At 54.6% G+C, this 57,671-nt stretch carries 52 protein-coding genes (2 of these 52 only partly in view); 12 read left to right on the top strand and 40 right to left on the bottom strand.

What is annotated here, in order from left to right; all coding sequences use genetic code 11:
• Nucleotides 1–1,335: the 5' portion of a sulfatase family protein gene (locus K2F33_RS19340; RefSeq protein WP_263878281.1), read on the bottom strand. The gene continues 132 nt to the left of window position 1, outside the view; the window shows 1,335 of its 1,467 coding nt (coding positions 1–1,335); it begins with the start codon at nt 1,333–1,335; its stop codon lies beyond the left edge, outside the window.
• A 211-nt stretch (nt 1,336–1,546) separates the two neighbouring features.
• On the opposite strand from K2F33_RS19340, the gene K2F33_RS19335 reads away from it, so the two are divergent.
• The 4 genes from K2F33_RS19335 (at nt 1,547) to K2F33_RS19320 (ending at nt 4,714) form a co-directional block, all read left to right on the top strand.
• Nucleotides 1,547–2,359 (top strand): helix-turn-helix domain-containing protein, encoded by an 813-nt coding sequence (locus K2F33_RS19335; RefSeq protein ID WP_076171115.1) that lies wholly within the window; start codon nt 1,547–1,549, stop codon nt 2,357–2,359.
• 118 nt (nt 2,360–2,477) lie between these two features.
• Nucleotides 2,478–3,548, top strand: coding sequence for a YeeE/YedE family protein (locus K2F33_RS19330; protein ID WP_145947712.1), 1,071 nt, complete (start codon nt 2,478–2,480; stop codon nt 3,546–3,548).
• 47 nt (nt 3,549–3,595) lie between these two features.
• Nucleotides 3,596–3,823 carry a sulfurtransferase TusA family protein gene (locus tag K2F33_RS19325; protein ID WP_076171113.1) on the top strand — a complete coding sequence of 76 codons (228 nt, stop codon included), beginning with the start codon at nt 3,596–3,598 and terminating at the stop codon, nt 3,821–3,823.
• 183 nt (nt 3,824–4,006) lie between these two features.
• Nucleotides 4,007–4,714 carry a hypothetical protein gene (locus K2F33_RS19320; protein WP_263878280.1) on the top strand — a complete coding sequence of 236 codons (708 nt, stop codon included), beginning with the start codon at nt 4,007–4,009 and terminating at the stop codon, nt 4,712–4,714.
• A gap of 109 nt (nt 4,715–4,823) precedes the next feature.
• Here the strand turns inward: K2F33_RS19320 and K2F33_RS19315 are convergent, their stop codons facing one another.
• Genes K2F33_RS19315 through K2F33_RS19300 form a run of 3 tightly spaced genes read right to left on the bottom strand, consistent with a single transcriptional unit; the run spans nt 4,824 to nt 9,124 of the window.
• The gene (locus K2F33_RS19315) at nt 4,824–5,837 is read right to left on the bottom strand and encodes a phosphotransferase (RefSeq protein ID WP_263878279.1); all 1,014 of its coding nucleotides are present in this window, start codon (nt 5,835–5,837) and stop codon (nt 4,824–4,826) included.
• Between the two features lie 2 nt (nt 5,838–5,839).
• Nucleotides 5,840–6,838, bottom strand: a complete 999-nt coding sequence (locus K2F33_RS33645; RefSeq protein ID WP_318670965.1) for an SMI1/KNR4 family protein — start codon at nt 6,836–6,838, stop codon at nt 5,840–5,842.
• A gap of 39 nt (nt 6,839–6,877) precedes the next feature.
• The gene (locus tag K2F33_RS19300) at nt 6,878–9,124 is read right to left on the bottom strand and encodes a hypothetical protein (protein ID WP_263878278.1); all 2,247 of its coding nucleotides are present in this window, start codon (nt 9,122–9,124) and stop codon (nt 6,878–6,880) included.
• A 295-nt stretch (nt 9,125–9,419) separates the two neighbouring features.
• Between K2F33_RS19300 and K2F33_RS19295 the strand changes: the two genes are divergently transcribed.
• On the top strand, nt 9,420–9,623 hold the full coding sequence (locus tag K2F33_RS19295) for a hypothetical protein (protein ID WP_076171102.1): 204 nt from the start codon (nt 9,420–9,422) through the stop codon (nt 9,621–9,623).
• A 110-nt stretch (nt 9,624–9,733) separates the two neighbouring features.
• Here the strand turns inward: K2F33_RS19295 and K2F33_RS19290 are convergent, their stop codons facing one another.
• A complete protein-coding gene (locus tag K2F33_RS19290) occupies nt 9,734–10,267 on the bottom strand; it encodes a pyrophosphohydrolase domain-containing protein (RefSeq protein ID WP_263878277.1) in 534 nt (177 codons plus the stop codon).
• A 156-nt stretch (nt 10,268–10,423) separates the two neighbouring features.
• On the opposite strand from K2F33_RS19290, the gene K2F33_RS19285 reads away from it, so the two are divergent.
• Entirely contained in the window at nt 10,424–11,032 is a 609-nt protein-coding gene (locus tag K2F33_RS19285; protein WP_263878276.1) for a papain-like cysteine peptidase, read from the top strand.
• A gap of 8 nt (nt 11,033–11,040) precedes the next feature.
• On the opposite strand, the gene K2F33_RS19280 is transcribed toward K2F33_RS19285, so the two are convergent.
• From K2F33_RS19280 to K2F33_RS19165, 24 genes are all read right to left on the bottom strand, one after another.
• Nucleotides 11,041–11,565 carry a DinB family protein gene (locus K2F33_RS19280; RefSeq protein WP_263878275.1) on the bottom strand — a complete coding sequence of 175 codons (525 nt, stop codon included), beginning with the start codon at nt 11,563–11,565 and terminating at the stop codon, nt 11,041–11,043.
• 312 nt (nt 11,566–11,877) lie between these two features.
• Entirely contained in the window at nt 11,878–12,798 is a 921-nt protein-coding gene (locus K2F33_RS19275) for an N-acetylglucosamine kinase (protein WP_263878274.1), read from the bottom strand.
• A 22-nt stretch (nt 12,799–12,820) separates the two neighbouring features.
• The gene (locus K2F33_RS19270; protein WP_263878273.1) at nt 12,821–13,960 is read right to left on the bottom strand and encodes an exo-beta-N-acetylmuramidase NamZ family protein; all 1,140 of its coding nucleotides are present in this window, start codon (nt 13,958–13,960) and stop codon (nt 12,821–12,823) included.
• Between the two features lie 100 nt (nt 13,961–14,060).
• Nucleotides 14,061–14,765: a PIG-L deacetylase family protein gene (locus K2F33_RS19265; RefSeq protein ID WP_089547956.1), complete on the bottom strand. Its 705-nt coding sequence runs from the start codon at nt 14,763–14,765 to the stop codon at nt 14,061–14,063.
• Between the two features lie 4 nt (nt 14,766–14,769).
• Nucleotides 14,770–15,738, bottom strand: coding sequence for a GNAT family N-acetyltransferase (locus K2F33_RS19260; RefSeq protein ID WP_263878272.1), 969 nt, complete (start codon nt 15,736–15,738; stop codon nt 14,770–14,772).
• A gap of 24 nt (nt 15,739–15,762) precedes the next feature.
• Nucleotides 15,763–16,965 carry an anhydro-N-acetylmuramic acid kinase gene (locus K2F33_RS19255; protein WP_263878271.1) on the bottom strand — a complete coding sequence of 401 codons (1,203 nt, stop codon included), beginning with the start codon at nt 16,963–16,965 and terminating at the stop codon, nt 15,763–15,765.
• A gap of 1 nt (nt 16,966) precedes the next feature.
• Nucleotides 16,967–17,827: a carbohydrate ABC transporter permease gene (locus tag K2F33_RS19250; RefSeq protein WP_076171078.1), complete on the bottom strand. Its 861-nt coding sequence runs from the start codon at nt 17,825–17,827 to the stop codon at nt 16,967–16,969.
• Nucleotides 17,828–17,959: 132 nt separating this feature from the next.
• The gene (locus K2F33_RS19245; protein ID WP_089547959.1) at nt 17,960–18,862 is read right to left on the bottom strand and encodes a carbohydrate ABC transporter permease; all 903 of its coding nucleotides are present in this window, start codon (nt 18,860–18,862) and stop codon (nt 17,960–17,962) included.
• 89 nt (nt 18,863–18,951) lie between these two features.
• The gene (locus K2F33_RS19240) at nt 18,952–20,373 is read right to left on the bottom strand and encodes an ABC transporter substrate-binding protein (protein ID WP_076171073.1); all 1,422 of its coding nucleotides are present in this window, start codon (nt 20,371–20,373) and stop codon (nt 18,952–18,954) included.
• Between the two features lie 34 nt (nt 20,374–20,407).
• Nucleotides 20,408–21,322: an N-acetylmuramic acid 6-phosphate etherase gene (gene murQ, locus K2F33_RS19235; RefSeq protein ID WP_089547960.1), complete on the bottom strand. Its 915-nt coding sequence runs from the start codon at nt 21,320–21,322 to the stop codon at nt 20,408–20,410.
• 625 nt (nt 21,323–21,947) lie between these two features.
• Nucleotides 21,948–23,387, bottom strand: coding sequence for a DUF4179 domain-containing protein (locus K2F33_RS19230; RefSeq protein WP_263878270.1), 1,440 nt, complete (start codon nt 23,385–23,387; stop codon nt 21,948–21,950).
• On the bottom strand, nt 23,371–23,907 hold the full coding sequence (locus K2F33_RS19225; protein WP_116229795.1) for a sigma-70 family RNA polymerase sigma factor: 537 nt from the start codon (nt 23,905–23,907) through the stop codon (nt 23,371–23,373). Before K2F33_RS19225 ends, K2F33_RS19230 begins: the two co-directional genes overlap by 17 nt.
• A gap of 225 nt (nt 23,908–24,132) precedes the next feature.
• Nucleotides 24,133–25,302, bottom strand: coding sequence for a sn-glycerol-1-phosphate dehydrogenase (locus K2F33_RS19220; protein WP_263878269.1), 1,170 nt, complete (start codon nt 25,300–25,302; stop codon nt 24,133–24,135).
• Nucleotides 25,299–26,105, bottom strand: a complete 807-nt coding sequence (locus K2F33_RS19215; RefSeq protein WP_263878268.1) for an HAD-IIA family hydrolase — start codon at nt 26,103–26,105, stop codon at nt 25,299–25,301. The genes K2F33_RS19220 and K2F33_RS19215 overlap by 4 nt, the downstream gene beginning before the upstream one ends.
• A 145-nt stretch (nt 26,106–26,250) precedes the next feature.
• The gene (locus K2F33_RS19210; protein WP_263878267.1) at nt 26,251–27,021 is read right to left on the bottom strand and encodes a DeoR/GlpR family DNA-binding transcription regulator; all 771 of its coding nucleotides are present in this window, start codon (nt 27,019–27,021) and stop codon (nt 26,251–26,253) included.
• 358 nt (nt 27,022–27,379) lie between these two features.
• Entirely contained in the window at nt 27,380–28,234 is an 855-nt protein-coding gene (locus K2F33_RS19205) for a hypothetical protein (RefSeq protein ID WP_089547964.1), read from the bottom strand.
• 235 nt (nt 28,235–28,469) lie between these two features.
• Nucleotides 28,470–29,477, bottom strand: a complete 1,008-nt coding sequence (locus K2F33_RS19200) for a zinc-dependent alcohol dehydrogenase family protein (RefSeq protein ID WP_263878266.1) — start codon at nt 29,475–29,477, stop codon at nt 28,470–28,472.
• Between the two features lie 18 nt (nt 29,478–29,495).
• Nucleotides 29,496–32,090 carry a beta-mannosidase gene (locus K2F33_RS19195; protein ID WP_263878265.1) on the bottom strand — a complete coding sequence of 865 codons (2,595 nt, stop codon included), beginning with the start codon at nt 32,088–32,090 and terminating at the stop codon, nt 29,496–29,498.
• Between the two features lie 106 nt (nt 32,091–32,196).
• A complete protein-coding gene (locus K2F33_RS19190; protein ID WP_263878264.1) occupies nt 32,197–33,270 on the bottom strand; it encodes a BtaManbiosPhlase in 1,074 nt (357 codons plus the stop codon).
• A gap of 27 nt (nt 33,271–33,297) precedes the next feature.
• Entirely contained in the window at nt 33,298–34,197 is a 900-nt protein-coding gene (locus K2F33_RS19185; RefSeq protein ID WP_263882394.1) for an MTP-1 family protein, read from the bottom strand.
• 50 nt (nt 34,198–34,247) lie between these two features.
• Nucleotides 34,248–35,963 (bottom strand): alpha-glucosidase, encoded by a 1,716-nt coding sequence (locus K2F33_RS19180; RefSeq protein WP_263878263.1) that lies wholly within the window; start codon nt 35,961–35,963, stop codon nt 34,248–34,250.
• A gap of 30 nt (nt 35,964–35,993) precedes the next feature.
• Nucleotides 35,994–36,833 (bottom strand): carbohydrate ABC transporter permease, encoded by an 840-nt coding sequence (locus K2F33_RS19175; protein ID WP_212984305.1) that lies wholly within the window; start codon nt 36,831–36,833, stop codon nt 35,994–35,996.
• Nucleotides 36,820–37,695 (bottom strand): carbohydrate ABC transporter permease, encoded by an 876-nt coding sequence (locus K2F33_RS19170; RefSeq protein WP_263878262.1) that lies wholly within the window; start codon nt 37,693–37,695, stop codon nt 36,820–36,822. The genes K2F33_RS19175 and K2F33_RS19170 overlap by 14 nt, the downstream gene beginning before the upstream one ends.
• 14 nt (nt 37,696–37,709) lie before the next feature.
• A complete protein-coding gene (locus tag K2F33_RS19165; RefSeq protein WP_263878261.1) occupies nt 37,710–39,023 on the bottom strand; it encodes an ABC transporter substrate-binding protein in 1,314 nt (437 codons plus the stop codon).
• Between the two features lie 320 nt (nt 39,024–39,343).
• Between K2F33_RS19165 and K2F33_RS19160 the strand changes: the two genes are divergently transcribed.
• Complete coding sequence (locus K2F33_RS19160; RefSeq protein WP_263878260.1) at nt 39,344–40,414, top strand: LacI family DNA-binding transcriptional regulator; 1,071 nt, start codon at nt 39,344–39,346, stop codon at nt 40,412–40,414.
• A gap of 191 nt (nt 40,415–40,605) precedes the next feature.
• Here K2F33_RS19160 and K2F33_RS19155 read toward each other — a convergent pair whose 3' ends face one another.
• On the bottom strand, nt 40,606–41,445 hold the full coding sequence (locus K2F33_RS19155; protein ID WP_089547970.1) for a helix-turn-helix transcriptional regulator: 840 nt from the start codon (nt 41,443–41,445) through the stop codon (nt 40,606–40,608).
• A 128-nt stretch (nt 41,446–41,573) separates the two neighbouring features.
• Here K2F33_RS19155 and K2F33_RS19150 point away from each other — a divergent pair, with 128 nt between their 5' ends.
• The gene (locus K2F33_RS19150; protein WP_089547971.1) at nt 41,574–42,572 is read left to right on the top strand and encodes a Gfo/Idh/MocA family protein; all 999 of its coding nucleotides are present in this window, start codon (nt 41,574–41,576) and stop codon (nt 42,570–42,572) included.
• 42 nt (nt 42,573–42,614) lie between these two features.
• Nucleotides 42,615–43,553 (top strand): aldo/keto reductase, encoded by a 939-nt coding sequence (locus K2F33_RS19145; RefSeq protein WP_076171032.1) that lies wholly within the window; start codon nt 42,615–42,617, stop codon nt 43,551–43,553.
• A gap of 142 nt (nt 43,554–43,695) precedes the next feature.
• Here the strand turns inward: K2F33_RS19145 and K2F33_RS19140 are convergent, their stop codons facing one another.
• Genes K2F33_RS19140 through K2F33_RS19115 form a run of 6 tightly spaced genes read right to left on the bottom strand, consistent with a single transcriptional unit; the run spans nt 43,696 to nt 50,191 of the window.
• Nucleotides 43,696–44,658 (bottom strand): carbon-nitrogen hydrolase family protein, encoded by a 963-nt coding sequence (locus K2F33_RS19140; RefSeq protein WP_263878259.1) that lies wholly within the window; start codon nt 44,656–44,658, stop codon nt 43,696–43,698.
• Nucleotides 44,659–44,677: 19 nt separating this feature from the next.
• Nucleotides 44,678–45,670, bottom strand: coding sequence for an ABC transporter ATP-binding protein (locus K2F33_RS19135; protein WP_318670958.1), 993 nt, complete (start codon nt 45,668–45,670; stop codon nt 44,678–44,680).
• 13 nt (nt 45,671–45,683) lie between these two features.
• Nucleotides 45,684–46,583: an ABC transporter permease gene (locus K2F33_RS19130; RefSeq protein WP_263878258.1), complete on the bottom strand. Its 900-nt coding sequence runs from the start codon at nt 46,581–46,583 to the stop codon at nt 45,684–45,686.
• Between the two features lie 14 nt (nt 46,584–46,597).
• The gene (locus K2F33_RS19125) at nt 46,598–47,542 is read right to left on the bottom strand and encodes an ABC transporter permease (protein ID WP_089547975.1); all 945 of its coding nucleotides are present in this window, start codon (nt 47,540–47,542) and stop codon (nt 46,598–46,600) included.
• Nucleotides 47,543–47,560: 18 nt separating this feature from the next.
• Nucleotides 47,561–49,180 (bottom strand): ABC transporter substrate-binding protein, encoded by a 1,620-nt coding sequence (locus tag K2F33_RS19120; RefSeq protein ID WP_263878257.1) that lies wholly within the window; start codon nt 49,178–49,180, stop codon nt 47,561–47,563.
• Between the two features lie 30 nt (nt 49,181–49,210).
• The gene (locus K2F33_RS19115; protein ID WP_244867189.1) at nt 49,211–50,191 is read right to left on the bottom strand and encodes an ABC transporter ATP-binding protein; all 981 of its coding nucleotides are present in this window, start codon (nt 50,189–50,191) and stop codon (nt 49,211–49,213) included.
• A 370-nt stretch (nt 50,192–50,561) separates the two neighbouring features.
• Between K2F33_RS19115 and K2F33_RS19110 the strand changes: the two genes are divergently transcribed.
• Together K2F33_RS19110 and K2F33_RS19105 are read left to right on the top strand one after the other, a co-directional pair.
• On the top strand, nt 50,562–51,956 hold the full coding sequence (locus tag K2F33_RS19110) for an amidase (protein ID WP_263878256.1): 1,395 nt from the start codon (nt 50,562–50,564) through the stop codon (nt 51,954–51,956).
• Nucleotides 51,957–52,038: 82 nt separating this feature from the next.
• Complete coding sequence (locus K2F33_RS19105; protein ID WP_263878255.1) at nt 52,039–52,299, top strand: hypothetical protein; 261 nt, start codon at nt 52,039–52,041, stop codon at nt 52,297–52,299.
• A 104-nt stretch (nt 52,300–52,403) separates the two neighbouring features.
• On the opposite strand, the gene K2F33_RS19100 is transcribed toward K2F33_RS19105, so the two are convergent.
• Nucleotides 52,404–53,372 (bottom strand): LysR family transcriptional regulator, encoded by a 969-nt coding sequence (locus K2F33_RS19100; protein ID WP_076171014.1) that lies wholly within the window; start codon nt 53,370–53,372, stop codon nt 52,404–52,406.
• Nucleotides 53,373–53,577: 205 nt separating this feature from the next.
• Between K2F33_RS19100 and K2F33_RS19095 the strand changes: the two genes are divergently transcribed.
• Nucleotides 53,578–54,222 (top strand): cysteine hydrolase family protein, encoded by a 645-nt coding sequence (locus K2F33_RS19095; RefSeq protein ID WP_263878254.1) that lies wholly within the window; start codon nt 53,578–53,580, stop codon nt 54,220–54,222.
• Between the two features lie 109 nt (nt 54,223–54,331).
• Here the strand turns inward: K2F33_RS19095 and K2F33_RS19090 are convergent, their stop codons facing one another.
• The 3 genes from K2F33_RS19090 to K2F33_RS19080 form a co-directional block, all read right to left on the bottom strand.
• Nucleotides 54,332–54,646, bottom strand: a complete 315-nt coding sequence (locus K2F33_RS19090; protein ID WP_076171010.1) for a hypothetical protein — start codon at nt 54,644–54,646, stop codon at nt 54,332–54,334.
• A gap of 246 nt (nt 54,647–54,892) precedes the next feature.
• Nucleotides 54,893–56,644, bottom strand: coding sequence for a glycoside hydrolase family 2 protein (locus tag K2F33_RS19085; protein ID WP_263878253.1), 1,752 nt, complete (start codon nt 56,642–56,644; stop codon nt 54,893–54,895).
• 29 nt (nt 56,645–56,673) lie between these two features.
• A protein-coding gene (locus K2F33_RS19080; protein ID WP_263878252.1) for a hypothetical protein crosses the window boundary here: on the bottom strand, nt 56,674–57,671 show its 3' portion. The gene runs 22 nt beyond the window's last position; the window shows 998 of its 1,020 coding nt (coding positions 23–1,020); its start codon lies off the right edge, out of view; the stop codon is at nt 56,674–56,676.

Here is a 57,671-nt window from a genome sequence, read left to right as displayed (position 1 = left end):
GACCGTCCACAGCGGATCGACGTCAAACTTCATCGTCATCATCATCTCGTCATGCCACTCGTTCAGCAAGTAGACCGCTTCCCTGCACAGGTCTCTCCGTTCCTGAGCCAGGTTGTTCTGCTCGTGGGCATCCTCGGTAATATTGAACAGCATCTCCTTGTCAAAAAGGTGATATCCGTCATGGTACGTGCGGGTATACAGCCAGTCCCCGAACCGTACGCTGCGCTGGCATACGTGGGCGCACTGTGAGACGACGAGGTACTCCCTTCCGCCGGACTCTCCGCTGCGGAGCGTACCGGCGTAGCTGCGGCCGTCCCAGCTAGGCGCAGATTGAACGCCCAGCAGTTCAGCGACGGTCGGCACCAGATCGAGATGATAGTGCAGGGAATCATCAGAAATCCCCTTCTGCATCCCCGGCCACCGGATGATCATCGGGATCCGGCAGGTGCCCTGGTCGGCGGTGCCGTGCTCGCCGTAAATGCCGAGCTCGCCCATGTTTTCGCCATGGTCGGCGGTGATGATGATCACCAGGTCGTCCATGACCCCCTTCTCCGTCAAACGATCGAAAATCATCCCGATGTTGTCATCCATATGCCGGATGCCGCAGTCATAGCCATCGATCATCCTCCGCAAATCGTCCATGTTCTGAATGTCGCCGGGATGGCGGGGGAAATGAGGCGACGTGCTGCTGTTATACATATTGATTTCGTTAGCGCCGTGCGGGCCAACCTTTTGCTTGTGGCGCTCCAGCACTTCTTCGGTGATCCACTCCGGAAGCGGTTCGTCCTGAAACGGATTGCCGAACGATGCCGGCGCCCGGTAAGGGGTGTGCGGATCCCAGTAGTTCACGTACAGCAGCCAGTCTTCCTGATCTGCGTTCCGCTCGATCCAATCCAGCACAACGGGGGTGACCTCCTCGGCCGACTCCATCCCGCCCTTGCCCGTATTGTAAATTTCGTTGAATCCTGCATAAAAGGTCCAGGCAGAATGCCGCTCCCCAAATGGGCTGACTAGGGCTGTCCGCATGCCCGCGCGGCGGAAGACCGCCGGGAAGCTCTCTGACGCGAGTTTGTCGTGGAAATCGCGGTCAGCGCCTTCATACCGGACGTCCGCCGCGGTCCCGCCGTGTCCCACGACGCCGTTATGTATGCCGAAACGGCCCGTCATCAATGCCGTACGCGACGGGAAGCACGGAGCGTCTGATGTATAGTAGTTGTCAAAGCGTACGCCTTCGGCCGCGACCCGGTCGATATGCGGCGACGTATTGCGGTGGTAGCCATAACAGCCAAGGTGGTCCGGTCTCGTTGAATCCAAATCCAGCAGTAACACTCTCATCGTCCATCCGTCCTCTCCGGATAATATGAAATGCCTTTGCAGCTGAATTATAGGCGGGACGCTCCATATGCGTCCATGTACATTTCATTGATCTGATGTATATTTCTATCGCAATTTATAAGATTTATGCCGATTGCAAGGAAGCATAATTTACGAGAAGTCTGCATTATGATAGGGTTTTATTAAGTTTTGGAATAAAGAGGTGCAGCGCATGCTTCAAATCATGAGTGTAAATTTCGACAATGAAATCCCCCAATGGAGGACCAACCTTGAGACGATTCCGTACAACGTTCTGGTCGTCGTCCGGCAGGGCCAGGTTCGGTACGAGATTAATGGCAATGTTGTGATCGCCGAAGCGGAGGACGTGCTCTTCATCCCCCGCGGAGCCCGCCGTTCAGGAGAGAACAAGGACGGCATTCCCCACCAAAAACATACCGTTTTATTTACATGCGAGCCCGGGGCTGAGACGGGAATTCCGTTCGTGGATCAAGGACATTTCATCAAGTTCAGGCTCTCCCCAAGCCAATACGCCTATCACCGCTGCGACAGGCTGTACGAAGAGATGCGTGGCGGGAAAAGCTACCGTTCCATCATCTGTCTTGGAATATTGCAGGAGCTCCTTGGCATGATTGCCCGGGAACTCGAACAGCCCGCACTGACACCAAGCAAGCTGAAATATGCCGAAGCAGTCAAAGCCTATCTGCTGGAGCATTACCGGGAGCAGATCGAGATTGCCCGGCTGGCTGCTTTGATCGGCCGCTCCCCCAATTACGTAACCGCCGTCTTCAAAGAAGTGTATGGCCGTTCTCCGATCCGCTATATGCATGAGCTGCGCATGCAGGAGGCCTGCAGCCTGCTGCTGGGCTCAAATATGACGGTCGCGGGCATATCGCAGTACCTCGGTTACTACGATACTTCGTATTTCCACCGAGTATTCAAAAAATACTGCGGCCTCTCCCCTACCGAATACGTTGCACAGTCGCAGCGGTCAGGCATGCCTCCGCTCATCAACACGATCACATGATATGTCAGCCTCATTGGAACATTTCTCCATTGACTTCTCCTGCCCGTTTGTTAGAATCATAAATACCGATAAAACAAAGTGAATTACTCGTATATACGAAAAGGAGGAGAATGACGTCATGTTGATGTTAACAGGCTTGCTGTGCGGCGCCCTGCTCGGCTTCGTCATGCAGCGTGGACGCTTCTGCCTGACAGGCGGATTCAGGGACATGTATCTGACCAAGGACAACCGCATGTTTTATGCCCTGCTGATCGCCATTTCGATTCAGAGCATCGGCGTGTTTGCGCTGATCCAGCTTGGACTCATCGAATTCAGCGCCGGCACGTTCCCTTGGGTGGCCACCGTGGTCGGCTCGTTTATATTTGGGATTGGTATTATTTTGGCCGGGGGATGTGCGACAGGAACCTGGTACCGGGCCGGTGAAGGACTGATCGGCAGCTGGATCGCACTGTTCGGTTATATGGCGATGAGCGCCACGATGAAATCGGGTGCCTTGGCGCCGCTCAATAACGGAATCAAGAAAGTAGAAGCTCCGGCCAACTCCATTCCGGACACCTTCGGCATTTCGGTTTGGCCGTTTATCGCTCTTCTAGCTATCATTACGATCGTGATGGTCATCCGTACACTGCGCAAACCGAAGGTGGCCATTCCAGCGATGAAGCCGAAGCGTTCCGGACTCAGCCATCTGCTGTTCGAAAAACGCTGGCATCCGTTCTTTACCGCCATTCTTGTCGGCCTGATCGCCCTGCTGGCCTGGCCGCTGAGCGAGGCCACCGGACGCATGTCGGGTCTTGGAATCACGACGCCTTCCGCTAACATTTTGCAGTACTTGGTTACGGGAGACAGCGATAAGTATGTGAACTGGGGCATGTTCCTGGTGCTGGGTATCCTTGTCGGATCCTTTATCGCCGCCAAAGGCAGCCGGGAATTCCGCTTCCGCGCTCCGGATGCAAAGACGGCGGTTTCGAGCTTTGCCGGCGGCATCCTGATGGGCTTCGGCGCCAGCTGGGCAGGCGGCTGCTCGATCGGTAACGGTCTCGTCATGACCGCCATGATGACATGGCAGGGCTGGGTATCCCTCGTGTTTATGATTTTGGGCACATGGACGGCTTCTTATTTCGTGTACGTCCGCCCTCGCACCAAAGCCAAGCTGAAGCAGTCCGCTTCGCTGCAAACCACGACAACCTAATTAGGAGCTTTACGTTAAACTAGTCACATCTTAAGGAGGTTACTTCCATGAAACAACAAAAACTAGCCGTTCTGGGCATGGTCTGTCCGTTCCCGTTAATTGAAGCTAAGCAGGCGATCGAAGAGCTGAACAGCGGCGACGAGCTGGTCATCGACTTCGACTGCACGCAGGCCACCGAAGCCATACCGCGCTGGGCTGCAGAAGCCGGCCACACCGTCACGAATTTCGAACAGATCGACGATGCATCCTGGACGATTACGGTACAAAAGAAATAATGTAACGCATAAGCAGGCGACCTTCCGTCATATTGGGAGGCCGCCTTTTTGCATGTATTGGATTGTTGAACCGCAAAAATCGCAGCGACCACGCCCGGTGTTCTTTTTTCAATAAATTGACCGTAACCGGCCCACCTTATATACTCTACTCATTGGAAGAAATAGGAATGCTAGGAGGACCCCATGGACGATTGCGCAAATGATGGAGATATGAATTTGGATACGGCCGTAGCCGCCTTGAACAACGCCTATTCATTAGAAAATTGGACTCTTCTGATTCGGCGGTCGGATCAGCTATGTAACGACGCTTATCAATCCTTTATTCACAATATTCAGGCACAAAAACCGATTATTTATTATATAGGATACAGTCTGCTGATGAAGGGAATCGGCTATCAAAAAGACAAGCAATACGGGGAATCGCTGAGGTGTATTGATCAGTATAAAGATCTTAGACGGTTTTTGGACGGAAGCGAACGCAGCCAGCGGATACTCGACCAATATGCTTTTTATGCTTATGCCAATTCGCTGTCTGTACACCTTCTATCGGGAAATCTTACAAAACTCGACGAGTACGCCCAATTTCTAAATCAGCATCCATCCGAAACGCTATCCGGATTGCTGACCCTTTTAGAATGTGCCCTTTCCCAGGAGCTTAACGTCGATGAGTATATCGCGCCTTTGACGGAGCGCTTTGATGCTTATCAGCATGACGATATGCGCCCGGAAGAGCAGACCATCTACCTGTCGATTCTCATGATGCTTTCCCGCTACTGCAGAAACAGGAAGAGGTTTGAAGAAGCACAGAAATACACGCAACAATTTTTATCCCTATCGTTCGATCGAGGCCCTGGTCGACAAGCATCAACGTCTGCTGCTCCGCATGAATAGGAAACGACCCTTACAATCATCGCAAAATGGCAAATGGTTCTTAAGTTAGGTATGATCTTCCCGAAAATAAAGGCGACCTTCCCATTAACTGGGGAGATCGCCTTTGCTGTCATTCCGGGCGCAGGTATCGTTCCAGCAGAGCTTTGACCACTGTCCTGTCCCGTTCAAGCCGTGTGAGTTCGGCACCAATGGCCGGAATCTGCTCACGCAGCACCTCGGGGCCGTCCGTACCTTCTTCGTACCGGGTCATAAAATGCAGGAAAACGTCCACGTTCCGCAGCTTCATCAGCACCGGGATCGCCCGGATTTCATCCGGAGTCAGGCGGACGCGGCTGCCGAAGCCGCGGCAAAACTGAACGGCCGCCTCCATGCCGGTATCGGGATCGTCCCCCAGCAGCCCCGGAAGGATGACCGCGGGCTCCATGGCCCGTACGTCGCGGGTGCAAAATTCAAAGTCGAGCAGCGCCGTAACCTGCTCAGGCTTGTCTGCATCCACCAGCAGATTGGAGACATTCAGGTCCCCGTGCACAAGCTGATGCGGCAGGCGCTCCAGCCCTTCAAGTTCGCGGATGACCTCTCTGTGAGCTTCCCCGATCCTGCGAAGCGGGCCCTCCAAGCCGCAGAAGGGCTCAGGCGGCGCGATGCAAAACTGCCCCACCCGCTCCGGGCTGCACCCCGGATACGAATGGGCCAGCTCATAGTAGGGCCGGTAGGCGGGTGACGGAGCAACCACGAGCCGGCTGAGCGCTTCGGAGAGGCAGCCCGCCGCTTCTCCGAAGGAATACGCGGCCCGAAAACCGGTGGATTCGGGACGGATGCCGTCAATATATTTGAACAGGCAAGCATAACGTCCGCTCCCGTCATCCAGCTGGATGATCGTATCGCCCGTCAGGGCAGGTATCGGTACAGGTGTGCAGAAGTCCAGTTTGTCCCGGGCAAGCGATGCCAGCACGGCGTGCTCAAACCGGATTTTATCGATTTCCCGATGCGTTTCGTAAATTCGCAGGACGCCGCGCCCCTCCGCTCCTTCAATAAACCGGGTCGTATTGTTCCAGCCGCTTGCTCCCTGTGTAATCTCTCCTCTCCAGGAGGAATGATATTGGTTTAATATTGATGTCAGCATGATCAGTATTCGATTTCCTCCAATTGGGCCAGATTGCGGTTGGACTCCCGCAGCAATGACGTGAACGAGTCGGCCGTGTAATACACGAAATCCGGATCATGGATGTAGCTGATGATCTGCCCATACGTCCCCTCATCGCTCGGATCCAGGTCCAGCATCAGATACAGCGACCCTCCGGCCATGCTCGCAAATGGGTACCACTGGCGGTGGAACAGGTAGGGCTTCAGTTCGCGATCCAGCTTGGCGATCTCCTCCGGCGAATAATACTCCTCCAGCAGTTCATCCCTCTCGCAGAAATACCGCTTGACGTCCTCCATTTCGGCGAGGGACATGAGATAAAAAGGAACCGCCTCTTCCGCGTCCTCACCCGGATACAGGATATGAAAGGCATAGCCGCTTCCGTCTTTTTGTTCATAAAAGGCGCGAAAATCCTCCGGCAGAAGGATGCCGAATTTCTTCTCAAACTCATCCATACGCGAAGGTGCCGCCCCGCCATGATCCCTATATTGATCATATAGACCGAGGATTTCCTCGTCCTGGATTTTGCCGGGGAGCAGTGCTTCCAGCTCTTTTTTCAGGGGAAGAACCCGGCTGCGCACGTATTCCCGGTAACCGTGGAACGCTTCCTCCTCACCGCCATTTTCCAGCAGGATCATGACGGCATAGGATATCAGGTTCAGCCACGTTTCCATCGTTTCGATCTGTGCCTTCGAAAGCAGGCCGTTCGAACGCAGCATGCCTTCCGGCTGCAAAGCCCAGGCCCGGGCCAAATGGTAGAGGCCCCACAGGCTGGGTATCAGTTCCCGGTTCACCTGATCCCGGCCAAGCTCGTCCGACAGCGCGCGCAGGGCGGCCATAACCTCATGAAGGTTCCCCTCGCGCAGCTCCCCGCGGAAGGGCCTTAGGCTGCCCAGAAAGCCGTTTTCCATTTTCCAATGCTCTATGCGGTTATGGGTAAAAGCATGGCATTTCAGCAGCATCTGTGCATCTTCATTATTCATCGTCGTTCTCTCTCCTCTCCCAACACCGGCGATGTTTATTTACGCAGAGGCGTATTGTACGATCACGGCTTCCCTTGTCTCTTCATTATAAGCGATCCAAAGGTCATCGCCGACTTCCACGCCGTATATCGGTTCGATGGACTGCTCAATTCGGTACGAAATTCCGTTTTTTGTAACGGTAATGCGGGCAAATGGCCGTTCGCCGACGGTGCCATCAAACTGTACTGCCGTCACGTTGGCTCTGCCCTGCTTGCCCTGAAGGAGGCGAAGCTCTTGTTCATACTCCGCTTTGTTCACCGACACCGGGATGACCGCACCTACCGCAACTGGCAGGCGAACCGGCACGAACTGGCTGTTCACCTTGCGTGACCTTTGATCGCCATGGGAAAGCAGCAGCTCGAACAGCATCAGCTGTCTGTTCACGATCTCCACGGGAATATGCTCGATCCGGATCACCTCACCTTCCAGCGTCAGCTGGTCCGCCCCTCTCGTGTCACGTGTCCTGTTGTAATTGTACAGCCGGGTGACGCCGCCGATTTGCATGAGATCCGCCTTATCCCCGGTCCGGTAGACAAACCCGTTTGCCTGCACTACCGGGATGGCATAAGTTTGTCCGCTGGTATCGAAATGAAGCAATAGCGCTTCACCGCGGCCTGCCTTGCCATAGCTGTCGATCCGCGTCAGGACGGCGTCCCGGATGACCTCGGGCGATGTTTGCGGCAGATCGTCACCGGTCACGAATACGGCGCGATTTTTTTTGCGGTTGTAGCTGATCAGCACGGGATCGCCCACGCGCGGGGCATGAAGGTATGAAGCCACTTTCTTAATGCTCGTTTCCTTCATCCTTCCTTCATCCTCGAAACGGATGTCAAAGCGGATCATCGGTTGTTCGTTTACATAGGTTCCGGTCTCTTGCAGTCGGGTTACCGTTCCCTGCACAATCGTTCCTTCGGCCGTAAACTTCTTCTGTCTGGCTGTCATGATCCGGATCAGCAGTCCGAGACCACCAAACAGCACCAGCGGGATCAGCAGCCAAATCGCCCAGTTGATGACAAGCGCATTGCCGCGCTTCAGATAATGAGCGAAGCTTGTCCAGGAGATCCGGTCGGCGCCTTCGGCCATCTGCCAGGTTTGCAGTGCTTCGCCGGTCATGCGGGTGAGCGTGCCCCCTTTGACGTTCAGCCAGCCGGCCGACTCTTCTCCGTCGGTAAAGTACAGCGTCGCATCTCCGGTTTCCTTGAAAAAGGACAGCGTACCGCTGCTTACATCCTCCGGTTCCAGGCTTGACAATGGCTGAGACAAGTCTATAAACGACCGGGTCTGCCGGTCGTAGAGATATCCGGTGACTTGGCCTTTCCGTTCGTCCTTTGCCGCCGAACCGAAGATGAGCGACTCGCGGTCGTTCAGCAGAAAGACGGCAGCCTGATATACCGGAGCAGGGGTCTTAACGACACTCCCCCAATCACCTTTGACCGCATCGTAGGTCCGCACCTGCTTCGGTTCACCGGATTCGGTCCTCCACAGCCGGGCAGGATCCACACCGGCAAGTGCGGCAAACTGCTGCTCCGCTAGATCCTCTGCGTCAAAGCCAGATCCTCCCTCCGGCCTGATCCGTATGGCCGCTTTGTGCTGTGCATTCAATAGGCCGCTGACGTACGCGGTGCTGCCATCTTTCAGATCCAGTTCATAGAGGGGGACGGCGCGGCTGTCGTTAAAACTGCCCATGACTTCGGACATTGACGTCGGCCTTGCGGGCAGTCCGGTGTCTTCGTTGAGATAAGCCGTATGGAATACTCCGTCCTTCACCTCGCCGACGACGAAGGTGTCATTTGCCGTTTCCCCTCCGACCAGCATGCGCCCATTCCAATGATGAACGGCCGATGTTAAAAAGCCGTCAAATTCCAGCGTACCTTGAACAAGCTCCTCTACATGGCCGCCGGGGCCAATGACGTTCAACTGCAGCCCGGAACTGTCATCCGTCGTAGCAATCACAAGATTCCCTTTCTGATAGGAGCCTACAAACTGATTATGTATGTTGGAGCGCAAATGGATCGTAGTTACTTCCTGATGCGTCGCCGCATCGTAAAGAATGGCATCCATACCGTCAGAGCCATCCGTCAGGCTGATGACCTTGCTTCCCCCATCCAGGTAAAACAAACCCTCTACCGTCTGCAGACGGTCCTCAACACGGGCTACGTCCTGCTTGTAATCGTTCCAAACCGCGAAGCTTAAAATGACCGCGGGCACAAAAAATACGAGATTCAGCAGGTTGATCCTTTTCTTCATCGATTCCTCCCCTTTATCCATACCCTATGAACTTATCATAGACGCGGCTGCGAATGCCAGGTAATGACAATATTTTCACCGCCCTACCGGACAATTTCCGGCTTCTTTTGCAGCTGTCCGGAACATTCTTCTTGTTATACGAATTACGGAAAGAAAAAGTTGAATTTTTTTGTCGATAAACCCTTTACAGACTTTTACATTTTCTGATAATATTGTCGTAGACAAGCTAATCAGAGGTTTGCAGATTTGACTACACCGTTGTCTAATAAAATTACCTATGGGAGTGAATTAAAAGATGAAAAAAACGATTCTCTCGACAGTAATCTTGCTTGGACTTCTTAGCGGACTCTTAGCGGCGGTGGCTTCGGCGGATGCAATCAAGCCGTTCAATCACGGTGCAAACTACGGCACACAGGATGCAATCAAGCCGTTTAATCACGGCGCTAATTACGACACGAAGGACGCAATCAAGCCGTTCAATCACGGCGCTAACTACTAAGTTTTACTTTCATAATTGGTGGTCATACTTAGATAAAGGGAAACGGCTCATGAACGGATATTTCATCCGCCATGAGCCGTTTTTCTTTTGGTTCCCAATCCCCTGCAGCCTTACTTGAACCGCTTCGGACCGAGCTCGATCTGCCGGGTGATCTCTGCCGCGATTTTCGGTTCCGGAGCGAAGTCCCGCTCCCAATGGTCCGGCTTGATCACTTTGCCAACTTCGTTATAATGCGGCTTTCCGTCCGGAAAGAGCTTGCCCATGTTGGCGGTATGGACATGCTCAAAAATCCGGTCCGGCTCCACGCCCGCTTCGACGAATCCGCCGTTGGCAAAGTACAGAATGTCGGTGAACGCATCGATCTGGCCGATCAGCTTGTCCTCCGGATAGGCTTTTTGCTGCTGCTTGCGGTATGTATCCTGCGCCCGTTCCATCAGCTCGGCGAAAAATGCCTGGAACCTTTCGTCATTGCCGGCCGTGGCATGCAGCAGTTCAATCACTTCCTCCATAATAAAGGCGGCGCGGTTCATCGCCAGCTTGTCGTTCAAAGCCTGCGGCTCTTCCGGAGCGGGGCAGTCAAAGCCCACATGAAACTCGCGGACCTGCTGAAATTGGGTTTTTCCCAACGTTTTGGATTCCGTCATGTTAATTTCTCTGGCTCCTTTATCGGTGTAATCTCTAGTATTATAGCAAATTTATCGTCACAGCATTTTGGTAGAAAATAGATTCATGCCGTTTCCGATAAAGAGCGCCGCGAATATGATAGATTCAGTCCTGTACTCAGAAAGGGGGAATTGACCATGGTTAAGTCCTTCGATGCCATATTCAGTCTAGGCAGCAGCTGCCAGGTCGCCTCCCAGCTGCGGAGGAGCGGGCTGCGCACGGCTGCCGGTCCTTTCGACTGGTTCAACTTCGCCTCAACCCCGGGCTTCTGCCAGGTGCTTGAATCGCGATTTGAACGGTTTATGCTGCTGCCGAACCTGGAGGTCTACAGCCATTCGGTCAACTGCCACTATGTTCGGGATAAGGCCAGCAACTGCCTGTCCTTTCACGATTTTAAATACGATCCAAAGCTGCCCCCGCTCTTCGATTATCCAGAATTCCGCGACAGGCTGGAACGCCGGATCGGACGCTTCAACCGCTGCCTCTCATCCGTCCAAGACGTGCTGCTGATCCGGACGGTCAAGCATACCGAAGATGCCTTCCGTATATTCGAGACGATCGAGAACAGCTACTCAAATCCACATCTCCGATATTTATTTGTATTGCACAGCAGTGATCCGGATACAGCCGAGATCGATTCGGGACACCCGCGGATCCGCATCGTTCGGATGCCCGCCGGGTCGACCTGGGAAGGGGATGCCGAAGCTTGGAAAAAGGTGCTTGCTCCCTATTCGATCCGCAGTTAACCCGGTTATCATCCTTTTTTATTTTCCCCGGGATGCGCTGGCAGCCGCTCTTCCAGCTCCGTTTGCTGCCGCAAATGGTGGCGGAAGTGCATGCCGATCAGCCGGTACCATTCCTGGGCATTCAGCCAGCCGAAGCCGCCGTGCCGGATTTTGCCGCCCGGATGAATCTCTTCCAATTTCAGCTCCCACTCCCGCATTCCTGCCATCACCTTCGCCAGCCCCTCGTCCAGTTCCTCGCCGCTTAACGCGTTATTCGGACTGGCGGCCTGCGCTCCTTCCAGCTTGATCTTGACCGGCGGAAAGCCGCCGCGCCGGAACACGTCATCTCCAGCCGGTGTTCTGCCCAGCGGCTGTTCCTCCGTACTCTCTGCACAAATTTGGACAAAGTCCAGGTACTCCATGGCAACGGCGATCAGATGATCGTACATCTGGCCGATCGACCAGATCTCGGGTCCGGGAATGTACCGCAGCTGCCAGGCGGAATACTTTTGCAAATCAAGGCGGTATCCTTCAATCAACTCGAAGTCATCCATATGTAATGCGCACCTCATTCCGATTTTCCTTTGCATTATACGCCCCTCTTTGCCTACCTATTTCTTCCGTATTGCTGAAATATCCTGCTTCTGCGAATCGTTCAGGTATCCGTCATGATGGTTCGTACTGACATGGAGCCCCGCCGGCATGACGATTCATTTCCAAACGAAGGTATGAGAAACGCATCTTTATCTTAAGGGTTACAACGAAAAAACCTCCTTTATCATGCCGGCATATGCCGCAAGGAAAGGAGGTTTTGCTATTGGCGCCGGTTGGCGGTCGACTTCACGGTTCACCGGTTGGTCATGCGGCTATTTTGCTCCCCGCAGACGATTCAGCGCCATCAGCACCGCGCCGTTGGCCGCGTCTTTTTTGGGCGTGATGCAGGTGATTTCCGGATAGCGTTCCTGCAGCCGCTCCAGAAAAGCGTCCCGGATATACACGTTGTTAAGCAGCACGCTTCCGGCCATGGCCAGTGCCCCTGTCTGCAGCGCGAGCTTCTCGGCAACGGGCGTTACCAGCTCGGCGAGCGAAGCCGCGCTGCGCTGCGCAATGCCTAGAGCAGCAGGGTCGCCGAGCTCGCATGCCCGGGTCAGCAGCAGCGCCAACGCGGCGATGTCCTTTTTGCTCCGGGCTGGATCGTACACGTAGCCGATGATGTCCCGTACCGATTTCAGGCCCAGCTTGCCGTAGACTAGGTCCGTAATGACCGTTTCCGGCAGCCGGCCGTCATGGGCCCGGACCAGAACGGACAGCAGATCCCGGCCGATCGCGTACCCGCTGCCTTCATCATCGATCAGGTGACCGCATCCGCCGGTGCGATGAGTCTCGCCGCGTTCGTTGCGGCCGTAACAGATCGAGCCCGTGCCCGCGATCAGGATCATGCCGTACTCGCTTTCATGCGCGCCGCTCAATGCCGTTTCCTGATCGCCGGTGATCAGGAGGCCGCCCGCATAGCCGCTTTCCCTGACCTTGGCGGTCAGGCGGGCGCTCACGGCGGGATTGCTGACCCCCGCGGCACCGATGCACAGATAGGCGCAGCGTTCCAGCCCGCCGGTGGCCTCGCCGATCCGCCCAAGCATGTCGCGCAGGCTGGCTTCGATGCTGGCCTCGTCCTGTCCGTTGTAATTGATGCCGCCGGATTCGAAGGCGGCGATTACTTCGCCGCTCTCATCGGCGACGGCGACCGCCGTTTTCGTTCCGCCGCCATCCAGCCCGGCTACGTACCGCATCGTCATCCCTTCCTTCGTCTGTCTAATAGATATGATACTGCTGCTTCATGTCGGCAAACGAGCGAGCTTCCTCACGGAACTGTTCCAGCAAGGCCGGCAGATCCAGCGGCTCGCTCCGGTACAGATCATCCCCGCCCAAAAGGTCGATGAACGGCAGCATGTTGCCCTTGTGCGGCGGCAAAAATTCGAATGCTTCATAGTTCCGCTTCAGCGTATACATCAGCCGGATTCCCGTCTCGAGCGGCTGCAGCGCCCGCTGGTCGGTAATATGCAGCTGCACGCCGCCGCACTGCTCACCCTCATGCTTGGAGAACGTCGGCTTGAAATAAACCGGCCGGAAAATGACACCGGGCAGCTTCATGCCGTTCATCTCGTCCGCCAGCTTCTCCGCCTCAACAAACGGTGCGCCAACGATTTCAAAAGGCGCCGTCGTCCCCCGTCCTTCGGACAGGTTCGTGCCCTCGAACAAACAGGTTCCCGGGTAGAGGAGCGCGCTGTCAAAGCGCGGCAGCCCGAGCGACGGCATGACCCAGAGGTTTCCCGTTTCGGGAAACAGCATGTTCCGGTCCCAGCCGCCGCATGGAACGACATGCAGTTGGGCGTTCCATCTCATTTGCTCGTTCGCCATCGACGCCACCTCGCCGGCTGTCAAGCCATAGCGGACGGCGAGCGGGTAATTGCCGACGAACGATTCAAAGCCGGGCTTCAGGACGTTGCCTTCTACCGTCACCCCGTCCAGCGGGTTGATCCGGTCGAGGACGATGAACTCTTTTCCCGCATTGGCGCAATCCTCCAGGGCGTACAGCATCGTATAAATGAACGTATAGTAGCGCACGCCCACATCCTGGATATCGTAAACGACGGCGTCCACTTCATCCAGCATTTCCGCGCTCAGCCGCTTGGAGTCCTTGCGGTACAGGCTGTACACCGGCACGCCGGTAATCGGGTCCCGGTAGGTTTCAACCTGCGCCCCTGCTGCCTGATCCCCCCGAACCCCGTGTTCCGGCGAAAACAGCGCCGTCAGCTGGAACCGCTCATGCAGGATTTGAATGGTGGATTCAAATTTACGGTTTAAGCCCGTCGGTGACGTAATCAGCCCGAGTCGCTTCCCTTGGAGCAGATGGGCATAATCTTCGATCCGGTCAATTCCGTTAGCGATCATTGCGACCTCCTGGTAATGAAATTAGTGTACGTCCCTAAAAAAATGACTGTAACCGAGGTATCGTCACAGTCACAAGCGGGCATGAAATGCCTGGCTCCGCTTACAGTTCGCTTTGGCGCAGGCGCATCGTTTCCGCCGGAATCATAAACGTTTCTGCGTACTCCTTACGCGCCTCGATTCCGCGCACGCGTGCCAGATGCTTATAGTACTCGAGATATGGGAAGGACTTGCTGTTCGTGACGAACCAATGCTGCGATACCGCTTTCACCCACAGGTCAAAAGCCTCCTGTGAAAAGTCCACGTACACGTACGGCTTGTAATCCACTGCATCCTCCCAGTTTTCCGCATAGTAGAGCTTGGAAGCGAAAAACGCGGGCAGTTCCCGCTCAAAGGATGCCAGGCCGGCAAAAAAGCGCGCATCGTTCACGATGTTATGCGTTGTCGCGTGGTCCTTGTGCATGCTGTTCTTCCAGTGGGTAATGATGATGTTCGGCTTCACGCGCCGGATTTCGTCGCATACTCTCAGACGCATGTCCTCGGTATCCTTCAGCTCGCCGTCGGGAATGTCGAACACGATGGACTCGCCCCCCAGCATATCGGCAAACGCCTTGGCCTCGTTCACCTTTTGCTGGCGGTACTCCGCCATATCCTGACCCGCGGGCACGCCGCGTTCCCCTGCCGTCAGTGCCAGCGTGACGATGCGGTCGCCCTTCAAGGAATGGCTGGCAAGCACGCCGCCCGCCGTCAGTTCCGCATCCCCAACATGGCCGCCAATCGCCATAATCGTCAATTTCTGTTCGCTCATCGCTTTAAAACTCCCTTCTCATGATCGAAAATGTCCGGACCGTCTTAAACCCTGCCTTCTCGTAAATCCGGATGGCCGGATTGGTGCTGCCGGTATACAGGGACATATAATCCGTCCCGATCTGCTGAAATGCTTCGCACAGCTTAAAAAAAAGGATGCTGCCGAGTCCGTGTCCCTCATGCTCGGGATGAACGCCGATGCCGGCAAAATAGCCGCGCCCGCTCTCCTGGCGGATAACCGGACCGGCAAATCCGACCACCTTACCGTGGTGCGCCGCCACGACGACGGGCACCCCGTCCTCGGTCGATTGGGCGATTTCCTTCTGCCACAGCGGATTATCGAAGCCCTGCAGCATGTCCTTAACGCCGTGATGCTTGCCTTGGTCAAACAGCTCCACCGTGTATCCCTCGGCATGGGCCTTCTCTTCTTTCCCGCGAACCTCTTGCGGGATCGAGAACGAAGACAGATTCAGGTACATCGCGCATTCCTGCGCCCTCTCGACGTATCCCTGGCCCAGCAAAAACGAATGGAGCCTGCTGCCTGTCGGCACACCGGGCGCATTGTTATGCTCGTGGCGCGGCGTATCCGGTATGTACCAGGGCAGCATCATCGGATTGAAAAACAGCACGTCGGCCTGCTTTTTGCCCAGCGACTGAAAGCGCCCTTCCAGATGCTCCAGCATCATCTTGTAGTTGTCATCCGTGCAGGCTTCGTCGGCAAGTACGATGCAGGTGATGTACCCCGCATGATCTCCAAGCGGCAGATCGCCGCCGGTGCAGCCGCAGGCAAAGCCCTTCACTTCACCTTCTTCCACGAGAACAAACGTGTTCTCCGGATCGAAATAGCGATTATCCGTAAATATGCCGCTGAAACTTGCCTCCGTCATCTCCTTGTAGCCGTCCCGCACGGCTACTGTGTTCCATAAGTCAATGACAGCACCGGTGTATTGGTCACTCCAAGTAGTTACAACCATCTCGATATGAGTTCCTCCATCCCTTTAATAGCTGATTTTGCCCATGACGACAGGTCTGGAAGCGCCGGTCACATGAGGAAGGTTATTCGGCCGGTTGGTGATCGCGTAATCCGCAAGAACGGCAAACGCTACGGCTTCCTTCGCATCGCTGTTATGGCCGATGGCCTCCTGCGTCAGCACTTGTACGCCTGCCTTCGCCATCTCCTGACGGATCCATTCCATGAGCACCGGATTGTAGCTGCCTCCGCCGCCAACGATCATCGCATCGGCGGGATGGCCTGCCATCACATATCTGCGATAGGCGTCGCCGATCGACCAGGCGGTCAGCATCGTCACTGTGGCGACAATGTCTTCCGCCTTCATGCCAAGCGCTTCGGCATCATGCAGAAGCTTATCTATATAAGAGGAGCCGAACAGCTCGCGGCCCGTCGATTTCGGCAGCGGCTGCGAATAGTAAGCCTCCTGCTGCAGCCGGCCGAGCAGACGCGGATCGGCGGTGCCCGACCGTGCGATCGCTCCTCCAATATCCATCGTTAATTGTCCCGGATACAGCCGTTCCACGACCCCGTCGATGATCATGTTTCCCGGGCCTGTGTCGAAAGCATATACCTCACCGGGGCTGCATCCGGCCGGAATCACCGTCATGTTCCCGATGCCGCCGATGTTCTGCAGCAGCAGTGTCCGGTGTTCCTCCCGGTACAGCAAATATTCGGTAAAAGGAACCAGCGGCGCTCCCTGACCGCCGACAGCCATGTCCGCCGGCCGGAAGTCCGACACGCAAGGAATCCCTGTTCTTGCCGCGATGACCGCACCTTCTCCGATCTGCACGGTGTAATGCACGTTACGGCCATGGTACGGCTCCATGCTTGGAGCATGGTAGATCGTCTGACCGTGTGAACCGATCACTGAAACGTCCTCGGCGGACAGCCCCGCCTTTTCAATCACGGACAAAGCCGCCTCGGCGTACAGTTCTCCCAAAAGCACATTCATTTTTCCAACTCGGTCAACGGTTGCGTTGCATGGATCGAATAAAGCAAAAATGTCTTCCCTGACACCCGCCGGGTAAGGCGAATTTTCAAAAGCGACCAGACGCACGCCTGGAGACTCGTCCCGATTGCCGTTGATTTCCACGACGGCCGCATCGATGCCGTCCACCGAAGTCCCGGACATCAGACCAACGGCATACCGGGGACGCCTTAGCTCCGTTTTTTCTCCCTTTGTCCCCATATCAGCCCTTCACGGCTCCCACCGTGACTCCTTCCAGGAAGTACTTTTGCAGGCTGAAGAAGAGGATGAACATCGGCAGTGCGGAAATGGTGGCACCCGCCATCATCGGCGCAAAATAAGTCGTATTCGCAAATCGGAAGTTTTTCAGACCGACCTGAATCGTCTGCATATCCATCGTGTTCGTCACGAGGAACGGCCAGAAGAACGTGTTCCAGCTGTCCATAAAGGTCAGGATGGCCATGACCGCCAGCACCGTTTTGGACAATGGCAGAATGATCCGGAAATAAATCTGGAACTGGTTGCAGCCTTCGATTTTGGCACATTCAAGGATTTCCCCTGGAATGCTGCCCATGAACTGTTTGGCCAAGAAAATGTTGTAGACCGTGACGAGGCCCGGCAAAATCAAGGCGCTGTAGGTGTTTTGAATATTGAAAATGTTGACGATCAAAATGTAAAGCGGAACCTGGGTCACCTGATAAGGGATCATCATGGCGATCAGCAGGATCGTAAACAGAACCGTTCTGCCCTTAAACTTGATTTTGGAGAACGCGTAACCTGCGAGGCTGGCGAAAAACACATTCGATACCATAACCGTCGTCGCCACGATCAGCGAGTTCAGCAGCCAGCGGTACGAATATTCGCTGTAATCAAAAAAGAATTTATAGGAGTCCAGCGTGAATTTGGTCGGAAACAGGGAATAGTTCGCCGCCCCCGCTTCGATCGGATCGCCAAAGGACGACATGATCATGAAATAGATGGGGAAAATCGTTGCTAATGCAAATAGGATCAAAATGATAATGATCACACCGTTTCGGGCGCGCTTTGCCGCCGGCTTTCCGGTATGTTCGCTGTAAAGTGCCATGTTCGGATCTTCCTCCTTACTTAAGAGATCAGAAAGTATAACTTCTTTCGCTTAAGCATCCTGATCTCGCAAGAAAAACTTCCGCGAAGCGCGGTCTGTCTTCTGTGAAATGACGCCTTAGCGACGTATTTCTTAATATTCCACGTCTTTGCCCATAAACTTGAACTGCACCAGCGAGATCAGCGCAATAATCGCTGCGAGCACGAGGGACTGGGCTGCCGCTTTACCGAATTCGAAGTACTTGAAGGCGTTGTTAAAGATCAGGAGACCTACCATCGTCGTCGAGTTGTCCGGGCCGCCGCCTGTCATGAGGTACGCGTTCTGGAACACCTGGAAGGAACCGATAACCCCGGTAACCAGCAGGAACAGCGTCGTCGGCTTCAGGCTCGGAATGACGATGTACCACAGCTTCTGAAAAAAGTTGGCGCCATCCAAATCGGCGGCTTCATAATAGCTGGAATCGATGCCGAGCAGCGCGGCCAAATAAATGATAATGCTGGTGCCGTGGCTGGACAGCCAGGCCATCAGGACCAGCGAGAACATCGACGTGGCGCTGGAGCCAAGCCAGTTCTGGTTGCTGATGCCGAACAAGCCGATCAGCTTGTTGAAAATACCTTCCGGCATCGGATCGAAGATCCACAGCCATACCACCGACAGCGCAACACCCGAAGCGACTGCAGGCAGGTAATAGACCGCCTTGAACGTCGTCTGCAGCTTTTTCTTCAGCGGCAGGATCAGAATCGCAATGGCGAAGGAGATGATTAACGATACGGGGACGGTTAGAATCGTGTACACGACCGTGTTGACCACCGATTTCCAAAACAAGGAATCCTTGAATGTGGCGATGTAGTTATCGAACCCCACATACTCCGAGCCGATCGGCTTGTATTTCTGGAAGCTGATAATAAACGCGCTCACGACCGGATAAGCGGTAAACATGGCGAAGACCACCAAAGCAACGGCGATAAAAGCATACGCCCAGGCTCCGTCTCCCCTAATTCTGCGTCTTTTGGCCGGTTTAGCTAGTTGAGCCATCTTTGCGAAACTCCTTTCCTATCCCTTCTTACAGCCTATATATCGGATAGCCGCGTGACCCGCACACGGCTATCCGCTTGATTCAGGGATTAGTCTTTCACTACTCCGTCTTCACCGAACGCGGAAACCGCGGCGGATTTGACGGCATCGTACATCTCTTCCGGCTTGATCTCGCCGGCAATGAGTGCCTGCAGCTTCGGAACGATCACTTCGTCCTCCAGCTTGATGGCTTTGGCTTCCAGCTCAGCCGGGATGTCCGGACGGGCCGGCGCCGCGTTCTTCAGCATCGTTTCAACGGCTGCCTTGTTGTCCGCGTCGCGTTCAACCGGCATGCTTTCCGCCGCTTTTCTGCCGCTTTCCGTAATTTGAGCGACGAACAGGTCGTTGTTCGTCGTTGCGGCTACTTTGCCGCTGGCCAGGAAGTACAGCGCCTTCACGACGTTTTGCTTATGTGCTTCGCTTGGTTCCTTTTTGCCGCGGAATGCGACGTAACCGTCAACCGCTACGCTGGAAACGGCTTTTTCACCAAGGAAAGACGGAACCGGGAGAACCGTATAAGTCACTGGAATGCTGCCTTTGACCGCACTGCCGTCGTTGGCTTTGATTTTCTCATTGTTCGTATTTGCGGATTTTTCGAAGGTCGCCATCCCTTTACCGGTGATCATCGTTTGGCCGGTCAGGAACATGTTCCAGCGTTTACCCGCGTCAATGGAGCTCAATTCCTTCGGCATGGAGCCGTCGTCGATCAATGCGCGGATATCCTTAAGTACTTCAAGATAGTTTTTGCTGGTGTACGCGTATTTCAAATCCTGCGTAAATGCGGAAGGCATGCCTGCATTTTTGATCAGAATGCCCAAGTAGTCTTTTGAAGTGACGCCGGCCGTAGCAAATACGAAGCCGTAACGGGACGTTTTGCCGCCTTCGGAAACGACGCCTTTCTTGATGGCTTCACGGAACTCATCGAAGGTCCATCCTTGCTGCTGTACCTTTTTCCAGTCAATGCCCGCCTTCTCAAGGAACTCGCGGTTACCGCCCAGCGCGTGAACTTCCATATAAGCCGGGAAGCCGTACAGGCCGTCGCCCTTCTTCATGTATTCCAGCGGTCCTTTGTCGTAATCGTTGATCATTTCCGGTGTGGCGATGTCCTTGATGTCAAGCGCCATGCCTTGGTCAACGTATTTGGAGATGCCGTCGGAACCGATAAACGCAATGTCCGGAGGGCTGCCGGCGTTCACCTGGGTATCAAGCTTCTGCGTCATGTCCTCCCAGCTGGCCGGTTCGATTTTCAGCGTCAGGTTCGGATATTTCTCCGTAAATTCCTTTTGAATGTCCGCGAAGGTGTCCTGGAAATTGCCCGATACCGGCGGCAGCAGCGCCGTAATGGTATCTTTCGCGTTCGGATCGGACGCTTCGGCCGATTTGGAATCGCCTTTGCCGCCGCAGGCCGTCAGTGTGGTCAGTGCCATGCTTACGGCAAATACGGATGCTAATACACGCATTCTTTTCTTCATGAACAATATGCCTCCTCAAGGATATCCTCTGGTATTAGACCACTTTCGAAAAATTGCGGATCGCCTTCTTCAGGCTCCCCTCGGCTTGATCCAGCGCTTGTTCCGCCGCCTGGGCGTCCAAGCCGGTTTTGATCATCATAATAGCCAGCTTGCAATTCATGGAAGCGCTTTCCAAATAGGAAAGTGCCGTCTTGTCATCGACCCCGGTTGCTGTCTTTATGATACGCACCGATCGGTCCCGCAGCTTGATATTGCTTGCTTTCAAGTCCACCATGAGATTGTTGTAGGTCTTGCCCAGCTTCACCATCGTACAGGTGGTCAGCATGTTCAGGACCATTTTCTGTGCAGTCCCCGCTTTTAATCTGGTTGATCCCATAATCACTTCCGGCCCTACGACAGGTGCTATGCATACGTCGCAGACGTGCTCCACTTTGGAATTTTTGTTATTGACGACGCCGATCGTAGCGGCTCCGATTTCCCCTGCCTTCTTCAAGGCAGCGATGACGAATGTCGCGCTTCCGCTGGCGCTGATGCCGATAACCGCATCCTTGTCTGTCACGCCGCACCTTTCAATTAAAGCGACCCCCTCCTCAGCATTGTCTTCATAACCCTCAACAGCAGTTCTCAGTGCTCCGTCTCCTCCGGCAATATGTCCTTGTACCAGCAAGGGATCCACGCCGAACGTGGGAGGACATTCCGAAGCGTCCAGCACACCGAGCCTGCCGGAAGATCCAGCCCCAACGTAAAACATTCTTCCACCATTCTTCAGCACATGATGGAGTGTGTCCACCGCCCTTACAATTTGCGGTATCTCTGCAGCGACTGCAGCCGGAACCTTGGAATCCTGTTCATTCATCAGGCGAACCATCTCTTCGGTTGAACATTCATCTATACTCAATGTTTTATCGTTGATCCCTTCTGTCGTTAACCCCGCCAGATACTCATCCATAGCCATCCCCCTATCCGTGTTGACTTCTATTTCTTGATTTCATAATAACGATAAATTTCATTCCGGTCAACGGTTTTTGAAATAATATTTTATTTCGGAAGTAATAATATTCTTTTATGGTAATTGTAAAAAAGTGCAGGCTGCTCTGTTTGAGGGCTGCTCCTGTTTGGGGGCTGCTCCTGTTTGGGGCTGCTCCTGTTTGGAAGCCGCTCCTGTTTGGGGCTGCTCCTGTTTGGAAGCCGCTCCTGTTTAGCCGGTCTCGCTTTCTTGTTTTGTGCTTCGCACAAAGCCAAAGGCGCTCGACCCTCTAAACACTCGCTGCTGCAGGGGGGCAATGCTGCTGTACAATCGCTTTGCTCTGTACAGAAGTACTTAAAGCAGTGAGTATTAACTCACTGCTTGGCAACACTACACTGCCTTAGGTTCAGCAGTAAACACTACCTCGTCCTTTCCTCATACCGAGTGAATACAACACATATGCCCCTTGGTTCGTGAAATAATATTTCACAATAGAAAAGGCTCCTTTCACTATTAGAAAGGAGCCTTTCGCATCTTAGATTAAAAAAGATTACACGCCTAGCGAATACACTTCGAGGCTAGGAATGAAATATTCAGAAATATACAGTCATCGTATACGCTGTTCTTCGGCTTCCTTCATTTGAACAACGTTACCCTCATATTTTCGTATGACGAAGCGGAAAGGTCCGGGATACTGCCAGTAGTTCGGGATCGATAGGTAGGTGCCTTTTCCCGCCTGATATTCCTGAACCAATGGATGACTTTGTCCCGCCGCATCGGTAAAAGTATCCTTCAGTTCGAAGTATCCGTCTTCAATCGGTTGTTTCGATCCGTACAGCAGGCGCAGTCCCAAGGTTTGCTCAGAGCTTTTCTCCGCCACTTGCTCGATCAAAATCTTGGCATCCGGGGAGTCGCTTATTGTCCCCTTGTCCGGATCGACGGTAATCTCCACCTCATGGTCGGGTTGAAAGCTCGCATAATAAAAGTTCAGCCATAGTTCTTGATGCTCTGAATAGTAGCTGCTCGTCAGGTAAATCGTTCCTCCATTAGGTGTCAGCTGCGTTCGATCATACCTGAGCATCGTATTGAAATCCAAACGCTGCTTTGAGCTGATTTGTTTGGAGACGAGCTCCAGCGTGGCCTCGATCTTGTTCATCTGTGTGCCGGTATTGCTCTTGTAATTGAATTCGAGGTCCGTGCGCAAGGGACTCTGCACCATTTTAGTAAAGGTGACCTGCTGTTCGCCCTGATTGATTTCTACATGAATCGGCCGCTCCTCCAAATCCGCTGCATGCGAACTCTGTTGAAGGGTGACTGGGGCCACAAGCGTTTCGGTTCTTGTCTGTTCCTTGCTTCCCTCAGGTTTCAGCTGTGACCACGTCGTTTCAATCTGGAAACTCGCCGGCAGCTGTCCGGGGGTATCGAAATCAAAAACCATCACGCCCTGAGTCAGAGGCTGATCCTTCGGGAGCTTGGCATAGGTATCCCATGTGAAGGTTCCTTGCAGTGCTCTTCCCTGCCCGTCGAGGAGCTTCGGAGGATGGTTATAGCTCAGGCGTAAAGGGAGGTTCCCATTGCCGTTCTCTGCGGTGTAGAACATAATGATTCTGCGGCTGTCTGCTGCGATCCCTTCGATTTTGAGCGTATATCCTCCAGCGTTTACGGATTGGTTCATCTCATGGTAGAGTTCGTGTTCGGCGGCTTGCTTGACCATCAGCAGAAAATTATCGGGTTCCTGAAAAATGCGTTCTGTATAGGAGGGAAGCTGATCTTGACTCCATTCCTGTTCTTTGGCAGGCGTCAGATGCAGCGTACGACTGGCCGCAGCGCTTGCCCCGCCTACCACAATAACCGCCAAGATCGCAGCGGTGACCCGTAACCTCTTTGCCGTCCGGTGCTTGGACAAGCAGCGCGCCCGTTCGGTGGAGGCTTTTCGAACGCCTTGCCAAAGTACCTCGTCCAGCCTTTGATCCGATACTTTTCCTGTTTCCCGCTGCATTTCCTGCCACTCTTGCTCCAGCATCCATTCCTCATGATTGTTGGTCATATCGAAGTTCACCTCCGTAATTTATTTTGCCGCGAAGCTGTTTCAAACCTTGATGCAGCCACGTCTTCACTGTTCCTTCGGCCTTCCCGAGGGCCTTGGCAATCTCCGGTATAGTCATATCGTTGTAGTATCTAAGGATAATCACGTGCCGGTACTTCGGCTTGAGACGATTCAGCGCATGTTCCATATCGAGCTTTGCTACGCTTACCATCTCAGGGCTGTTTCGATACGCTTGCTCCATCACGATCGGCGGCCTGCGTTTTCGCCGCCTGATTTCTTCGATGCAGCAGCGGATCAAGATGCGGATAAGCCAAGGCAGCATCGCTGCCGGGTCTTTCAGCGTATGGCACTTCAACCACCCTTTATAAGCTCCTTCCTGAAGCATGTCTAGCGCATCGGATTCGTTGTGCATGTAGCTGTATGCAATGCCGTAGAGCTTGCGCTTATGAATGGATAAGAAGCTGAAAAAAGCTTCTTCGTCTCCTGCGCAAGCGGCTGCGGCTAGCTCTTGTTCTGTCATGACGCCCTCCTGGAACCATTTTTGTTGATCTGACTTATAGACGGGAGGTTGTCCTCCAAACGTTTTATTTTTTTAAATCCAGTGCTAAAAACGAAACAACAAACAGACCCTAGTCTATTAAAACGCAAAAAAGCCGCCATACCGGCGGCCTTTATTTGAGTATAGTCAATTATTCACGCGTTTTTTTCACCCAAACGTAATCGCTACAACGTGTTCCAATCGAAATCACGTTCGCCGCTGATCGTTCACCGCCCGCAGCAGGGTATGGCGGTTCGGACGGATCTGGTCGGCCTCCGCGAGGCTCCGCTTCAGCAGCTCCGGATCGATGTCCAGCTCCTGAATAGAAGCGGGGCCGCCAACCTTGCGCAGCCAGGCCCGCAGCGTATCCGGTGACGGCACCTTGGCCAGCTCCGCGCGGACGCGTTCCAACTGCTCCTCAGCAACCGGCAGGGAATTTTCCGTGTCCAGCCGGTGGTACAGCTGCGAAATTTCCGCACAGGCGACGCCGACCTTGGCCCCATGCAATACCGCCCTTCTGCCTTCACGTAAAAACGCCATTTCCCAATAATGGGACAAATGGTGCTCCGCTCCGGAAGCCGGGTGCGACTGGCCGAACAGCAGCATGGCAAAACCGGACTCGATCAAAGCTTGCGTCAGCACCCGGATTCCTTCCGGCGTGCGGTCCGCGATCGCGTCGATGTGATCCACACACTGCTGCAGCGCTTTGGTCGTCATCTCCGCCACAATTTCGGAATAAGGCTCATCCGCCGTCAGACTCCCGAATGTCCAATCAAACAGCGACGTGCATTTGCCCAGCATGTCCCCGAAGCCGGCGGCGACCATCGTCCGCGGCGCAGCTGTCAAAATATCCAGGTCGGCGAAAATCGCCGCCGGGCCGATCGATTGAATCGTGATTTTCTCGCCGCGGATAATGAGCGGCGCTCCCTTGGAATTAAATCCGTCCACCGATGGGGCGGTCGGCACGGATACAAACGGGATACCTGCCGAGTATGCGGCAAATCTCGATACGTCGTGCAGCGTTCCTGATCCGAGCGCAACCACCGCATCCGCCTTAGTGGATTTCACGTCAAGCAGCAGCTGCACAATCGACCGCTCGTCGGCGATGACATCGCCCTGCTCATCAGGGGAAATGAACGTAACGCTTGCGTTAACCCCTGCTTCCGTAACGGATTCCATCAGCTGTTCGCCGGCGGCTGCATAGGTGTTCTTGTCAGCCGTGACGATGACGCGGCGGTAATCCTGGTCTTGTAAAAATGCGCCCGCCTTCCGAATCGCACCGCTTTCCAGCACGACCGGACAAATGTCGGCGAGGCGCGCATCCGCATCATCCATACGTCCCGCCGCTTCCCTGATATCCTTCAACCAATCCGTCATTTGATTCCTTCCTTTCCCTTCAAGAGATGCTGAAGCTCGGCCAGCGACTCCCAGACCATGTCCGGGCCTTCTGCGGCCGTCTCCGCATCCCGCCTTGTTGCCGATCCGCTCAGCACCAGCGCGGTGCGGATGCCTGCCCGGCGGCCGAGCTGGATGTCCGAGCCCAGGCTGTCCCCGATCACCAAGCACTGCTGCGGCGGCAGTCCGAGCACCTGTAAAGCCGCTGCGGCCATCAAGGCCGACGGCTTGCCGATGATCACTTCGACCTCTTGGCCCGCCGTGGCGACAATGGCGGCGATCATGCCGCCGACGTCGATGCACTCCCCGTCATCCCCGGGGAACGATTTATCGTCATTGGTCGCGATGATGCGGGCGCCGTTGCGCACGGCCCGGAACGCCTGATTCAGCTCCGCATAAGTCAGCTCCTCGTGCAGCGTGATGACGAGCCAGTCGGCATTCTCGGGTCTCTCAGCCAGACCGATGCCGGCCAGTACCAGTTCATCCCGCAGTCCGTCCGGCCCCAGCACCCAAGCCTGGCTTCCAGAGTGGTGCTGCTGAAGGTACCGCGCTGTTACCGTGGAAGTAAGCAGAATCTCTTCCGCAGGCACGTCGATCCCCATGGAAAGAAGCTTCTGATGGCACATCGCCCGTGAAATGTTCCCACGGTTGCTGAGGAAAACCATCCGCTTGCCCTGCGATCGGAGCAGCGCAATGCTCTCCTTGGCCCCCGGAATGGCTTGCGCCCCCCGGTATACCGTCCCGTCCAAATCGATAATAAAACCGTCCACCGTTTCCAAACTCATTTTCAGATCCTCCCGCCGTGTTCTTATATGTTCATTCTCCCTGTGATTGTCTGCGTTTGTCAACGATTGTTTGCTTTTGTGAACGTTTTTAAATGGCAATATATGACGATTTAAATCCATTCAGACACGATCACGGGCCGCCGTATTATAAATAGGGAGCGATCAACACTTCCGTCGTACCCAGCTGACGCAGAAACTCCGGGTCTGCCCCTTCATCGGTGATGAGCACGTCGATGTCCTCCATTTTGGCGGATGTGGCGATCGACCGCCGGCCCAGCTTGGTGTGGTCCACCAGCGCAACCGTTTTGCTCGAGCTCGCAATCATCAGCTTCTTCAGCTCCGCCTCGTACAGGCTGAAATCGGTCATGCCTTCCCTGACGCTCAGCCCCTCCGCCGAAGTAAAGAACAGGTCGGAATGAATCCCTTCCAAAATGTTTTTTCCCAGAACCCCCTCGATCGTTTTGGAGCCGGAGCGGAGGATCCCGCCGATCAAAATGACGTTGATCCGCGGATTCTGGTTCAGGATGGTGGCAGCCTCCAGTCCATTCGTCACGACGGTGAGATAATCATGCTCCACCAGCGCCTTCGCCAGTTCCAGCACGCTGGAGCTGGCATCCAGAATAATGCATTGGCCCCGGGTTACGAGTTCGGCAGCCTTTGTCCCGATCGCCCGCTTCTCCTCGTAGTTCAGCTCGCTGCGGCTCGGATACCGGGGCTCGGCCGGCACCGGTTTGGTCCTCGCCGGAACCGCTCCGCCGTGGGTACGCTCCAGGACCCCCTCTTCTTCCAGCATCCGCAAATCCGTCCGCAGGGTCCCTTCAGACACCTGCAGCTCGCGAGCCAGCTGCTTCACCACGATTTGCTTGTCGCGTTGAAGCGCCTCCAATATTTTTTCTCTTCGCTGGGTTGCAAACATAGTAACCTCCAACCGTTTTTCTTCATTATAAATACAAATGACAAGATATAACAACAAACGCCAATTCAAGCAGAAGCATAAGACCATCAGGCCGTCTGCATTCGATCCCTTCCATCGTTCAACAGCTCGGAGACCACTTTCGACACAAATAGGCATAAGGGGAACAAAAAAGAACAGCCCAACAAGCTGTCGGGCTGTTCTTCTAAATCGTCTATAAAGTATCTTAACCTCCGCTAGCAAAACCGATTAATAGTTTGCACCGTGGTTCTGGATCGAATAGTTGGCTCCATGGTTGGCCGTATCATAGTTAGCACCGTGGTTCAGCGTCGTAAAGGCGGATGCCGTCAGCAGACTAACACTAAATAGTCCTAATGCTACTACCGTCGAAAACAATACCTTCTTCATCTTCAATCGCTCCTTTGAGAATGTTTTTTTGGATAGACGAGTACGATTCTAGTTGAGACTGTGAAGCATGAGATCTGAAAGATTCGAATAAGGCGACGCATTTTTTGAAAATTTTGTCATCTTCAAGTTTATCAGATAATGTCAAAGCTTGTAAAGTCCTATCGAGCGCTTCTGCGTGATTTTCTTTTTTAAATCTATAAACCGCCAGCAAATACAAAAAAGAAATATAATAGGAGAGATCTACGGGATTTTGGTCAATCGGAATAAGCTGCGAATCTTCGACGACAAGAATATCCAGGATATGATCGACGTCATAGTTATGTATATTTGCTGCCTCTAAAATCGTGATTAGTCCAGGGAGAGTTTCGGATGGATTTTCCTGTATAAACGCTGAATAATCCTCCAGGCAGTCCAAATTCCCTGAAAGAATGTTAAGCGTAAACATATTGGCTCTTGCGAAAAAACGGAAGTTTTCGACAGCCTGATTGTTGGCAGGAGAACCGTCAGACATGTAGCTTAGATCTTCATAGTTGGCTATGCACTGTTTTGCCTCTTGGTACATTTTCTTCTTTTGGTAGGCAAGTCCCTTCATGAGATGGCTGTACCCGAAATAATAGACGATCGGGCGTTCCGTAACCTGAAGCCGGCGATTCCGTTCCTTTTGTTCGACATACATCTCGTAAGCGGACTCATAAAGCTCGGTAGAAATTTTAATCATGTTATCCCAATTCTCAAAGGAGAAGGCCATTTTCAGCATCGTTACCAGCGTATCTATCTCAATCTTTACGGTCATGGATCTGTCTTCCAATCCGATTTCCTCCTTCGCTAATCTTTATATTATAAGAAGTATATAGTTAAATTAACGGACGGTCAATTATGTTAGTTCGTGAAAAAATGACCAAAAATGCTTGGTCAAAGCTGGTAATCTTTCTTTTTTCAGTCAATAAATCAATTTTAGGCGATAACAATCATAGATTACCCAAAAATGGAAAAATAGACACCGATTCTATCAGTGTCTATTCCGGCTAACCTGCTTTCACCTTTTAGATTTGAACGATGCCTTTGCTGACCCCCAGCTGAGGGTAATTCCGCATCACATCCGGCAGCTGCTCCAGTGTGAAGCGGTGGCTGATGAGAGGCGCGAGCCGGACTTTGCCTCGGGATACCAGCTGGATCGCATCCGTGTGGGTGAACGGGTTGATGAACGAACCCATGATCCGCAGCTCCTTCGAAAAAATGTCGAAAGGACGGATGGCGGCCTCCGCATCCGGAGCAGCCACGCCAAACAGCAGCACCTGTCCTCCCTTGCGGGCGGCGCGAACGGCCGTCTGTACCGAATCCGTCCGCCCGACGCATTCGATCACGACATCGGCACTGGAAGCAAGCGCGTCCGCGGTATCCCGATCGAGTGGCGATACGACCGAATCCGCCCCCAAGCTGCGCAGCATCTCATGCTTATAGGATGCCGGTTCGCTGACCGTAATCCGCGAAACGCCACATTCGCGAACGAGCTGCAGGAAGATCTGCCCGATAAATCCGCCGCCGATGATCAGCACCTGATGCTGCGGCCGGATATCGAGCTTGCGGAAACCGTGCAGCACGCAGCCGAGCGGTTCAAGCAGAGTTGCTTCTTCATAGCTCATCGCGTCCGGGATAATATAACAATTTTCCGCTGGCACGAGGCAGCATTCGGCCATGCCCCCGTCCCGCGTTACGCCGACCGCCTGCAGCCGGTCGCATAGGTGAAGCCTGCCGCTGCGGCAGAATTCGCAGCTTCCGCAGTAAATATTCGGATCGACCGAAACCCGGTCCCCTTCCTTTAAGCTGCTTACGCCCTGCCCGACCGCCACCACCTCGCCGGACAGCTCATGACCAAGTACGATTGGCGGATGCACTTCCGCCGAACCCGGATGGCCGTGGTAAATGTGCTGGTCCGTTCCGCAAATGCCGCAGCTGCGCACCCGAATCAGCACTTCGCCGATGCCGGCCTCCGGGATCTTCTGTTCCTTAACATCCATTACTTCCTGATCCACAAGCACTGCAGCTCTCATCGCCAATTCTCCCCTTCCTCATTTCGTAACCGGTTGTCTTCCATTAACCGCGACCGACGCACCGTTTAATGCCGATACCTTCAAGGTATTCCACGGAATCCCCTTGTCTTCCTTCTGTCCGACATGGATGATTCGCGTCTGTCCCGGCAGCAGGTCGAAATAATTATCCTCCCAATCCAGCCAGGCTTCGTCCATCTCAAGCCTTACCATTCGGGCGGCAAAGTCGGAGGATACCGTTACGCTCCCTTCCTCGGGGTTCACCTGAACGTTCAAGTTAACGGGGCGGAAGTTCATATCTTTATGGTCGCAAAAATAATAAAAGTTCTCTTCCCCGCAGCCGTCCATCCAGCGAACAACGCAGACGGCTTCAGCGGCGTCGAGACCTTGAAGCAGGTCGTCCAGCTTCACCACTGCGATGCGCTGTTTCCCGCATGCCTCAATCTCTGCAGCGAACGTCCGGACATATACCTGACGGCCGTCCATGCCGCAGACAACCAGCTCCGCCGTCTTGGAAACAGTTTCCCGCGTATCGTTCACGCCCCACAGCACGAGTTCCGCATCCCCGGGCGTATACTCTGCCGTCAACAGCAGCGGATGATAAAACTTGCGGGCGTAATGGTAAGCCGCTTTCGGCAGACCGTAATAGTCGATGACGGACCAGCTGGTGCCGGGCCAGCAGTCGTTGAACTGCCAGAATAACGCCCCGCTCGTCTCCGGCTTGTTTCTTCGGTAATGCTCGATACCGTATTTGAGGCCTTCGGCCTGTGTCAGCATGGAAAAATGGATGTATTCCTCCAAGTTGCCCGGAATCCCGGTGTATCCCTCCATCAGCATAACGCCCTTGAGGTGATTGATATCCTTGTTGCGGTTCATCATTTCCGCACTGCCAAGCACCAGCTCCGTCTGCGGCACGTTCCGCTGCAGCGTGTACAAATTGGCGGAAGCATGCATGCCGAACTCGCTGGCGAACTTCGTGCGGTCCTCCTTGAATTTCTTGAACGACAACCCTTCCACGCTGTAGTCCTGAAGCTGGGGCTCGCCGAATACCCTTGGCTCAATATTGCCGTGCCAGACCTGCCAGTTATGCGTGTCCCCTTCCTCACGGGAATTATGGTCGTTCCCTCCGTAAGGTGAGCTCGGCCAGAATGTCCGGGAAGGATCCAGCTGCTCCAGAAGCGCAGGCATCAGTTCATGATTGATTTTCTCACCGTAAAAAGGGTGTGGGATGTCTCCGCTCGCATGAAGCGCCTCATACAGCCAGTCATTTTCGTTATTGCCGCACCACAGGGCCAGGCATGTCCGGCTGCGCAGCCGCTTGACGACCTGCTGCACTTCTTCCGCGACGTTATCCATAAAATTGCGGTTATAGTCGGGATACAGGGCACAGGCAAACATAAAGTCCTGCCATACCAAAATTCCCAGGCGGTCACACTCATCATAGAAAATATCCCGCTCGTAAATGCCCCCACCCCAGACCCGGAGCATATTCATGTTCGCTGCCTTCGCCATGTCCATCAGGCGGGAATAACGGACATCCGGCACCGCGCCGATAAAGCTGTCGATCGGGATCCAGTTGGCTCCCTTGGCAAAGACACGAACGCCGTTCAGCATAAAAGTAAAGGCAGGTTCGCCAGCGGCATCCCGCTGCTTCAGCTCCAGCGTGCGAATCCCGAGCTTCTGGCTGCGCTTGTCCATGGTGATCCCGTCCGTGTGCAATGAAACCCGCAGCTCATATAAATGGGGCGTGCCGAGATCATGGGTCCACCACAGCTTGGGCTTCGATACGCGAAGTTTCGTTCCGCCCGCTAGGCTAATGCCGCCGGCCAATCCGGGCAGCCCGCTGCCGGCGGTTCCGCTTATCTCCAACGTTTCTGCAGCCGCCACCTCGCCGCTCTCCCCGTCAAGCAGCTGAACAAGAATACTGTATGTTTTCTGGCGGTCCCATGAAGTCAATTCCACCGAAATATCAACCAGCGCCTCCATCTCGCCAGCCTCCGCCGTCCGAGCATAGACATGCTCTATTCTGGCAGCATCGTATTTCTCGAGCCGGACTTCCTTCCAGATTCCCGCGCATAGGAGCCGTGGTCCCCAATCCCAGCCGAAATGGCTTTGGTTTTTACGCGTCCAGACCCGTTCCTTGCTAAAACCGGACCAGAACGTGGAGACGGCCTTCCCGCCCACTTTCGCATGGACCGGGTCAAATTTGACGGCGATGACATTTTTGCCCGGCTTCAGCTCGCGGCTGACTTCGAACGTATGGCTGATAAACATGTTGTCCGTGGAACCAAGCTCCGCACCGTTCAAATACACGGTCGCAAAGGTGTCCAGTCCTTCGAACACCAGCAGCATTTTGTCGTCCGGCCGCGGTGCCTCGTCCAGTGTAAAAACGGTCCGGTACCACCAGATCCGCTCCTCCACCCACCGGCACTTCTGGTCGTTGTGCCCATAGAACGGATCGTCGATCAGCCCGTGGCGAATCAGTGTCGTATGGACGTCGCCCGGCACCTCCGCCGACATCCAAAAGTAATCGTCATACAGCGGCGAGGCTACTTCAAGATCCTTCGCCTCCCCTTCCCTGAAATCCCGCAGCTTCCAATGGTCTTTGATGATCATGCTGTTCCCCTCACTTCGCCCTTGCTGCAAGCCGAACCGGCTCGTCCGGGCCTGATGTAATAGAACGCCAAAACAATGATTTGTTTTGGCGTTCCGTGTCCCGATCCTAAACTTTGGCTTCGAGGTATTCGAGGCTGTCCAATATTTCCTTCAAGCTGAGCTCCGCACAGGCCATGGAGGTGTCCGCAACACCATAGAACATTTTCACCGTGTCACCGTCAATGACGGCGCCGCAGGAAAACACCACGTCCCCAAAAAAGCCCTGCTTTTCATATTCCGCCTCAGGCTCCATCACCGGCTTCCCGGAACGGGCGATCACCCGCGTCGGATCGTTCAGATCGAGAAGCACGGCGCCCATGCAGTAGCGGTGATCCGATGTCGCTCCGTGATACAGTTCAAGCCAGCCTTTGTCGGTCTTGAACGGCACGGCGCCGCCGCCGATCCGGCCGCTGTCCCACATCCCGTCCCGGAGGCCGAGCAGATGCTTATGATTGCCCCAATAGAGCAGATTGTCGGATTCCGCGATCCAGATTTCCGGATTTCCGATGCTTTTCATGGTCGGACGATGGAGAGCGTAGTATTTGCCGTTGATCTTTTCCGGGAAAATGAGCACGTCCTTATTGTCCGGACCGAAGATCATGCCGTGATGCCGGGTCGTCACAAAGTCGGTGGTCGACACGAGCGATTCACCGATCCCTACGGGAGACACGACGGAAAAATAAATGTAGTAAGTATCGCCGATCTGCGTGACTCGCGGATCCTCGATGCCGAACGCTTCCTGTTCGTTGGACGGATAAATGAACGGCTGATCGTCCACCGTGAAGTGGTGGCCGTCCCTGCTGCGGGCGATTCGGATGTAGGAAAGGGACGTCAAATACTCAAACGTGCCGTTTTTGGATTTATTGCGGATCACCCGCGGGTCGGAAAAATCGTACCGGTCATCGTCTTTGCGGAAAGGAATCAGTTCAAGATCACCACGCTCCGCATTGAATACAGGGGCGATGACGACGTTCGGATCGCCGCTGACCGGACGCTCCGCCACACGCAGAAGCATCAGTGTTTCCCCTTGATACTCGGCGATGCCGGCATTAAATGCACCGATCACCTCAAAGCCCTCGCGGTGAGGCTTGACGTCGGCAGGGGTGATTAAAGGATTTTCAGGATATCGATAAATGTTCATTCGGATCAAGCTCCTTCATTGTATTAACTAGGATTCGAATCTCGCAAAAGGATCGGCTATGATCAGACGTTGTGCCTCCGCATCGCTTATTCCCGCATACAGCATCGCCGTCCCGTCGCCCCGGCGCAGGATGCCGCCGCTGAATACGACGTCCTGAAGGTCTTCGCGCTTGGCCGGACCCGGCAAAAAATCGGCCCGCACCGCAATCAGCATCATATCGGAAAACGCAGCCGTCTGCGGATCGAGTACAAAAATCATGGGATAATAATGACGATCGCCTTCGTCATCATAACAGGCCGTATGTCCCAGCACGCCGAGAAGGCCGTTGCTTAGCACGTGGATTTCATTGGCCCCTCCCCATTCTTCGGGGATAAACTGGCCTTCCAGGAGCGGGGCTTCCTCAATCGCCTGTACAGTCAAGTCGTCCAGTGATGCGGCCTGGAAATAACCGATCTGGCCGCGCCCGCCTTTATCGCCCTGCGGGCGGGTGAATACGCCGATCCCGCCGTCCGGAAGTCCGGTGAGCCGCAGATCCTTCATGCCGTCCGGACCGGTGAAAAACAGCTTTAAATCCGCGATGCGGCCGCCCCGGTAAATTGCCGTGCGCCACATGAGCGCTCCCTCTTTCTCCGGGTGCGGGTAAATCTGAACTCCGCCCAAGATCAGCTCTCCGCCGATCCGGGTATGAAACGGGTCCTGCAGTTCGAGCACCGGCGCTCCTTCAAGCGGCACCCAGGCACCGTCGTTTTCCACGAAGAACACGACCTGGGAATGCTCACTGTCCCGGGATTCCACCCGGCCCGCGATGACGGTCCGCCCCTCATCCTCGAACGGAGCCGTGATGTTGTATACATCGCGGTCTCCGACGCCGGCAAAAACCAGCTTCTCCGCCTTGTGAGCAGGAGCGGTTCTCTCCCGCCCCTCCATGTACTGTTCCAGCAGCACGCGGCATGTTTTTACTTCCGTTTTGTTCACGTTTAACACGATGATCCCCCTACCTGGTCGAAGTTAAATTCATTGGATGTTATGGTTCGTGTTGTTGCCCAGACCGCAGCCTCAAAGGAATCAATAACCAGTGAATGACGGCGATTCTGATCCGCGGACGTTTCTTTGCTGGTCAGCAGTAACCGGTACAAAGCCGCGTCAGCAGCCAAATGGTTCAAATCGCACGGCCGGTCCCCGAAATTAAGCGCAACCCAAATCTCTTCCTCCTCCGATTGACGGCCATAGTAAATACACTCCCCTTCCCGCTTCAAAAAGGTGTACTTCCCCGTTTGGAGTGCCTTATGCTTACCACGCAGCCGGATGAGGGAGCGGTAAAATTCCAGCAGTGAGTGCTTGCTCCCCCACTGCTTCTGGACGTGAACCTGCCGGGACGACGGGCCGAGGGGTATCCACGATCCGTGAAGTGAAAATCCGCCGTAACGGCTCCCATCCCACTGCATCGGCGTTCTGGAGTGATCCCGGCTTCGGAGGATGGCGGCGGCAAGCGCATCGGCCTCGGTCATCCCCGATTCCTTTGCCATCCGGTATGCGGTCAGCCCCTGAATATCGCGCATTTGCCCGATGTCCGCCGGCACGAAGTCCCGCATGCCGATTTCATCACCGTAATAAATGAAGGGAACGCCTTTGGCGGTCAGCATCAATGCCGCTATCAGCTTGGCGGTGCACAGGTCCACGGAATCGTCTCCAGAAGAAAAGCGGCTATAATGCCGCGGCATGTCATGGCTGCTGAAGAAAATCGTCGGCACCTGCTCCGGCCGGTGAAGCTCCTCCATCCGGACAAGCTCGGCAAACATCTCATGGACCTTCAGTTCCTTGCGGCTGCCCAGGTTAAAATTAAACACCACGTCCAGCAGGTCCCCGCCGCTGTATCGGCGCAGCACCTCCATATCCTCGGAACCGACTTCGCCTACCATCAATACATCTTTGTTTTGAGATCGTACGAATTCGCAAATATCGCGGATGGCCTCCACAATGCCCTCCTGATTTTGGTCGAACCGGTGATCCTGTTCGCCATCCGCCGTGACCGGGTTTTCCTTAAACTGCCCGGACACCTTCAGGAAATTAATGACGTCCAGCCGGAAACCGTCAATCCCGCGGCCGAGCCAAAACGACATCACTTCCTTCATGGCCTCCCTGACCTCGGGATTCGCCCAGTTGAGATCTACCTGCTCTTTGGCGAAGGCATGGTAATAATACTGCCCGGTCGCCTCATCCCATTCCCATGCCGTCCCTCCGAAAAAGGACTCCCAATGGTTCGGTGTGCCGCCGTCCACGGCATCCTTCCAGATGTACCAATCCCGCTTTGGACTCGTCCGTGATGCCCGGGACTCCATGAACCAGGGATGCTCGGCGGATGTATGATTCAGCACCAGATCCGCGATCACGCGAATGCCGCGGCGGTGGGCTTCCCGGACGAAATGGTCAAAGTCATCCAGCGTTCCGAACACCGGATCCACCCCGTAATAATCCGAGATGTCATAGCCGTTATCTACGCGCGGCGAAGGATAAAACGGGGTCAGCCAGATGCCCCCGATTCCAAGTTCCCGCAAGTAATCCAGCTTGGAGGTCAATCCCTGGAAATCGCCGGTGCCATCCCCGTTGCCGTCACAAAAGCTTGGCATGTAGATTTCATAAAAAACGCTGCTTTTCCACCAGGGTGTCTCTGCAGCCACCGTCTTCTCTCCCATGGAGATCCGCTCCTTCCTATCGCGCAGGGCTTATTTCAAGCTGACCTGCATGCCCTTCTGGAAGTTTTTGCCGAAGATGATGAACAGGATGATGATCGGCAGGGACAGCAGCACAGATCCCGCGTACAGCGGACCCGGATACGATCCGTACGGACCGAACATCTGCGAAAGCAGGACGTTCAGCGTCAGCATCCCGTCGCTGCGAACCATGATCATATCCCACAGCAGCTCGGTCCAGCGCTCCATCAAGAGGAACAGAAAGACGACGCTGGTGATGGACTTGGACATCGGCATCATGATTTTGTACAAAATTTGAAAATCCCTTGCTCCGTCCAGCTTAGCCGCTTCAATAAATACGGATGGCACCGCCTTGAAGAAGTTCGTGTACATGAAGATCGCCCACAGGCTGACCCCTTTCGGAATGATCAGCGCCCAATAGGTGTCGTACCAGCCCAGCTTTTGAATAATGAGAAAGCTCGGAATCAGCAGAATGATGGCCGGAAAAAACATATGGAACAAAATGAAGTTGTTGACGGTATCCCTGCCGCGCCATTTCAGCTTCGAAAGGGCATAAGCGACCATCACCCCGAACATCATCATGAGGAAGGTCGACAGCAAAGACACGATGATACTGTTTACAAAAGCGCCCAGCCAGGGCCGCGTGATTCCCGTCTCGCCGCCTGTAAACAGCCAGGTGTACGACTTCAGCGTATACGAGCTCGGAATCAGCTTCCGATCCACCTGTGTCCAGTCGGCAAACGAATTCAGCACCATGTACAAATACGGATACACCATCACGAGCAGCAATATTCCTGCGATGATATAGCGGATGGCCAGACTGGACTTGCGGCTGCGTTTAGACCCAACCATTTCGCGCACCCCACTTTTCTAGCAGTTTCCGGATGATAAAGATCGAAATAAAGGTAGCTATCGAGGCGAGCAGCGCCACCGCAGACGCATAACCGGCCTGCAGGTTTTTGAACGCCTGGCTGTAAATTTCCATCTGCCACGTGTTGGTGGCATTGTTTGGACCTCCGCCTGTCAGCTGGTATACCTCGGTGAAGATGCCGAAGGTGACGCCGAAAGCGAGAATCAGCGTCGTATAGAGCGCAGGGTACAGCAGCGGAAGCGTAATTTTCCAGAAGCGCTGCCGGCCGGCAACTCCGTCGATGGCTGCCGCTTCGTATACTTCTTGATCTATACTTTCCAGGCCCGACGTCAGAATGAGCGCGTAGTACCCGGTAAATTTCCAAGCCATAATCATGCCGACGATCAGGAGTGCCGACCAGGAAGTCCCCAGCCAGTCGATGTTAATGCCGATTTTGCGCAGCGCCGTGTTGACCGGGCTGTTGAAAGACAGCAAACCTTTTACAATCAGCGCCGATACGACGCCGGAAGACAGGTACGGCAGGAAAAAGCCGATGAGAAACAAGCTTTTCAAACGCGGAAGACTGTGCACCAGAACCGAAACGACGAGCGACAGCACGATCACCAGCGGCACAAACACCATCATGAACTTGTATGTCACCCAAAACGCGGCGTGCACGCCGGGCGATCTGAGCGCTTTGGCAAAATTGTCAAAGCCGACAAAGTCATATTCGGGAGCAATCAGGTCCCAGTTCGTAAAAGACAAATAAAAAGACCAAACGAGCGGAACCAGGAAAAATACAAGGGAGTAAATCAGGTAGGGACTGGCAAACAGCCAGCCCAACCGGTTATTGTTTTCTTTCATTTAGAAGACTCCTTTTATTGAAGTTCCCCTTCAATGGCTTTCTTCATGTTCGCCCATCCGGCTGCCGGATCGATCTCCCCGCGGACGACTTTATTCCAGGCTTCTTGTCCAATAAAGGTCTGCAGGTCGTTATATTTCGGATTATCCATCGGCGGCACCGCATTCGGCACATTTTCGGCATAAGGCTTCAGTTCCGGGTTTTTGTCCAAAATCGCCTTGAAGGATTCGTTGGTGGTCAGGTCGTCGCGAGCCGGAGGCAGCTTCGTTTCATCAAACCACTGGGCGTCGTTTTTCGCATCCGAATAGACCCACTTCACAAAATCCATCGCCGCCTGCTGCTGCTCCTTGGTGGCCGACGCATAGATCACAAGCCCCTTCGTATCGGCAAACGTTTTGGAATCTTTCGGGTCTACGCCGTCAGGCACCGGAGGCATGCTCAGCGTGTAATTCTGGTTGTATTTCATGTCCGGGAACTTCTCGGCCCAGTTCGTAAAGGTCCAAGGACCGAGGTCGATAAACAGGCTTGTGCCGGTCTCAAACGGATCCTGTACGTTTTGCGCCAGGATGCCCTTGTCCTTGCGGAGATCGTCAATAAACTTCAGCGTTTCGACGCCCGCCTTCTCATCCCCGACAAACTTGTTGCCTTCAATGAATTTGTTGCCGCCGGAAGCCGCGTTATACAGCATGAAGAAGTCAAACCATCTCTTCCATGCCGTCGGATCGGCGAGGTCCGCTTTGGCCCAGAAGTATTTGTCCGGATATTTCGCTTTCAGCTTCTTATTCACTTCAAGCGCTTCGCCGTACGTTTTAGGCGGCTCGTTGTACCCCAGTTCCTTCAGCAGGTCAAGGCGCCAGCCGAACAGCATCGCATTGGAGTAAATCGGAAGCACGTATTGATGCCCGTCGGCGAATTTCCATGGTTCAATCGTATTTTTCATATTACGGGTGGTGACGATATCGTTAAATCCGCTTAGCGTATCAAGCGGCACCAGCGCTTTGCTGTTTGCAAGCTGGGCGGCAAAACCGCGGTTGATGTTTTCCGAAATGGTCGGAGCGCTTCCCCCGGCAATCGCAGCCTGAATGCTGGCCTCGGAGCTTGGAGATTCCTTGATGACGCTGACGTTGATTTTCACTTTGGAATTGGTCTGTTCGTACGCCTTGGCCATCTTCTCCCAGAAGGCTTGCTGCGTCGGATTGGCTGCCGCCCAAAACTCAATGGTCGTCACACCATCCGCCGTCGTTGCGCTTTGCTTTTTGGAACCGCAGGCGGCGAGCATGGAGGATAACACCAACACCAAAGCCAGAAGTCCGAGCATTTTTCTTTTCATCGAATCGTTGACCTCCTCAAAAAATTGTCTCGAAAGATTGAAAGCATCATTCCAAAGACTCGAAACATTATTTTGTAACGTTACAAATTAAGATTAGTCAATATTTTGTAAGCGTTTGTGTAACCCTATTATTGTGCATTACAAAAACCTTGTCAACACTTTATTAAAGACAGAATAATCTTTTTATATAAAGGCTCTTTACTTATAGAACTTGTAACGTTACAATTTATCGTAATGTGATTTATTGAAAGGCAGGCTTCATTTTAAGTTTCTTAGAAAGAACTCCAATTATGCAGGCAAAACAAAGATTGAGGTGTCATATGAAGGATAAAGTAACCATGCAGGATATTGCGGAGCAGCTGAATATATCGAAGAATTCCGTGTCCCAGGCGCTGTCGGGAAAAGACGGGGTCAGCGAAGATACGCGGAAGCTGATCCTCGAAACGGCACACCGGATGGGATATGTGTATTCCCAAAGCCGTAAGCGCCGCTCCGGCGAGCTGGAACAGACCGGAAATATTGCGCTGATCGCTTCTGATTTTGCCTTTTCTATGAAAAGTTTCTTTGGTGAAATTTATTTGAGTATCGAACAGGAAACGGTGCGCAGGGGAAAAAATCTTCTGATCCAATCGGTCAGCAAGCAGTCGGCTGATAAGCTGGCTCTCCCTTCGTTTCTGCTCAATCAATCCGTGGACGGCATCCTCATTCTGTCTCACATTACAACTGACTATATCAATACCATTACAAACATGGGTAAACCGACGGTCCTCATCGACCATCACCATCCCTCTATCCATGCTGACTGCATTTTAACCAATAACCGGTTTAGCGCTTATGAGGCCGTCCGTCACTTGACAGAACTGGGACATCGAAAGATCGGCCTGCTGGCCAACACTTCGTTTTCGCCAAGTTATTACGAGCGCTGGGAAGGATACGTACTGGCGATGAACGACTTCGGGCTGGAGATCCACGAGCCATGGGTAATCAAGGATGCCGTAGAAAACACGGATTACATTTTGCAAAAAATAAAAACGCTGCCACAGCTCCCGACGGCTTGGTTCTGCGTCAACGACGGGCTCGGCTTTTACCTGAATTCGGCCCTGCAGCAATCGGGTTACAGCGTGCCGGAGGACGTCTCCGTCGTCAGCTTCGACAACGGTTATTTGTCCCAGGTGTCCACGCCCCAAATCACGACGATGGATGTGAACCTGAAGCTGTACGGACGCAAGGCCGTGGAGCAGCTGTTCTGGCGGATGGATCATCCCGAGCATCCGTATACCGAACTGCTCTTGCCCACCAAACTGCTGAAGCGGGGGTCCAGCGGTCCAGCGCCAAGCGCCGGTATGGAGAAGCTGGAGGGTCATGAAACAGCGAACAGGAACGGGAAATAACCGTAAAAAGACAGCGAAGAACTGAAATCAAAGCAAAAAAGCCGGTCCCTCAATTTGCGAGGGATCGGCTTTTTTACTGTACTTTTTAAAATTGCTAGGAGTAACGGTGGTATTCGGTCAGGTGACAGGAAGGACCTCAATTATGGGACAAATGTTATCCCCGCAGATTACCGCCGAACGATCCCCTACGCTTACGCCCCTCCGTATAACCGCCGGTAAGCCGAGGGCGTCATCCCCTCATGCTCCATAAAACGCTTGTTGAAATAGCTCACGCTTGGATAACCCGCGTCCTCTGCGATCTGCCCGATCGTCGCACTCTTTCGCTCGAGCAGCCACTGCTTCGCCATCTGCAGGCGGCAGCGCGTGATGAACTCCATCGGCGTCATCTCGGTTACGCTGCGGAACAGCTTGCAGAAGTAGTAAGTGGATATGCCAAGTCTGCCCGCCCAATCCTCCAGGATGAACGGCTTGACCGCCTCCTGCTGCATGACCGGAAGCAGCTCCAGGATCCGGCTGCCCGAATTGTTCGATTTGACCGGAGACAACGGGGTGGCATGCTCGATAAATTCGGCCAGCAGCGCGTAAGTAAGTGTCGAGAGGCGGACCGGATGGAGCATCCGGTGCTCTTCCGCCTCCTGCAGCAGATTTTCGTGCGCCTGCTCAAACGAAGCCGATTGGCGGATCGTCCATAAGAGGCTGTGATGCAGACCGCGTTCGATCAAATAATCCTGCAGACCGCTCCCGTAGAAGTGAAACCAGCGGATATCCCACGGGTCTTCCTCACTGCTGTAGTACCGCTGGCGCTGCATGGGAAAATACAGCACGGCCTCTCCCGGCCCCAGCTCATAGACCACATCCTCCACTTCCACGTACCCTCTGCCTGCAGCTACATAATGAATGTTGAAATTGTTCAAGGCCCCCGCCTCCCGGAATACGCTGTGACCCGGATCGTTCCGGTAAAAGCCGACCGATTCGGGAAAACAGAAAAACGGCATCGACGGAAGGGTCAGCAAATGGCTTTGCCGCTTCACCTGTCCTCACCCCAAATAACAATATTGTTATAATGCATTGCAAAATCGTATTATATTAATTTTAAATACAATCTTTTATAATCGCAATATAATCATAAATAACCTTCTTGAGGAGATGATACACGAACATGAGCCAGAAATTGAAATGGGGCGTACTGGGCTGCGCGGGCATCGCCAAGCGCTCGGTCATTCCCGGGGTGCAGCAGTCCGAGCTGAATGAAGTCGCCGCCATCGCCAGCCGGAACGAGGAGAAAGCAAAGCAGACGGCGGCGGACCTGAATATTCCGGTCGCTTACGGAAGCTACGAGGCGCTGCTTGAGGATCCGTCCATCGACGTCGTATACATTCCTTTGCCGAATCATCTTCATAAAGAGTGGACAATCCGCGCGGCGGAAGCCGGCAAGCATATCCTATGCGAGAAGCCGCTGGCCCTGACCGAAAGCGAAGCCGCCGAAATGGCTGAAGCCGCCGCCAAAGCGGGCGTGTACTTGTCCGAAGCCTTCATGTACCGCTACCACCCCCGCTACGACAAGATCAAGCAAATTATCGACTCGGGCCAAATCGGCGAAGTCCGCGGCATCCGGAGCGCCTTTACTTTTAACAACGCCGGCGACAAAACGAACGTCCGCTACCGCAAGGATTGGGGCGGCGGCTCGATCTACGACGTCGGATGCTATCCGATCAACGCGGCTCGGCTGCTGCTCGGCAAGGAACCGATCGCCGTCACGGTGAACGCCTTCTTCTCGCCGGAGCATGACGATGTCGATATGATGGCCTCCGGCCTCATCGAATTTGACGGCTCCGTCGCACTGACCTTCGACTGCGCCATGTGGGCCGCGTCGCGCAATCCGCTGGAAATCCTCGGCACGGACGGCATCATCGAGGTGCCTTCAGCCTACGTTACACCGACGCCGGGCAGCGGCAACTTCTTCTTGACCGTACGCGGGGAGCGGAGCGAAATCGAGGTTCCTCATGTAAACGCATACAGCCTGCAGGCCGATCAGCTCGCCCGGGCCATTATGAACAAAACGCCGCTGCAGTTCCAGCCCGATGATGCGATTCACAACATGAAGGTGATTGACGCCTGCTTGCTGTCTGCTCGCGAGCATACCCGGGTTGCGCTGTAACGAGCCATAAAAAAACCACAATAGCTTAGGAGGGTATTATCCATGGAATACATTTCCGTCAAAGGTTTGGATAAAAAGGTTTCCCGTTTGATGAAAGGCACGGACTACTTTTTCCACAATTCGTACGATAAAGCCGCTGCCAACATGGACGCGTATCTGGCCATCGGCGGCAATTCCGTCGACTCCGCCCACATCTACTGCGGCGGCGAAAGCGAAGAAGTGCTGGGCCGTTACATGAAGGAGCGCGGCAACCGGGATCAGATCGTTATCCTGACCAAGGGCGCCCATCACGACCAGAACGGTCCGCGCGTCAACAAGGAAGCCATCCGGCACGATATTACGACCAGCCTGAAGCGGCTGCAAACCGATTTTATCGATCTGTACGCGCTGCACCGGGACGATCCGAACGTGCCTGCCGGCGAAGTGATCGAAATTTTGAACGAATATGTCAAGTCAGGTACCGTCGGCGCCATCGGCTGTTCCAACTGGACGTGGCAGCGGATCAAGGAAGCCAACGATTACGCGGCCGAGAAAGGCTTGACCGGCTTTACCTTCAGCAGCCCGAACCTCAGCCTTGCCAAGCCGAACGAGCCGTTCTGGAAAGGCTGCGTTTCGGCCGATGCCGAAACCTGCGCCTGGCATGAAGCCGAGCAGTTTCCGCTCTTCTCCTGGTCTTCCCAGGCAAGAGGCTTCTTTACCGGCCGGTTTACGCCGGAAGTCCGCGACAACGCCGACCTGGTCCGCGTGTTCTACAGCGACGCCAACTGGGAGCGCCTGGAGCGTGCGAAGCAGCTCGGCGCGGAGCGCGGCGTGACCGCCATCCAAATCGCCCTCGCTTACGTGCTGAACCAGCCGTTCCCGACCTGCGCCCTGATCGGCGCCCAGTCAGCTGAAGAGCTGCGTTCCTGCGATGAGGGCTCTCGGATTCAGCTGAGCCGTGCGGAGCTTGACTGGCTGGACCTGACTTCGGACGAACGCTAAGCTATACAGCAGCGGTAAGCTGCGTTCCGCGGCATCCAAGTCGTTCCGATGCCGAGCATGTCTAGCATAACAACAAGCCGCCTTCTCCCTAGTCTAACAGACCAGGCAGAGGGCGGCTTTTGTTCGTTATCGGCAGACGGGTTTACACGATGACGGCGGCCGGCGGCTTAGGGAGCAGCTTATTTTCCGAGCTGCCGGCCCACTTGCCGTTCCGGGTTATGCCGCTCAGCATGTGAAGGTATATGTCAGGCCTCCAGTCCGGCACACCGGTCAGCGGATTGTGCTCAAACAACGGGAGCTGGCCTCCCGCCTGGCTCAAATCGAGGGTCGCCAGCACGACCGCCTCCTTGTCCTCGACCGGCGCCCCCTTGTATTCCGAGCCGATGTGGCTTGCAGGACCAACGATCATGCTGCCGCCGGGAAAATACGAATCGTAATCCTGGCCGACAAGGTTCGAGCTGACGATAAACGTGCCGTTCTCCAGCGATCTCGATTTGAGCGTCGTGTAATACAGGTCCTGCCATCCCTCCACATTGTGGATCGCCGTCGGATTTAAATATATCCGCGAACCAAGCGCGGTATAATACCGGACCAGTTCAGGGAAGCAGTAGGAATCGTAACAGATGCCGACCCCCACCGGTCCCCATGGCGTGTCGAACATGAGCGGCTCGCTGCCCTTTGTCGCCCACAGCGACTCCTTGGCTGCCGGATGGATTTTGCGGTAGGCGCCGATTACGCCTTCCGGACCGATCACGGCCGCGGAGTTGTAGATGATATCCGGGTCCGCCGCATCCCGCTCCGGCATCCCAAGCACGACATACACACCGTATTCCTTGGACAGCTCAGCAAGGGCCAGCGTCGATTCGCCGGGCACCGTTTCGGCATTCTGCCTCTGCATTTCAGGGTCGTCATCCTTGACACCGTAGCCGGTTAGCGCGGTTTCCGGGAACAATATCAAATCCGCGCCCTGCTTCGCCGCCGTCCGCACATAGCCTTTCATGCGCTTCAAATTATCCGCCTTGTCCCCCCATTTGGGATGAAAATTTATCGCAGCTACCGTAACGATGTCCTGAACCTCGTTAGAGACGAACTTTGGATTTGTCATCGTATATTCACACACCCTTCTACAAATTTTGAACGGCCGCCATTCCTTCGTGTACCAGCAAGCACGCCGCGTGATGACCCTCACCTACCTCAACGAGAGCCGGCACATTCTGTGCGCAGCGCGCTTCGGCGAACATGCAACGCGTCCGGAAGCGGCAGCCGGACGGCGGATTCAGCGGACTCGGGAGGTCACCCTTCAGCAGCACGGTTTCCGGCGCCTTGCGAACGGCCAGGTCCACCGAGGGCACCGACTTAAGAAGCGCCTGCGTGTAAGGATGCCGTGGATTCGCGAAAACATCTTCCTTCGGCCCCTTCTCCACGACGCCGCCCAAATACATCACCATGACATCGTCGCTCATATATTCCACCACGTGCAGATCGTGGGAAATAAAGATCAGCGACAGGTCGAACTCCTTTTTCAGATCTTGAAACAGGTTCAGCACCTGGGCCTGCACCGATTTGTCCAGCGCCGACACCGCCTCGTCGGCAATGACGATGTCCGGTTCGAGCACAAGCGCCCTGGCAATGGCCACGCGCTGCCTCTGCCCGCCGCTTAAATGATGCGGATACTTCGCGGCATAGGATTTGGGCAAACCTACCGCATCCAAATAACGGTATGCCTGCGTACTGGCGGCAGCCCGCCCGGTTCCATTGGCCCACAGCGGGAACGCCACATTGTCCAGAATGGTCAGCTTCGGATTCAGCGAAGAATAAGGATTTTGAAACACCATTTGAATCCGTTTCCTCATTTTCTTCAAATCGGAACCGCCGATCTTCAGCAAATCCTCGTTCTTGTATCGGACCTGCCCTTGGTCAGGCTCAATCAGTCTCATGATCAGCCGGGCCAAAGTAGACTTGCCGCATCCGGACTCGCCGACGATGCCGAGCGTACCCTTGGATTTCAGCGTGAAGGATACCCCGTTGACGGCGGACACCCCTCCCTTGCTCTGTCCGAACATCCCCCGCAGGGGAAAGGTCTTGCTGACATCGGTCACTTCAAGAATGTGCTCCAACTGTTATCCCTCCTTAACCTTTGCTGTCCAGTACATCCGACAAGGCGTCGGATACGATGTTGAGCGCAAGCGATGTGACGAATATAAAGATGCCTGGGACGATCGTAACGATGGGCTCAATAAATATGACTTGTTTCAAATTGTTCAGCATAAATCCCCACTCCGGCGTCGGCGGCGATACGCCGAGTCCCAGAAAGCTCAGACCGGACGCGAGCATGAGGCAGATGCCGATCTGGGTCGTGCTGTAGACAAACAGTCGGGAAAAAATGTTGTTTAGAACATGAAAACGGATGATGAGCCCCGTTCCGGCCCCGCTGGACAGCGCGGCTTCGATATACTCCTCCTTCTTCACCTCCTTCACGGCCGTTTCGGCAATGCGGGCAATCGGCGGAATGAAAACAATCGTCGCCGAGATCATGATGTTGCTGATGCCCGGACCGAGCGAAGCGGAGATGCCGATGGCCAGCAGAATCGCCGGGAACGAGAACAAAATATCCAGCGTGCGCATGATGAGCGTGTTGACGATACCTTTAAAATATCCGGCAATGATTCCAAGCCCGCCTCCTAGGATAACGGCGATGAGGACCGGGACGATGCCTGACAGCAGGCTCAGCCGCCCCCCGTACAAGATCCGGGTGAGCAAATCCCTGCCTTGTTCATCCGTGCCAAGAAGATGTCCCGCCGACCCGACAGGGAGAAGCCTCTCTTTGACGTTACCCGCGTAAGGATCATACGGGGACAGCCACGGGGCGGCGATGCAGGCGAGGACGATCGCGGCGAGAATGACCAGCGCGACCAGCGCCGCTCTCCGCCTGCAGAACGCCCGCCATCGTTCGGCAGCCTGCGAGGGCTGTTTTAGCAAACTAGCGGCCGAAGCCGCATCGGGAACAATGGATTGAACATTGGTAGCCATGCTGCCCACTCCTTTCAAGAATGCCTTACTCTTGGATCAAGAACCGCATGCAGTGAGTCGACTGCCAGATTGATGAGAACAAAAGCGACAGCTACCACAAGAACGCCCGATTGGACGATGGGAAAGTCCCGCTGCCCGATCGCCTGGTAGATCAACTGGCCGATGCCGGGCCAGGCAAAGACCGTTTCCACCAGGACGGAGCCGCCGATCAAATAGCCGAATTGGAGCCCGGCCACCGTCAAAATGGTCGGCATGCCGTTCTTGAGCACATGGCGCAGCACTTTGCCTGCCGGCGCACCTTTGGCCTGCAGTGCGAATACGAAGTCCTGCTGGAGCAAACCCGCGATCGTACTGCGCACCATCCGGGTCATAACGCCAAGCGTCGTCAGGGAAGCCGCAATCGTCGGGAGGATCAGGTGTCTGAAGGTATCCAGCAGCCCTCCTCCCCCGATACTCTGCATCCCGGAGGAAGGGAGCCAGCCGAGACTGACGGAGAATATCCCGATCAGAATCAGCGCGGCCCAGAAATTCGGCATGCCGATTCCCGCGAGTCCCAGCACGTTGAACAGGGAAGCCGCCCACGATTTGGGACGGTATGCGCTGTAAACGCCGATGGCCAGGCCGAGGCCGAACGATACGACGGCGGAAGCCGCCGCCAGCAGCAGCGTATTTCCTACAGCCGGGAGCAGCAGTTCGCTGACCGGCAGCCGCTTAATGATAGAGGTTCCCATATCCCCTTGAAACATATGGACGAGCCAATAGATGAACTGCACATAAATCGGCTTGTCGAGCCCAAGCTCGCGTGTTACCCGCATCCGCTCTTCCTCGGTCGCATCCGCAGAAACGATCGTGTTGACGGGATCGCCGGGGACCATTTGGAGCATCAGAAACACGATGACGGATACGCCAAACAGCGTGGGGATGAACAGAAGCAGACGTTTACTGATAAAAGCAACCATGCGCGTATACCCCCTTTTTTACTCGATGGAGATGCCCGTCAGATCCGCAAACCAGGACTGAGGCTGAACAAAGCCGTGAATATCCGGCGCGAGCACCCTCAAGTTCAGGTCATGCACGACGAAGATCCAAGGGGCGTCCTCCGCAATGATCGCCGAGGCCTGCTTCAGCAGCACATCCCGCTTACCGGCGTCGAAGCTGGTCTGCGCCTCGTTCAATATCCGATCCAGCTCCGGATTGGAGTATCCGCCGATATTTAAGCCTTTCGGAAACAGAGCCGCCGACGAGAAGAAGTTCGGGAAGGAGTTCGGGGCGATGGTCGGCAGGGAAATATTTATTGCGCCCACTTCCTTGTCTTTGGGGAACCCTTGAAGATACTGGGTCAGCAGCGACTGCCACTCGATAGATTCGATTTTCACGTCGATCCCCACCGCCTTCAGGTCCTTCTGAACGAATTCGTTCATCTGCACCGGCCACATGTTGCCGGATCCGCTTGTCGGGACCAGGAAGGTGGTTGAGAAGCCATTGGGATAACCCGCTTCCGCCAGCAGCTTCTTGGCTTTGTCCGGGTCATAGGCATACGGCTCCGCATCGGAACTGTACCAAGCATGCCCTTTGTACATCAGCTGCGTCGCCGGGATGGAGGCGCCACCCAGCAAGTCGGCGCTCATGCCCTCCCGGTCGATGGCGTAATTCGCCGCCTGCCGCACCTTTTTGTCTTTCCATGGGCCATCGGCCGTGTTCAGGACATACGGCCAAATGTGCGGGTACGTATTGGTCAGCACCTGGAATCCCATGCTTTTCAGCTGCTCAATCGATTCGGTTGGCGGAATCTCGGCCCAGTTGACCTCCCCGGACTGAATAGCCGCGAGCCGGGCGGACGGATCGCTGATCGGCCGGAGCACCACCCGTTCCAGTTTCGGGACCGTGCCCCAGTACTTGTCGTTCTTATCCATAACCAATTCCTGCCCCTGCTTCATGCTCACGAATTTGAAGGGCCCTGTTCCGGTGGGATGATTCGCATAATCCCCGCCGTATTTCTTGACCGCTTCCGGGCTTGGTATCAGGATGCTGGCCAAGTCGTACAGCAGAAAGCTGTATGGTCCGTTGGTATAGATTCGAACCGTGTTTTCGTCAGCCTTGGCGTACTTCGCGATAAAACGAAGCGAGCTGCCGGTGGAACCGGCAATTTTTGCATCGTAATACGGGGAATCCGGCTTCAGCAGACGGTCGAGGGCAAAGATGACCGAATCCGCATTAAACGGCGTTCCGTCATGGAACTCAACCCCTTGGCGCAGATGAAAGGTCCACTCGGTCGGATCGCTGTTCGAATGTTCCCACGATTCGGCCAGGCCGCCCGTGAGTTCGGCCGGCTTGTCGCCCTGCGTCAAATCCCATTTCACCAGCGCGTCGTACAGCTGATACCCGACAAAACGCATCCCTTCGTAACCTTCGGTCGGCATCGTGTCCGGTACCGGGATGTTCGCGGCGGACATGGCAATCACCAAAGTCTCTTTCGCCGCCGAGCCTTCGGCGGCCGCTCCGCCTCTGCCGCACCCGCTAAGAACCATTGAGAGGCACAGGATAAGCAGCAGTAGAGTGATGGCGTACGTTTTTTTCAAGCTTGAGTATGGTTTCATCTCCGGCACCTCCACAGGGTTCCATTATTTTTATTGGGCGTATCTTTCCCGGCCGGCAAGCTGGAAGCAGGCCGCCTGCTGCGATCGTCCCGCGCTTACGTAATCCGGGACACTCTCCGTGCACCGGCTCTCGGCATAAGGACAGCGCTGTGCAAAAGCGCATCCCGGCGGCATTTCCGTAATGAGCGGCGGCTGTCCTGGGATGGTGGACAGCCTTCCCGTTTGCTTGCTCTGAGGCGTAGCAGCAATCAGCCCGGCTGTGTAGGGATGCATCGGTCTGGTCAGAACCTCCTCCGCCGATCCATACTCGACGATTTTGCCGGCATACATGACGGCGACCTCGTCGGCCATTTCGGCGGCCACGCCGATATCATGGGTGACCAGCACGATCGACATTCCGAACTCGGCCTGAAGCTCCTTGAACAGCCGGAGGATTTGCGCCTGAATGGTAACGTCCAGGGCGGTGGTCGGTTCATCGGCAAGAAGCAGATCGGGACGGCAGCCGAGCGCCATCGCAATGACCGCCCTCTGCCGCATGCCGCCGCTCATCTCGTGCGGGTAGGCACGCACCCTTTCTTCCGGCGAAGGAATGCCGACCTTACGGAACAGCTCGATGACCCTATCCTTCGCCTCCCTTCTCCCCACCTTATGGTGCGCCCTGATCGTTTCCTTCAGCTGGTCGCCGACCCTGTACAGCGGGTCGAGCGCCGAAAGGGCGTCCTGGAATATCATCGCCACCCGGTTCCCGCGGATCGCCACCATTTCTTTCGGCGATTTGCCCAGCAAGTCTTCTCCTTCGAGCCGGACGCTGCCGGCAACATTCGAACCGCGCTGCGTCAGCCGCAGAATGGAACGGAGCATGACGCTCTTCCCCGAACCCGATTCCCCGAGAATAACCGTCGTCTTGCCTTTTTTGACCCGCAGGGTGACTCCCCTGACGGCATCCACCATCCCTTTCTTGGTCGAAAATGAGGTGACAAGGCTGTCGATTTCCAATAGATTTGACATCATATTCCCTCCTTCGCAGCTTCTGAAAAATGGATCTCCCCGGCCTTTGATCAAGCGGTTTTTGCAGCATGCCAGGAATACTGTTCGTGTGATAAATACTAACACAAATCCTGTAATGTTAGGATATCGAAACATTCTATACCTTGTTTTAGCCCCTTTTCGGCGAAAAATATGTTATGTTTCTTAACAATTACCTCCCTATATACAAAAAACGATTGGATTTTTGCGTTTGAGGATCATCATTCTTCCATAGAAATGACACATGTTGAAGGTAAATCAACTATGGGCGGATATCCTTAAAGAATCCATTTGTTCAAGTCAATCGAGAGGTAGAGTATCATCCACAATTTTTTTCGCAAAGGAGATGTTATCTATGACCACCCTGCATCAGGAGCTGCTGTATGATACGATCGCCGGCTTATCGGAACGGATCCGCAGCCGCCGCATTTCACCCGTCGAAATTACGCAGATGCTTCTCGAACGGATTGAAACGCTCAATCCCCGGCTGAATGCGTACGTAACGGTTACGGCTGATCTCGCGCTCGCCCAGGCCAAAGCGGCCGAAGTTGAAATCATGAAAGGAGAGTACAGAGGTCCGCTTCACGGCATTCCTATCGCCCACAAAGATATTTACAATACCCAGGGAATCCGGACGGCTGTCGGCTCCAAAATCCTTGAAACATTCGTGCCGGATACGGATGCCACCGTCGTCCGTAAGCTGGGTGAAGCAGGCGCGGTCCTGCTCGGCAAAGTGCAGACCCATGAGTTTGCCGCCGGGACGCTGACGAACAGCCCTCATTTCGGTCCCTGCCGCAATCCGTGGAACCTGGAGAAATCGCCGGGCGGCTCAAGCGGTGGCTCGGGATCGGCCGTAGCCGCCGGACTTGCCTACATGGGCACAGGCACGGACACCGGCGGCTCAGTCCGCATTCCCGCAGCAGCCTGCGGCATCGTCGGCCTGAAGCCGACATACGGCAGGGTCAGCCGCCATGGCATTTTTCCGCTGTCGTGGTCGCTGGACCACGCCGGCCCGCTGACCCGCTCGACCCAAGACGCCGCCATCTGCCTTCAGGCTATGGCGGGGTATGACCCGCTGGACGATACGTCGGCCGACGTATCGGTCCCGGATTTCACCGGCATGCTGCGCGGCGATCTGCACGGCATTACCATCGGGATTCCTTCGTCCTTTTACTACGACGGCATTGATCCGGAGGTGGAGGCCGCCCTCCAGGCAGCCATGGGACAGTTCAAGCTGCTTGGAGCGAATGTCATTGAAGTAGATATCCCGCTCCTCAGCCATGTCGGCGCAATCGGCAACGGCATTTGTATGGGTGAGGTCGCCTCCATTCACGAGAAGTGGTACCGGGAACAGCCGGAGCAGTACGGACCGGATGTCCGGGGAATGATCGAAGGCGCCCGCCTGATCCCGGCCGTCCACTATTTGCAGGCACAGCGGGCGCGCCGGCTCCTGCAGCAGGAGTATATGCAGGCGCTGTCTGCAGCCGACGTCCTGCTTACCCCGACCCTCCCGGCAACTGCGCCCGGCATCCACGACGTCGAAATCAGCATGCGCTTCGCTGAACTGACCATGCCGACGAACGTAACCGGCCTGCCGAGCCTCGCCATGCCCTGCGGCTTTTCGGCCGCAGGGATGCCGATCAGCATGCAGCTCATCGGCAAACCGTTTGCCGAAGCGGAGCTGCTCGGCATCGGCCATGCGTATGAACAAAGCACGGACTGGCATTTCCGTCATCCGGAGCTGGACTAGTCGAAAAACCGGTTTCTGCACATCACCTGATCAGTGGACAGACGAATCAGACCGCTACATACCATACCAGAGGAGGAATACCATGGATAACGAATACAAGCTAACAGCCACTACCCGAAAAGAAAGGGATGCGGAAGAAAGCACCGCCGAGGTTCTGCAGGCAGCGATCATCGGCATCCCGATGGCCAAAGAGCGTATAGAAGCGGCAGCGTCTGCCGCCATTCCGCTCCTTTCGCTTCTTGGCACTTTGTATGACATCGATGTCGAGGGCATCGAGCCCGTCATTCAGCCGATGTTCAGAAACGGTATGACAGCTGCACCCGCTGTACCCGCATCACGATGAATCCGTGCCCGTTCAACTTCTTCGTCTGAATCCGCACAAGCAAAAAAAGCACCCTCCCGGCTCATTTCATCCAGGAGGGTGCTCCTATTTTTGTATTTGTCTCCTTATCCATTCAAACCGCCGGAAGCGGCGGTGTGCCCTGCGCCCGGCTTGTATCTGGCAAGCAGCCTGCGCTGCAATTCGCCGATCGGCACGTCGAGCTGGACGGTTTCCGAGTATGCCATGTATACCGGCAGAGCCGGCAGCATGGAACCAAAAGGGATCATTCGGATGGGATAGGCCTCCAGGTACAGCTCAGGGACGTAGCATTTAGGTACGAACGTGTATCCCTGGCCGTTGGCCACCACCCCCAGCATCATATCGCTGCTGTCCACGATTTGGAACTTGTCGGGCGTGGACCCAAACAGTCTGGACAGCACCTCCCATACATTCACGTAGGTGGCGATCGGATTTTCGAACAGCACGAACATGTCATGCTTGAGCACGTCGATAAGGTCATCATCCTTGCGGATCACGCCCCGGTAGGCTTCTTCCGAACACAACAGCACCCATTCGTCGTCCAGAAGATGCACCGGCTGCAAATGGCGGCATTCCTTCACATCATAAAACAGCCCGATATCGATGACCCCGTACTCGATCAGATCAATGAGCAGCATGGACGAACGGGAAACATACTTGCACTTCAGATCGGGGCGAATGCGCTGCAATTCGGCAACGAGAGGGTACACGAACCTGCTGGACAGTCCGGTGTCGACGCCGATCACCATCCGGTCCATGCGGGTCACTTCGGCAAGGGAACGATCGAACTTCAGCAGGTCTGCTTTGTTAAGCATCGCGGAGGCATTGTTGAACTGGCTTACCATTTGGATCGCATAATACAGAAAATAATGCCCTTCCTGCGTCAGCTTCACTCCGTCCCACCCCCGGTCCAGCAGCTTGACTCCCATCCCCTCCTCCAGCTTGCGTATTCGCGCGCTCAGCGTCGGCTGGGTGACATGCAGCGTCTGGGCAGCCTTGGAAATGCTCTTCTCCTTGGCGATCGTTGCAAATGAATGCAGACCTTCCAGATCCATTCCATCCCCACCTTCCATATAAATTGGTTTTACCGAACAGCAGGTCGGAGGAATTCCCGATTGTGTAAGAATAAATAACATATATTATCCTATTTATATCATATTTCATGTGATTCAGGGTATAAAAAAGTGCGATATCCTGTATCCGGAGTTTTAATGTTATATTATTTTACATAAACACAACAATATTTAGGAGGGATTTCATTTGAGTACCCATGCATGGCTTCATCCGGAGGATACCGCCCTGATCATCATCGACATGCAAAACGATTTTTGCCACGAAAACGGGGCCTGCGGCCGCGCGGGAGTCGTCGATATCCCGGCGTTCCAGGCCTGTGTGCGGCCCATCCATGACCTTACCGGTCAAGCGAGGGCAAGCGGCGTGCCGGTCATCTTCGTGCAAATGACGCTGGATGCGGGCACTACCTCCCAGGCATGGGAGCTGCAGCATACGGCCAGCGGCAACCCGCTTCGGATTGTCGAGAAGGGAAGTTGGGGCACGGAGCTGTACGGGCTGGAGCCCAAAGAGGGCGATTATGTGGTGGAAAAGCACCGGTACAGCGCATTTATCGGCACCAACCTCGATTTGATGCTGCGCTCTCTGGGGTGCAAATCTGTTGTCCTGACCGGCGTCCTCACGAACGTATGCGTGGAGTCGACCGCCAGGGACGCATTCATGCTCGACTATAACGTGACGCTCGTCGAGGACGCCTGCGCCGGTTCCTCTGCCGAGGCCCACGAAATGACCCTATCGAACATTGGGCAGTACTTCGGAAAAATCATGAATGCCGGAGACGTGAAGGCGGTTTGGTCGGAATTAACGGCCGGTGCTGCAGCCGTGAACGGATGAATATCCGCTCTAAAAGGCTAAGCTGTTATTTGTGTGGTTTTCGCTCGATCATCAAAAAAAAAGGGAGCCCGCCGGCTCCCTTTTTTTCATTAACGATTATTCTAATGCCTTATTTGACCAGCTCCGCCTTAAACACGCCATCCAGCGTCTCGCCGGCGTCCAGCCGTTTCTTTAACGGAACCTTCACATCTCTGGCCAGTTCCTTGAAAAACGTTTGAACATCGCATTTGACGTCGTTCAGATGTACATTGATGGTACCGTCGGCCGTAATGTCGCGATTATCTTCAGAGGGAACCGACACGACAAGATCGTACTTTTTCATCAATGTCTTACTGTACCTCGTGAACACTTCGATCAGCTCCTCGTTTTCGAAGTTCCCGATGGCATTTTTGCCTTTGTTTGTAAAAATCAGCTTCATTTCCATTTCTCATTCCCCTTTTCCTGTATCACCATGGTTTTGTTCGGACCCTGAGTTCCATTGGTCACGCGATGGTTCTAAACAAAGAAAGGGCCCACTTTATCCTGATCAATCATATCTTTGTCTTTTGTATTATAACAGTCTTTATACCGATTAACTAGGCGATGCCACCATTTACAAAAAAAGAAAGCCCCAAAACGGGGCCCTCTTCACTCTTTATTTACTTATTAGCCACTCTATTTTAAAACTGTATCAACGTCCCTGCACAATCTCGCGGATCTTCTCCAGCGGAATCTTGGGCTGTCGGTCGTACGTCAGCAAACCGTTAATTTCCTGTTCGACGTCCGTCAGCTGCGTGTAGCAGAAGCCCTGAAGCACGGGCGAAGCGAGAGCGCCCTGAACCACGTCGGCCAGGCGCCGTTCGAAATCTTCCTCATTCGACGCCCCAGAATAACCCCATCCTTTCTGGTTCCCCTTCTGGAATGAGATTCCGCCGAATTCGGTAAGCAGCAGCGGCTGTCCTTCATAAGGATACCCCGGCACCAGAATCCAGCGGTTGCCCGGTTTTGCCTGAAGCGCCTGCTCCACGGTCGAATAGCGGTCCGCCAGCACTTCTTTGCGCCATTCGTAATCATGAATAGTAACCAGGTCGGTTTTGACCAGTTCCCAGCCGTCGTTAGAGATGACCGGACGTGACATGTCCAGCGATTTAGTCATGTGATACAGCGCCAGCGCATGCTGCTGCTCGGCAGGACTCACCAATATATTCGTTACGCCCCAGCTTTCATTGAGCGGAACCCAGGCTACGATGCAGGGATGATTATAATCCCGCTCCACCGCCTGCAGCCATTCCCGGGTGATCTGACCGGCATAGGTTTCCGTGAACCGGAACGCGTTGGCCATCTCTCCCCAGACAAGCAGGCCCAAACGGTCCGCCCAGTACAGGTAACGGGGGTCTTCGATCTTTTGATGCTTTCGGGCGCCGTTGAATCCCATTTCCTTCGTCAGCTCAATGTCTTTTTTCAGCGCTTCATCGGAAGGAGCGGTCAGCAGGCCATCCGGAAAATACCCCTGGTCCAGCACCATTTTCATATAATAAGGACGGTTATTGAGCAGCACGACGCCGTCCTCGATCGAAATTTTCCGCATGCCGAAGTAACTCGCGACAGTATCCACCGCTTCTCCGTCCACCAGGAGAGTCAGCTCCAAATCGTACAGATTTGGACGTTCAGGCGACCACCAGCGCCCCAAGCCATGATCGTTAAAATCGTGCAGGCGGATGCGGCGCATCTCGTCTTTCCCCGTCACCGAAAAGGAATCTTCGGAAACGACTTGCCCCGCGAAAGAAATTACCGACTTTAATTGAAGCTTGGCCCCGGTGTCCCAGCCCTGAACGAAAGCCTGCAGCGACACTTCATTCGTATCGATATCCGGCGTCAGCCGAATCCTACGGATATGGAGGTCATGCACAGGTTCGATCCACACCGTCTGCCAAATCCCCGTCGTTCTCGTATAGAAGATCCCGGCCGATGTTTCTTCCCAGTATTGCTTGCCCCGCGGAAGCGCCGCGTCCCGGCTGTAATCAACGGCTTTGACCACGATCGAGTTGTCCGCTCCCTGAAGCAGGTCCGTAATATCCGCGTCAAACGGCGTATGACCGCCTTCGTGGATAGCGGCGAGCCTGCCGTTCACCCATACTTTGCATTCATAATCCACGGCACCGAAATGCAGAATCAGCCGCTTGCCTTGGTACGCTGTTGGCACCGTAAAGGTCCGATGGTACCACACGATATCATGGAACGAAGGATCTCCGATTCCGCTCAGCTTGCTCTGATAGCAAAACGGAACCTGAATGGTCCGCGAGAAGGAAGGATGCTCGTACCATTTTTCCCTCTCGCCGGCCGCTTCGTCATCAAATTCAAAATTCCATACTCCGTTAAGGTTGAGCCAATCCGCTCTAACCAATTGTGGGCGAGGATATTCGCCGCGCAGCATCTCTGTCATTTCTCTCTACTCCTTTGAAGTAATCACATTTAGCGCGTACGCTTGGTAACGATCCAGCTGCAAAATCCGCATACGGCGAGCCATCCTGCCGCGTACAGCAAGCCGCCGCCGCTTCCGACGAGAAGATCCGGCCGGCTGCTTTTTACCGTAAAAATCAGCAAATTGCTGAGCACCAGATACAAAAGCACGTTCCGCCCCATCGACTCCAGAAAGCCAAACGCGTACGGAATGCGTTCCAATACCCTGGCCAGCAAATAATAACCATATAATATGAAGGCAGCACCGATAATCCAGAACAATGAAGGCGGAAACCGCGAGGGAAGCTCCCCGGCATACCGCCAATTTGCCGCAAACAGTCCGGTTGCAAGCACCGATCCGGCGAGAACGAGCCAGTCGAAGCGAATCCGGTATTTGGCGAACAAGATCCCAAGCAGGTAATACGGAAAATATTGAACAGGCGGAAACGAGGCGAAATCCCTCGTGCCGACCAATAACCCAAGCTGGGGAACGTGGACCGCTCCATAAGGAAACAGCGTCTCTGCAAGCAGCAGGCCGGCCGCCAGAAAACCAAGCCACTTTCGCCCGGATAGCCAGCGCAGCGGAACGAACAGCACCAAGCCGAGGACCATCAAATACGTAAAAGACACCAGGAACTCGGACCAGCCCGGGATATCCTTCAGCAGCATGATCGGCCGAATCGTGTCCCATTGGAGCGGCGCTCCGTCATGAAACACCCTGAACGCCGTTCCGGATACATAAAAGGCCAGCAGTGTTTTCAGCGCGGCTGCCAGCATCCGCGGGCAAGCGCTGCGAAACGGCTTGGAATAATAAGCAAGCTGCGATACATACCCGAAGCTGAACACAAACCCCGAGAAGGTGATGAGGTTGAAGAAATCGATCCAGCGGCTGATGGACGGGTACACGACCGGATCGCTGAAAAATTGCAGCGTGTGGCAGTACACCATCCCGACGATCAGCAGTCCTTTGAACAAATCGATGGCACGCTCGCGCCGCTTCGGCTCTATCC

The organism is Paenibacillus sp. PSB04 (genome assembly GCF_025809195.1).
In the GTDB taxonomy this organism is placed as follows: Bacteria; Bacillota; Bacilli; order Paenibacillales; family Paenibacillaceae; genus Paenibacillus_AQ; species Paenibacillus_AQ favisporus.
The sequence above is the reverse complement of the archived record's forward strand: the minus strand, read 5'-3'. Positions and strand labels throughout refer to the sequence as shown.

Coding starts and splice junctions, on each gene's coding strand:
- K2F33_RS19215 (WP_263878268.1), bottom strand. CDS start 26,105: ATGAGTTTGGAAACGGTGGACGGTTTTATTATCGATTTGGACGGGACG.
- K2F33_RS19285 (WP_263878276.1), top strand. CDS start 10,424: ATGGTTAAGTCCTTCGATGCCATATTCAGTCTAGGCAGCAGCTGCCAG.
- K2F33_RS19230 (WP_263878270.1), bottom strand. CDS start 23,387: ATGACCAACAATCATGAGGAATGGATGCTGGAGCAAGAGTGGCAGGAA.
- K2F33_RS19130 (WP_263878258.1), bottom strand. CDS start 46,583: ATGGCTACCAATGTTCAATCCATTGTTCCCGATGCGGCTTCGGCCGCT.
- K2F33_RS19255 (WP_263878271.1), bottom strand. CDS start 16,965: ATGGGGACAAAGGGAGAAAAAACGGAGCTAAGGCGTCCCCGGTATGCC.
- K2F33_RS19245 (WP_089547959.1), bottom strand. CDS start 18,862: ATGGCTCAACTAGCTAAACCGGCCAAAAGACGCAGAATTAGGGGAGAC.
- K2F33_RS19200 (WP_263878266.1), bottom strand. CDS start 29,477: ATGAGAGCTGCAGTGCTTGTGGATCAGGAAGTAATGGATGTTAAGGAA.
- K2F33_RS19290 (WP_263878277.1), bottom strand. CDS start 10,267: ATGACGGAATCCAAAACGTTGGGAAAAACCCAATTTCAGCAGGTCCGC.
- K2F33_RS19265 (WP_089547956.1), bottom strand. CDS start 14,765: ATGAGCGAACAGAAATTGACGATTATGGCGATTGGCGGCCATGTTGGG.
- K2F33_RS19085 (WP_263878253.1), bottom strand. CDS start 56,644: ATGACAGAGATGCTGCGCGGCGAATATCCTCGCCCACAATTGGTTAGA.
- K2F33_RS19090 (WP_076171010.1), bottom strand. CDS start 54,646: ATGGAAATGAAGCTGATTTTTACAAACAAAGGCAAAAATGCCATCGGG.
- K2F33_RS19180 (WP_263878263.1), bottom strand. CDS start 35,963: ATGGGAGAGAAGACGGTGGCTGCAGAGACACCCTGGTGGAAAAGCAGC.
- murQ (WP_089547960.1), bottom strand. CDS start 21,322: ATGGATGAGTATCTGGCGGGGTTAACGACAGAAGGGATCAACGATAAA.
- K2F33_RS19100 (WP_076171014.1), bottom strand. CDS start 53,372: ATGGATCTGGAAGGTCTGCATTCATTTGCAACGATCGCCAAGGAGAAG.
- K2F33_RS19160 (WP_263878260.1), top strand. CDS start 39,344: ATGAAGGATAAAGTAACCATGCAGGATATTGCGGAGCAGCTGAATATA.
- K2F33_RS19195 (WP_263878265.1), bottom strand. CDS start 32,090: ATGATCATCAAAGACCATTGGAAGCTGCGGGATTTCAGGGAAGGGGAG.
- K2F33_RS19175 (WP_212984305.1), bottom strand. CDS start 36,833: ATGGTTGGGTCTAAACGCAGCCGCAAGTCCAGTCTGGCCATCCGCTAT.
- K2F33_RS19115 (WP_244867189.1), bottom strand. CDS start 50,191: ATGATGTCAAATCTATTGGAAATCGACAGCCTTGTCACCTCATTTTCG.
- K2F33_RS19330 (WP_145947712.1), top strand. CDS start 2,478: ATGTTGATGTTAACAGGCTTGCTGTGCGGCGCCCTGCTCGGCTTCGTC.
- K2F33_RS19170 (WP_263878262.1), bottom strand. CDS start 37,695: ATGAAAGAAAACAATAACCGGTTGGGCTGGCTGTTTGCCAGTCCCTAC.
- K2F33_RS19275 (WP_263878274.1), bottom strand. CDS start 12,798: ATGCGGTACGTAGCCGGGCTGGATGGCGGCGGAACGAAAACGGCGGTC.
- K2F33_RS19250 (WP_076171078.1), bottom strand. CDS start 17,827: ATGGCACTTTACAGCGAACATACCGGAAAGCCGGCGGCAAAGCGCGCC.
- K2F33_RS19125 (WP_089547975.1), bottom strand. CDS start 47,542: ATGGTTGCTTTTATCAGTAAACGTCTGCTTCTGTTCATCCCCACGCTG.
- K2F33_RS19325 (WP_076171113.1), top strand. CDS start 3,596: ATGAAACAACAAAAACTAGCCGTTCTGGGCATGGTCTGTCCGTTCCCG.
- K2F33_RS19150 (WP_089547971.1), top strand. CDS start 41,574: ATGAGCCAGAAATTGAAATGGGGCGTACTGGGCTGCGCGGGCATCGCC.
- K2F33_RS19270 (WP_263878273.1), bottom strand. CDS start 13,960: ATGATCGCTAACGGAATTGACCGGATCGAAGATTATGCCCATCTGCTC.
- K2F33_RS19210 (WP_263878267.1), bottom strand. CDS start 27,021: ATGTTTGCAACCCAGCGAAGAGAAAAAATATTGGAGGCGCTTCAACGC.
- K2F33_RS33645 (WP_318670965.1), bottom strand. CDS start 6,838: ATGAATAATGAAGATGCACAGATGCTGCTGAAATGCCATGCTTTTACC.
- K2F33_RS19225 (WP_116229795.1), bottom strand. CDS start 23,907: ATGACAGAACAAGAGCTAGCCGCAGCCGCTTGCGCAGGAGACGAAGAA.
- K2F33_RS19145 (WP_076171032.1), top strand. CDS start 42,615: ATGGAATACATTTCCGTCAAAGGTTTGGATAAAAAGGTTTCCCGTTTG.
- K2F33_RS19280 (WP_263878275.1), bottom strand. CDS start 11,565: ATGGATGACTTCGAGTTGATTGAAGGATACCGCCTTGATTTGCAAAAG.
- K2F33_RS19220 (WP_263878269.1), bottom strand. CDS start 25,302: ATGACGGATTGGTTGAAGGATATCAGGGAAGCGGCGGGACGTATGGAT.
- K2F33_RS19320 (WP_263878280.1), top strand. CDS start 4,007: ATGGACGATTGCGCAAATGATGGAGATATGAATTTGGATACGGCCGTA.
- K2F33_RS19185 (WP_263882394.1), bottom strand. CDS start 34,197: ATGGAGGGGCGGGAGAGAACCGCTCCTGCTCACAAGGCGGAGAAGCTG.
- K2F33_RS19260 (WP_263878272.1), bottom strand. CDS start 15,738: ATGGTTGTAACTACTTGGAGTGACCAATACACCGGTGCTGTCATTGAC.
- K2F33_RS19240 (WP_076171073.1), bottom strand. CDS start 20,373: ATGAAGAAAAGAATGCGTGTATTAGCATCCGTATTTGCCGTAAGCATG.
- K2F33_RS19190 (WP_263878264.1), bottom strand. CDS start 33,270: ATGAACATTTATCGATATCCTGAAAATCCTTTAATCACCCCTGCCGAC.
- K2F33_RS19110 (WP_263878256.1), top strand. CDS start 50,562: ATGACCACCCTGCATCAGGAGCTGCTGTATGATACGATCGCCGGCTTA.
- K2F33_RS19105 (WP_263878255.1), top strand. CDS start 52,039: ATGGATAACGAATACAAGCTAACAGCCACTACCCGAAAAGAAAGGGAT.
- K2F33_RS19140 (WP_263878259.1), bottom strand. CDS start 44,658: ATGACAAATCCAAAGTTCGTCTCTAACGAGGTTCAGGACATCGTTACG.
- K2F33_RS19300 (WP_263878278.1), bottom strand. CDS start 9,124: ATGAAGAAAAGGATCAACCTGCTGAATCTCGTATTTTTTGTGCCCGCG.
- K2F33_RS19335 (WP_076171115.1), top strand. CDS start 1,547: ATGCTTCAAATCATGAGTGTAAATTTCGACAATGAAATCCCCCAATGG.
- K2F33_RS19120 (WP_263878257.1), bottom strand. CDS start 49,180: ATGAAACCATACTCAAGCTTGAAAAAAACGTACGCCATCACTCTACTG.
- K2F33_RS19315 (WP_263878279.1), bottom strand. CDS start 5,837: ATGCTGACATCAATATTAAACCAATATCATTCCTCCTGGAGAGGAGAG.
- K2F33_RS19165 (WP_263878261.1), bottom strand. CDS start 39,023: ATGAAAAGAAAAATGCTCGGACTTCTGGCTTTGGTGTTGGTGTTATCC.
- K2F33_RS19295 (WP_076171102.1), top strand. CDS start 9,420: ATGAAAAAAACGATTCTCTCGACAGTAATCTTGCTTGGACTTCTTAGC.